Origin of the sequence: Streptomyces sp. NPDC038707 (assembly GCF_040636485.1) — a bacterium.
Lineage (GTDB): Bacteria > Actinomycetota > Actinomycetes > Streptomycetales > Streptomycetaceae > Streptomyces.
Genome location: NZ_JBEZUP010000002.1, coordinates 436,733 through 492,445 on the forward strand (window position 1 = coordinate 436,733; position 55,713 = coordinate 492,445).

The 55,713-nt window shown below is 71.2% G+C and carries 54 protein-coding genes, 1 tRNA gene and 1 pseudogene (1 of these 56 running past the window's edge); 39 read left to right on the plus strand and 17 right to left on the minus strand.

Annotated elements, in window-relative coordinates:
• The 17 genes in view from AB0E62_RS04575 to AB0E62_RS04655 are tightly spaced (at most 17 nt apart) and all read left to right on the plus strand, a layout consistent with a single transcriptional unit that may run on beyond the window.
• On the plus strand, positions 1-243 hold the 3' end of the coding sequence (locus tag AB0E62_RS04575; protein ID WP_362187905.1) for a Phenylacetic acid catabolic protein. 480 nt of this gene lie to the left of the window's left edge; only the last 243 of its 723 coding nucleotides appear in the window; the start codon falls outside the window, past its left edge; it ends in the stop codon at positions 241-243.
• A gap of 17 nt (positions 244-260) precedes the next feature.
• On the plus strand, positions 261-1,403 hold the full coding sequence (locus AB0E62_RS04580) for a radical SAM protein (protein WP_362187908.1): 1,143 nt from the start codon (positions 261-263) through the stop codon (positions 1,401-1,403).
• 12 nt (positions 1,404-1,415) lie between these two features.
• Positions 1,416-1,673, plus strand: coding sequence for an acyl carrier protein (locus AB0E62_RS04585; RefSeq protein ID WP_362187910.1), 258 nt, complete (start codon positions 1,416-1,418; stop codon positions 1,671-1,673).
• On the plus strand, positions 1,673-2,497 hold the full coding sequence (gene fabI / locus AB0E62_RS04590) for an enoyl-ACP reductase FabI (RefSeq protein WP_362187913.1): 825 nt from the start codon (positions 1,673-1,675) through the stop codon (positions 2,495-2,497). Before AB0E62_RS04585 ends, fabI begins: the two co-directional genes overlap by 1 nt.
• 1 nt (position 2,498) lies before the next feature.
• Positions 2,499-2,795 carry a hypothetical protein gene (locus tag AB0E62_RS04595; protein ID WP_362187916.1) on the plus strand — a complete coding sequence of 99 codons (297 nt, stop codon included), beginning with the start codon at positions 2,499-2,501 and terminating at the stop codon, positions 2,793-2,795.
• A gap of 6 nt (positions 2,796-2,801) precedes the next feature.
• Entirely contained in the window at positions 2,802-3,995 is a 1,194-nt protein-coding gene (locus tag AB0E62_RS04600) for a cytochrome P450 (protein ID WP_362187919.1), read from the plus strand.
• Positions 3,992-8,122: an amino acid adenylation domain-containing protein gene (locus tag AB0E62_RS04605; RefSeq protein ID WP_362187922.1), complete on the plus strand. Its 4,131-nt coding sequence runs from the start codon at positions 3,992-3,994 to the stop codon at positions 8,120-8,122. Before AB0E62_RS04600 ends, AB0E62_RS04605 begins: the two co-directional genes overlap by 4 nt.
• Positions 8,119-9,414 carry an FAD/NAD(P)-binding protein gene (locus AB0E62_RS04610; protein ID WP_362187925.1) on the plus strand — a complete coding sequence of 432 codons (1,296 nt, stop codon included), beginning with the start codon at positions 8,119-8,121 and terminating at the stop codon, positions 9,412-9,414. The genes AB0E62_RS04605 and AB0E62_RS04610 overlap by 4 nt, the downstream gene beginning before the upstream one ends.
• Complete coding sequence (locus tag AB0E62_RS04615) at positions 9,395-10,681, plus strand: aminotransferase class I/II-fold pyridoxal phosphate-dependent enzyme (protein ID WP_362187928.1); 1,287 nt, start codon at positions 9,395-9,397, stop codon at positions 10,679-10,681. The genes AB0E62_RS04610 and AB0E62_RS04615 overlap by 20 nt, the downstream gene beginning before the upstream one ends.
• A 13-nt stretch (positions 10,682-10,694) precedes the next feature.
• Positions 10,695-11,870, plus strand: coding sequence for an OsmC family protein (locus AB0E62_RS04620; RefSeq protein ID WP_362187931.1), 1,176 nt, complete (start codon positions 10,695-10,697; stop codon positions 11,868-11,870).
• Between the two features lie 2 nt (positions 11,871-11,872).
• Positions 11,873-13,420, plus strand: coding sequence for an AMP-binding protein (locus tag AB0E62_RS04625; protein ID WP_362188121.1), 1,548 nt, complete (start codon positions 11,873-11,875; stop codon positions 13,418-13,420).
• Positions 13,417-14,352 carry a 3-oxoacyl-[acyl-carrier-protein] synthase III C-terminal domain-containing protein gene (locus AB0E62_RS04630; protein ID WP_362187934.1) on the plus strand — a complete coding sequence of 312 codons (936 nt, stop codon included), beginning with the start codon at positions 13,417-13,419 and terminating at the stop codon, positions 14,350-14,352. The genes AB0E62_RS04625 and AB0E62_RS04630 overlap by 4 nt, the downstream gene beginning before the upstream one ends.
• Before the next feature lie 16 nt (positions 14,353-14,368).
• On the plus strand, positions 14,369-14,740 hold the full coding sequence (locus AB0E62_RS04635) for a nuclear transport factor 2 family protein (protein ID WP_362187937.1): 372 nt from the start codon (positions 14,369-14,371) through the stop codon (positions 14,738-14,740).
• Positions 14,737-15,660: a 3-oxoacyl-[acyl-carrier-protein] synthase III C-terminal domain-containing protein gene (locus AB0E62_RS04640; protein ID WP_362187940.1), complete on the plus strand. Its 924-nt coding sequence runs from the start codon at positions 14,737-14,739 to the stop codon at positions 15,658-15,660. The genes AB0E62_RS04635 and AB0E62_RS04640 overlap by 4 nt, the downstream gene beginning before the upstream one ends.
• Before the next feature lie 15 nt (positions 15,661-15,675).
• Positions 15,676-16,875: a cytochrome P450 gene (locus AB0E62_RS04645; protein ID WP_362187943.1), complete on the plus strand. Its 1,200-nt coding sequence runs from the start codon at positions 15,676-15,678 to the stop codon at positions 16,873-16,875.
• Positions 16,869-17,327 (plus strand): hypothetical protein, encoded by a 459-nt coding sequence (locus tag AB0E62_RS04650; protein WP_362187946.1) that lies wholly within the window; start codon positions 16,869-16,871, stop codon positions 17,325-17,327. Before AB0E62_RS04645 ends, AB0E62_RS04650 begins: the two co-directional genes overlap by 7 nt.
• Positions 17,327-18,007: a 4'-phosphopantetheinyl transferase superfamily protein gene (locus AB0E62_RS04655; protein ID WP_362187949.1), complete on the plus strand. Its 681-nt coding sequence runs from the start codon at positions 17,327-17,329 to the stop codon at positions 18,005-18,007. Before AB0E62_RS04650 ends, AB0E62_RS04655 begins: the two co-directional genes overlap by 1 nt.
• A 535-nt stretch (positions 18,008-18,542) precedes the next feature.
• Here AB0E62_RS04655 and AB0E62_RS04660 read toward each other — a convergent pair.
• A complete protein-coding gene (locus tag AB0E62_RS04660) occupies positions 18,543-19,409 on the minus strand; it encodes a lamin tail domain-containing protein (protein ID WP_362187952.1) in 867 nt (288 codons plus the stop codon).
• Between the two features lie 20 nt (positions 19,410-19,429).
• Positions 19,430-20,041: a hypothetical protein gene (locus AB0E62_RS04665; protein ID WP_362187954.1), complete on the minus strand. Its 612-nt coding sequence runs from the start codon at positions 20,039-20,041 to the stop codon at positions 19,430-19,432.
• A 634-nt stretch (positions 20,042-20,675) separates the two neighbouring features.
• Here AB0E62_RS04665 and AB0E62_RS04670 point away from each other — a divergent pair.
• From AB0E62_RS04670 to AB0E62_RS04695, 6 genes are all read left to right on the plus strand, one after another.
• Entirely contained in the window at positions 20,676-22,448 is a 1,773-nt protein-coding gene (locus AB0E62_RS04670) for a serine/threonine protein kinase (RefSeq protein ID WP_362187957.1), read from the plus strand.
• A 163-nt stretch (positions 22,449-22,611) separates the two neighbouring features.
• Entirely contained in the window at positions 22,612-23,694 is a 1,083-nt protein-coding gene (locus AB0E62_RS04675; RefSeq protein WP_362187960.1) for a hypothetical protein, read from the plus strand.
• The gene (locus tag AB0E62_RS04680; protein WP_362187963.1) at positions 23,687-25,339 is read left to right on the plus strand and encodes a polyprenyl synthetase family protein; all 1,653 of its coding nucleotides are present in this window, start codon (positions 23,687-23,689) and stop codon (positions 25,337-25,339) included. Before AB0E62_RS04675 ends, AB0E62_RS04680 begins: the two co-directional genes overlap by 8 nt.
• Positions 25,336-26,019 (plus strand): hypothetical protein, encoded by a 684-nt coding sequence (locus tag AB0E62_RS04685; protein ID WP_362187966.1) that lies wholly within the window; start codon positions 25,336-25,338, stop codon positions 26,017-26,019. Before AB0E62_RS04680 ends, AB0E62_RS04685 begins: the two co-directional genes overlap by 4 nt.
• A gap of 109 nt (positions 26,020-26,128) precedes the next feature.
• Complete coding sequence (locus AB0E62_RS04690; RefSeq protein ID WP_181794263.1) at positions 26,129-26,599, plus strand: hypothetical protein; 471 nt, start codon at positions 26,129-26,131, stop codon at positions 26,597-26,599.
• A 200-nt stretch (positions 26,600-26,799) separates the two neighbouring features.
• The gene (locus tag AB0E62_RS04695) at positions 26,800-27,402 is read left to right on the plus strand and encodes a hypothetical protein (protein ID WP_362187969.1); all 603 of its coding nucleotides are present in this window, start codon (positions 26,800-26,802) and stop codon (positions 27,400-27,402) included.
• An 89-nt stretch (positions 27,403-27,491) separates the two neighbouring features.
• Here AB0E62_RS04695 and AB0E62_RS04700 read toward each other — a convergent pair whose 3' ends face one another.
• Together AB0E62_RS04700 and AB0E62_RS04705 are read right to left on the minus strand one after the other, a co-directional pair.
• Positions 27,492-28,046 carry a hypothetical protein gene (locus AB0E62_RS04700; RefSeq protein WP_362187972.1) on the minus strand — a complete coding sequence of 185 codons (555 nt, stop codon included), beginning with the start codon at positions 28,044-28,046 and terminating at the stop codon, positions 27,492-27,494.
• An 804-nt stretch (positions 28,047-28,850) separates the two neighbouring features.
• Positions 28,851-28,985, minus strand: a pseudogene (locus AB0E62_RS04705) (IS5/IS1182 family transposase); the annotation flags it as partial.
• A 126-nt stretch (positions 28,986-29,111) separates the two neighbouring features.
• Between AB0E62_RS04705 and AB0E62_RS04710 the strand changes: the two are divergent.
• The 12 genes from AB0E62_RS04710 (at position 29,112) to AB0E62_RS04765 (ending at position 40,735) form a co-directional block, all read left to right on the plus strand.
• Positions 29,112-29,657, plus strand: a complete 546-nt coding sequence (locus AB0E62_RS04710) for a hypothetical protein (RefSeq protein WP_362187975.1) — start codon at positions 29,112-29,114, stop codon at positions 29,655-29,657.
• 752 nt (positions 29,658-30,409) lie between these two features.
• Entirely contained in the window at positions 30,410-31,504 is a 1,095-nt protein-coding gene (locus AB0E62_RS04715) for an AIR synthase-related protein (protein WP_362187978.1), read from the plus strand.
• 26 nt (positions 31,505-31,530) lie between these two features.
• The gene (locus AB0E62_RS04720) at positions 31,531-32,481 is read left to right on the plus strand and encodes a MazG nucleotide pyrophosphohydrolase domain-containing protein (protein WP_362187979.1); all 951 of its coding nucleotides are present in this window, start codon (positions 31,531-31,533) and stop codon (positions 32,479-32,481) included.
• Positions 32,475-33,218 (plus strand): ATP phosphoribosyltransferase, encoded by a 744-nt coding sequence (gene hisG, locus AB0E62_RS04725; RefSeq protein WP_362187981.1) that lies wholly within the window; start codon positions 32,475-32,477, stop codon positions 33,216-33,218. The genes AB0E62_RS04720 and hisG overlap by 7 nt, the downstream gene beginning before the upstream one ends.
• A gap of 3 nt (positions 33,219-33,221) precedes the next feature.
• Positions 33,222-33,959 carry a hypothetical protein gene (locus AB0E62_RS04730; RefSeq protein WP_362187983.1) on the plus strand — a complete coding sequence of 246 codons (738 nt, stop codon included), beginning with the start codon at positions 33,222-33,224 and terminating at the stop codon, positions 33,957-33,959.
• 123 nt (positions 33,960-34,082) lie between these two features.
• On the plus strand, positions 34,083-35,069 hold the full coding sequence (locus AB0E62_RS04735; protein WP_362187986.1) for an aldo/keto reductase: 987 nt from the start codon (positions 34,083-34,085) through the stop codon (positions 35,067-35,069).
• A 60-nt stretch (positions 35,070-35,129) separates the two neighbouring features.
• The gene (locus AB0E62_RS04740; RefSeq protein ID WP_362187989.1) at positions 35,130-36,077 is read left to right on the plus strand and encodes a phosphotransferase; all 948 of its coding nucleotides are present in this window, start codon (positions 35,130-35,132) and stop codon (positions 36,075-36,077) included.
• Between the two features lie 43 nt (positions 36,078-36,120).
• Positions 36,121-36,759: an HAD-IB family phosphatase gene (locus tag AB0E62_RS04745; RefSeq protein WP_362187992.1), complete on the plus strand. Its 639-nt coding sequence runs from the start codon at positions 36,121-36,123 to the stop codon at positions 36,757-36,759.
• A gap of 53 nt (positions 36,760-36,812) precedes the next feature.
• Positions 36,813-38,003 (plus strand): nucleotide pyrophosphatase/phosphodiesterase family protein, encoded by a 1,191-nt coding sequence (locus AB0E62_RS04750; protein ID WP_362187995.1) that lies wholly within the window; start codon positions 36,813-36,815, stop codon positions 38,001-38,003.
• A gap of 900 nt (positions 38,004-38,903) precedes the next feature.
• The gene (locus tag AB0E62_RS04755) at positions 38,904-39,488 is read left to right on the plus strand and encodes a hypothetical protein (protein ID WP_362187997.1); all 585 of its coding nucleotides are present in this window, start codon (positions 38,904-38,906) and stop codon (positions 39,486-39,488) included.
• A gap of 246 nt (positions 39,489-39,734) precedes the next feature.
• The gene (locus tag AB0E62_RS04760) at positions 39,735-40,493 is read left to right on the plus strand and encodes a hypothetical protein (RefSeq protein WP_362188000.1); all 759 of its coding nucleotides are present in this window, start codon (positions 39,735-39,737) and stop codon (positions 40,491-40,493) included.
• Positions 40,490-40,735, plus strand: a complete 246-nt coding sequence (locus AB0E62_RS04765; protein WP_362188002.1) for a hypothetical protein — start codon at positions 40,490-40,492, stop codon at positions 40,733-40,735. The genes AB0E62_RS04760 and AB0E62_RS04765 overlap by 4 nt, the downstream gene beginning before the upstream one ends.
• 477 nt (positions 40,736-41,212) lie before the next feature.
• On the opposite strand, the gene AB0E62_RS04770 is transcribed toward AB0E62_RS04765, so the two are convergent.
• Entirely contained in the window at positions 41,213-41,596 is a 384-nt protein-coding gene (locus tag AB0E62_RS04770) for a hypothetical protein (RefSeq protein WP_362188005.1), read from the minus strand.
• Positions 41,587-42,180 (minus strand): ATP-binding protein, encoded by a 594-nt coding sequence (locus tag AB0E62_RS04775; protein WP_362188008.1) that lies wholly within the window; start codon positions 42,178-42,180, stop codon positions 41,587-41,589. Before AB0E62_RS04775 ends, AB0E62_RS04770 begins: the two co-directional genes overlap by 10 nt.
• A gap of 175 nt (positions 42,181-42,355) precedes the next feature.
• On the opposite strand from AB0E62_RS04775, the gene AB0E62_RS04780 reads away from it, so the two are divergent.
• Together AB0E62_RS04780 and AB0E62_RS04785 are read left to right on the plus strand one after the other, a co-directional pair.
• Positions 42,356-43,675: a helix-turn-helix transcriptional regulator gene (locus tag AB0E62_RS04780; protein WP_362188010.1), complete on the plus strand. Its 1,320-nt coding sequence runs from the start codon at positions 42,356-42,358 to the stop codon at positions 43,673-43,675.
• Complete coding sequence (locus AB0E62_RS04785; protein ID WP_362188013.1) at positions 43,672-44,238, plus strand: flavoprotein; 567 nt, start codon at positions 43,672-43,674, stop codon at positions 44,236-44,238. Before AB0E62_RS04780 ends, AB0E62_RS04785 begins: the two co-directional genes overlap by 4 nt.
• A 128-nt stretch (positions 44,239-44,366) precedes the next feature.
• On the opposite strand, the gene AB0E62_RS04790 is transcribed toward AB0E62_RS04785, so the two are convergent.
• Positions 44,367-44,437 (minus strand) — tRNA-Gly (locus AB0E62_RS04790).
• A 498-nt stretch (positions 44,438-44,935) separates the two neighbouring features.
• Here AB0E62_RS04790 and dcd point away from each other — a divergent pair.
• Both dcd and AB0E62_RS04800 read left to right on the plus strand, forming a co-directional pair.
• Complete coding sequence (dcd, locus tag AB0E62_RS04795) at positions 44,936-45,511, plus strand: dCTP deaminase (RefSeq protein ID WP_030790799.1); 576 nt, start codon at positions 44,936-44,938, stop codon at positions 45,509-45,511.
• Positions 45,512-45,524: 13 nt separating this feature from the next.
• A complete protein-coding gene (locus tag AB0E62_RS04800; RefSeq protein WP_362188016.1) occupies positions 45,525-46,028 on the plus strand; it encodes a phosphoribosyltransferase in 504 nt (167 codons plus the stop codon).
• 72 nt (positions 46,029-46,100) lie between these two features.
• On the opposite strand, the gene AB0E62_RS04805 is transcribed toward AB0E62_RS04800, so the two are convergent.
• The 10 genes from AB0E62_RS04805 to AB0E62_RS04850 form a co-directional block, all read right to left on the minus strand.
• On the minus strand, positions 46,101-47,162 hold the full coding sequence (locus AB0E62_RS04805; RefSeq protein ID WP_362188019.1) for a YIP1 family protein: 1,062 nt from the start codon (positions 47,160-47,162) through the stop codon (positions 46,101-46,103).
• A gap of 131 nt (positions 47,163-47,293) precedes the next feature.
• Positions 47,294-47,548 (minus strand): hypothetical protein, encoded by a 255-nt coding sequence (locus tag AB0E62_RS04810; protein ID WP_362188022.1) that lies wholly within the window; start codon positions 47,546-47,548, stop codon positions 47,294-47,296.
• 152 nt (positions 47,549-47,700) lie between these two features.
• A complete protein-coding gene (locus tag AB0E62_RS04815; protein ID WP_362188025.1) occupies positions 47,701-48,546 on the minus strand; it encodes a peptidoglycan-binding protein in 846 nt (281 codons plus the stop codon).
• Between the two features lie 118 nt (positions 48,547-48,664).
• Positions 48,665-49,312, minus strand: a complete 648-nt coding sequence (locus tag AB0E62_RS04820; RefSeq protein WP_362188028.1) for a hypothetical protein — start codon at positions 49,310-49,312, stop codon at positions 48,665-48,667.
• Positions 49,309-49,557, minus strand: coding sequence for a hypothetical protein (locus tag AB0E62_RS04825; RefSeq protein WP_362188031.1), 249 nt, complete (start codon positions 49,555-49,557; stop codon positions 49,309-49,311). The genes AB0E62_RS04820 and AB0E62_RS04825 overlap by 4 nt, the downstream gene beginning before the upstream one ends.
• Positions 49,550-51,970: a hypothetical protein gene (locus AB0E62_RS04830; protein ID WP_362188033.1), complete on the minus strand. Its 2,421-nt coding sequence runs from the start codon at positions 51,968-51,970 to the stop codon at positions 49,550-49,552. Before AB0E62_RS04830 ends, AB0E62_RS04825 begins: the two co-directional genes overlap by 8 nt.
• Positions 51,957-52,802 (minus strand): hypothetical protein, encoded by an 846-nt coding sequence (locus AB0E62_RS04835; RefSeq protein WP_362188036.1) that lies wholly within the window; start codon positions 52,800-52,802, stop codon positions 51,957-51,959. Before AB0E62_RS04835 ends, AB0E62_RS04830 begins: the two co-directional genes overlap by 14 nt.
• 74 nt (positions 52,803-52,876) lie before the next feature.
• Positions 52,877-54,019 (minus strand): hypothetical protein, encoded by a 1,143-nt coding sequence (locus AB0E62_RS04840; protein ID WP_362188038.1) that lies wholly within the window; start codon positions 54,017-54,019, stop codon positions 52,877-52,879.
• Positions 54,020-54,068: 49 nt separating this feature from the next.
• The gene (locus tag AB0E62_RS04845) at positions 54,069-54,722 is read right to left on the minus strand and encodes a hypothetical protein (protein ID WP_362188041.1); all 654 of its coding nucleotides are present in this window, start codon (positions 54,720-54,722) and stop codon (positions 54,069-54,071) included.
• Between the two features lie 387 nt (positions 54,723-55,109).
• On the minus strand, positions 55,110-55,463 hold the full coding sequence (locus tag AB0E62_RS04850) for a hypothetical protein (RefSeq protein WP_362188044.1): 354 nt from the start codon (positions 55,461-55,463) through the stop codon (positions 55,110-55,112).
• Between the last annotated feature and the right edge of the window lie 250 nt (positions 55,464-55,713).

Genomic DNA, 55,713 nt, shown 5'->3' on the forward strand with positions numbered 1-55,713 from the left:
CACGGTGCCCGGGTGTGCCGCAACCTGGTCGCGGAAGGCCGCACCGACGAGCTGCAGGCCGCGCTCGACCGGCTCTGGCCGACGTTCGAGGGAGTGTTCGGCAACCCGAACTCGGAGCGGTCCAAGCTGGCCGTCCGGTACCGGCTGCGGGCCACCACGAACGGCGAGGCGCTGGAGCAGTACCGCCAGGACATGGCCGAGCGCATCACCGCCCTCGGTCTGAACCTGCCCTACGCGGTCTGACCCGGGAGCGCGCCGGCATGCAGACGACACTGCGACTGAACCCACCACAGCCCAGGCCGCCCGGTCGGCGGGAATCCAGGACCCGACTGCGTGAACTGCTGGCCGACCGCGCCGATCTGGCCGGACGGCTCCAGGTCCTGCGCGACATGGGAGGCCGCGTCCGGGCCTGCGAAGTACATCTCACCACCACGTGCAATATCCGCTGCAAAGGCTGCTGGTATTTCGAGGGCGGTTTCGACACCGCGGTTCCGGAAACCAATGACCCCGGCGTCATCAACGCGTTCGTCGACAAACTCGTCAATGACGGAGTCACCCAGGCGACACTCATCGGCGGGGAACCGACGCTGGTGCAGCAGCGGATGATTCCGTTCATCGAGAAAATCCCCTACATCACCATCTCCTCCAATGGTCTGCGCCCGCTGCCCAGGGCAGGATTCGAGAATGTGGGGGTGGCGGTCAGTCTCTTCGGGGGCGGACCGCTGGACGACCGGCTGCGCGCGCACCGGCCGAACGGCTCGTCCTTCACCGGGCTGTTCGAGACGTCCTTGAAGCACTACCGGGACGATCCGCGCGTCACGTACGTCCTGGCGCTCAACGAGGACGGTCTGGAACACGTCGAACCGACGGTGCGCGCCATCGCGGACAACGGCAACCAGGTCAGCTTCAACTTCTACAGCGCGCACGGCACGGATCACCCGCTGCGCATGGAGAACGAGCAGCGGACCCTCGCGGAGGCGCTGCGGGTCAGGGACCTGTACCCGGACACCGTGGTCAGCCATCCCTACGTGATCGAGGCCCTGATCACCGGGCGCTCGCACTGGGGCGGCCGGTTCGGCTACGAGGTGTGCCCGAGCATCAGCGTCGACCTCCCCGAGCACGCCGACCGGGTGCGCAACGGCAACCCGGTACTGGACGGGTTCGCCGTGTACGGCGCCGACTTCGAGACCCTCCAGTTCTGCTGCACGTCCGGGAACTGCGGCGAGTGCCGGGACAGCCAGGGCGTGTACAGCTGGCTGCTGGTCAGCCTGAACTGGTTCCTCGACTCGGCGGAGCGGCTGGAGACCTGGCTGGAGCTCGCCGAGAGCTACTGGCGCCAGTGGTACTGGGCGCAGCGCTTCTCCCCGAACTTCGCCCGCACCGGGCCCTCCGCACGACCATAAGGAGAAACATCCATGTCCCTGCCCACCGTGGTGACCGCGGAAGCCGTGCACGAGCTGATCCGTACCGAGCTCGTCGACCTCGGCATACCGGAGGAGACCATCTCCCCGGAGACCAAGTTCGACACGATGGAGATCGACTCGCTCGACGTCGCCGACCTGATGAGCACGATCAAGCGGGAGTACGGAGTGGACATCCGGCGCGCCGAACTGGCCGGTGTCAGCATCGGCGAGCTGGTGGACCGCGTCGTGGCCGGCGCCTCCAGCCGTTGATGACGACCTTCGCCGGCCGCAGGTACCTCGTCACCGGCGTCCTCAACGACGAGTCCATCGCGTGGCACGTGGCCGCCGCGTTGCAGAAGGAGGGGGCACAGGTCGTCCTGACCTCGTTCGGCAGGGCGGCGCGGATCACCCGCAAGGCCGCCGACCTGCTGCCGGTCCGGCCGGACGTGCTGGAACTCGACGTCACCGCGGACGAGGGTTTCGAGGCACTGGTCGGTGAGCTCGACCGCCGGTGGGGCCGGCTGGACGGGGTGCTGCACAGCATCGCGTCCGCGCCGCCGGACGCACTGGGCGGGGCGTTCCTGACCACACCGCCCGAGAGTGCCCTGACCGGGTTCCGTACCTCGGCGTACTCGTTGCAGCAGCTGTCCGCCGCCCTCGCCCCGCTGCTCACGCGCTGCGGACACGGCGCTTCCGTGGTCGGCATGACGGTCGACTCGGCGCGGGCGCTGCCGGGCTACGACTGGATGGGCGTGTACAAGACGGCGCTGGAGGCCGTGGCCCGCTACCTCGCGTGTTACCTCGGGCCGTCCGCGATCCGGGTCAACCTGGTCGCGGCCGGTCCGGTCGAGTCGGTGTCCGGACGCGGGGTGAGCACCTTCGACGACATCGCCGACCACTACGAACGGTGGGCGCCGCTCGGCTGGGACCGGACCGACCCGGGCCGCATCGTCGGTGCGGTGCTGTTTCTGCTGTCCGACCTGGCCAGGTGGACCACCGGCCAAGTGGTGCACGCCGACGGGGGCATGCACGCGCTGGCCGGCGGCATCGGCCCGGCCGCGCCCGGCACGGAACGACACGAAGGCGGAATCTGACATGCCGGACGGGAACCCCACGGTGAGCCGGAGCGAGTTCGACGCCGAGTTCGCCGCGTTCGTCAGCGCACTCGGCGACGGCCGGACCATGTCCGGAGTGGGCGGTGACGACAATCTCTTCGACATCGGCGTGCTCGACTCGTTCTCGGTGATCAAGCTGATCGCGCTGATCGAGAGCCTGGCCGGACGGCCGATCGACCTGGAACAGGCGACCATCGAGACCTTCGCGACGACCGACCTGATCTACGGCACCTTCGTCGGCCCCGCGCGGCCGGGCGGCGCGGACGGGCAGAACTGACACGCGATGAGACACGTGGACTTCCTGTCGCCGGAGCTCGGCGACGAACTCTGGCAGGTCTTCGCCCGGTACCGCCGGGAGCACCCCGTGCTGTGGGTGCCGTCGGTGCGGATGTTCTGCGTGTTCCGGCACGCCGACATCAAGACCTGCCTGACCGGCCCGGACTTCACCGTCGACTATCCGTTCCGGGTGTCGCGGCAGGTGTTCGGCCCCACGTTGCTCGACTTCGACGGGCCCCGGCACACCCGGCTGCGCCGGAGCCTCGGCAGTCTGCTCGTCGGGCGGCCCGACAACGTGCCCTTCACCGGGCCGGTGGACCGGTGTGTCGCCGAGGTCCTGGACCGGCTGGCCGGCCTGGCCGAGTTCGACTTCGTGACCGCGGTGGCCCGGGAACTGCCGGCGTCCGTGACCGCCGCGTTCCTCGGCATCCCGCCCGAGGAGCGGGACTGGGTGTTCAGCCACCTCCGCTACCTGCTCGAACACCTCGACGGCAGCAGCAAGGACTTCGCCGTCGCCACCCGGCTCCGCCACGAGGTGTGCGCACTGGCACGGCGCCTGCTGCGCGATCCCGAGTCCGCGGACCACACGGTGACCGGCCGGCTCGGCGCCTTCGTGCGCGCCGGTGAGCTGGACCTGGAGGAGGCGGTCGGCATGGTGCTGCTCGTGCTCGCCGCCGGCGTGGAGACCTCGGCCGGGCTGCTCGCCAACACCATGGTCACGCTCTGCCGGTTCCCTCGGTGGGCCGCGCGCGGGCGGGCCGACGACGCCGTGCTCGGCCGGGTCGTGCGCGAGGTGATCCGCTGGCAGCCGCCCCAGATGGACACCGTGCGCTTCGCCCGGGCCGACACCCGGCTGGGGGGCGTGCCGGTGGGCGCGGGCCGGCCGCTGAAGCTGCTGCTCGGCAGTGGCAACCGGGACGAGAGCGTCTTCGCGGACCCGGAGAGCTTCCGGCCGGACCGGGAGGAGCGCGCGAGTCTCGGCTTCGGTCACGGGCCGCACTCCTGCCTCGGCACGCACATGGCGATCGAGGTGGCGACCCGGTTCTTCGCCGCGTTCCTGCGCCGCTTCCCCGATGCCGCGGTCGCCGGCCCGGTGCCGGAGATCGGTGGATGGACCTTTCGCCGCCCCGCCGCGCTGCCGATGACGCTCGGCGAGCCGGCCCGCGCGGCCGGGTCCGTGCGGGAAGGCGGTGCGCGATGAGCCGGACGCCGATGTCCCGGCCCGAGAGCGTCAGGGAGCAGGCGCGCGCGCTGTGGTGCGACGCGCTCGGTCTCGCCGGCGACTGGTCCGAGCAGGCCACCTTCGTCGAACTCGGCGGGTACTCGCTGCTCGCCCTGTCACTGGCCGCCCGGCTCGGCGACGCGCTGGGGATCGAGGTGCCGCGCACCCTGGTCCTGGAACACCAGACCTTCGCCGCGGTGGCGGCCTGGCTGGAACAGGCCCGGGCCGGCGGACCCCGTCCCGCGGCGGACCGCCCGGACGCCGCCACCCTGCCCGTGCCGGAGCCGGCCGAGGCGTTCCCGATGTCCCCGCTCCAGCAGGCGTACCTGCTCGGCGAGACCGGCGGGTTCGACCTGGGCGGGCCGGCCGTGTTCGTCGAGGACTACCGGGTCGCCGAGTTCGACCTGCCGCGGTTCACCGCGGCGGTCCTCGCCCTGGTGCGCCGGCACGGGATGCTGCGCGCCGCGTTCCACGCGGACGGCACCCAGCGGGTGCTGCCGCCCCCGCAGCAGCCGCCCCTGCACTACCGCGACCTGCGGGGCACGGCCGAGGAGGAGGCCGAGGCGGTACTGCGGGAGAGCTACGCCGAGCTGGCCGCACAGGTTCCCGGGGCCGGGTCCGGCACGGTGCTGTGGTTCCGGGTGTTCCGGCTGGCGGACTGCCACCGCGTCCAGGTCGTCGGACGGCTGCTGGCGTTCGACGGGGCGTCCGGCGACCTCTTCGCCGACGAGCTGCGCGCCCTGCTGGCCGGCCGGCGGCTCCCGGAACCGGGCTGCACCTACCGTGACTACCGGCTGGCGCTCGCCGCGCGGCGGGCCTCCGGCGCCGACGCGGACAGCACGCGGTACTGGCTCCGCCGGCTGCCCGGCCTGCCGCCCGCCCCGGAACTGCCCCGCGGCAGGGGCGAGCCGGTGACGGCCGGGATGACCCGCCGCACCGTGGTGCTCCCGCCCCACCGGTGGCAGGCGTTCAAGGCCAGGGCCGCCGAGCACGGGGTCACCGTGACGGTCGCGCTGTGCGCGGCGTTCTGCGAGATCCTGCGGCAGTACAGCGCGTCACCCGACTTCACGCTCAACGTGATGTACGGGGAGCGGCAGCCGCTGCACCCGGACGTGCCGCGTGTCCTCGGCAACTTCAGTGACACCCTGCTGCTGGAGTGCCGGGCCGGGCACGGCACCTTCGCCGACCGGGCCAGGTCGCTCGGCGCGCAACTGGCCGCCGACCTGGCGCACGGCGCGTACAGCGGGGTGGACGGCATCCGTGCGCTCAACAGCCGGCGCGCCGCCGGCCGGTCCCCGGCGATGCCGGTGGTGTTCGCCAGTGTGATCGGCGGCGACTCCAAGGAGGGCATCTTCCTGGAACGGCTGGGCTGGCGGCGGATCGCCGGAGCCGTGCACACCCCGCAGGTCAGCCTCGACCACCAGGTCTTCGACAGCGACAACCGCCTGGTCGCCAACTGGGACACGGTCGACGAGGCGTACCCGCCCGGTCTGGTCGACGCCATGTTCGCCGGCTACCGCGAGCTGCTGCGCACCCTGTGCGATGAGCCCGGGGCGTGGCAGCACACCCGTCCGGTCAGCGCCCCGGCCGCGCAGCTCGCGGTGCGGGCCCGGGTGAACGACACGGCCGTACCGGTGCCCCCGGCCACCCTGCACGAGCCGGTGTTCCTCGCGGCGCGGCGCACCCCGGACGCGCCCGCGGTCGTCGCCCCCGACCGGACGGTCAGCTACGGAGAGCTGGCCGCCGCCGCGACACGCGTGGCGCGGGCGCTGCTCGCGGCGGGCTGCGTCCCGGGTGACCTGGTGCCGGTACGGGTGGAGCGGGGCTGGCGGCAGGTGGCCGCGATGCTCGGAGTGCTGGCCGCCGGCGCGGCATACGTGCCGCTCGCCCCGCGGTGGCCGGCCGCCCGGGTCCGGCAGGTGGTGAACAGGGCCCGGCCGCGCCGGCTGGTCACCGACGACGCGGCCGGCCGCCCCGGGGAGGAGGGCCTGCACCGTCTCGACCTCGGCTCCGTGCTCGCGGGACGTGCCGCCCCGGCGGATCCGGGCACGCCGCTTCCCGCGGTCTCCCCGGAGTCGCTCGCCTACGTGATCTTCACCTCGGGCACCACCGGGGAGCCGAAGGGCGTGATGATCCGGCACCGGAGCGCCGCGAACACCCTCACCGACCTGCTGGCCCGGTTCGGCATCGGCCCGGACGACCGGGTGCTCGCGCTGGCCGAGGCCACGTTCGACCTGTCGGTGTTCGACGTCTTCGGCACGCTGGCCGCAGGAGGCACGGTGGTCGTGCCGGAGGGCGGCGCGGCCGGTGACGCCGCCGCCCTGCACGAGCTGTGCGCCACCGCGCGGGTCACCGTGTGGAACAGCGTCCCCGCCCACCTCGGCATGCTGCTGGACTACCGGGAGGCGGCGGCCCGCCCGGACCTGCCGGCGCTGCGGCTGGCCATGGTCAGCGGTGACTGGGTGCCGGTCACCCTCGGGGACCGGCTCGCCGCGAGCCTGCCCCAGGCCCGCCTGGTCAGCCTCGGCGGCGCGACCGAGGCGTCGATCTGGTCCAACTGGTACCCGGTGCCGCGTCCGGTGCCGACCGGGTGGACCAGCGTCCCGTACGGACATCCGCTGGCCAACCAGGGGTTCCGGGTGCTGGACGGATCTCTGGCAGACCGTCCGGACTGGGTGCCCGGTGACCTCTACATCACCGGCCGCGGTCTGGCCGACGGGTATCTCAACGACCCGGAGCTGACGCGGCAGGCGTTCCTCACGCATCCGCAGGACGGCACCCGGCTCTACCGGACCGGCGACCGGGCCCGCTACTGGCCGGACGGCACGCTGGAGTTCCTCGGCCGGCGCGACGGCCAGGTGAAGGTGAACGGCATGCGGGTCGAGCTGGGCGAGGTGGAGCGCGCCCTGCTCGACGAGGACGGGGTGCGGGCCGCCGCCGCCGTCGTGCGCCGGGACGACCGGGGCAGCGGTCTCGTCGGACACGTGGTCCTCGACGGGCCCGGCGCCCGGCACCCAGACGGCCTGCTGGCCGCCCTGCGCACCCGGCTGCCCGACTACCTGGTGCCCGTCTCGCTGGTGGTGCACGAACGCCTCCCGCTGACCGCCAACGGGAAGGTCGACCGAGCGCGGCTGGCCGCGTACCGGCCGGAGCCCACGGCCACCGCCGTGGCGCCCGCCGGCCGGGTCGAGGAGACGCTCCTCGAGCTGTGGCGCGCACTCGTCCCGGCGAGCGGGGTGACCGACGACTTCTTCGCCCGCGGAGGCCACTCGGTGACGGCCGCGGTGCTGTTGAACAGCATTGAACGGGAGTTCGGTGTCCGGCTGCCGCTGGTCACCCTCCACCGGCACCGCACCGTCCGGGACCTCGCCGCCGTGCTGGCCCGGCCCACCGTGCCGACGGCGGTCACGTACCTGGACGGCAGCGGGGAGCCCTTGGTGCTCATCCACCCGGTCGGCGGTGACGTGCTGTGCTACCGGCCGCTGGTGCGCGAACTGGCCACCGACCACGCGGTGTACGGGATCGCCGCCGACACCGGACCCACCGGTGAGCCGACCGTACCGGGCATGGCCAGGCGCTACCACGCCCGGGTCGGCGCGGCCTTCCCCGGCGCCCGGGTGCGGCTGGTCGGCTGGTCGTACGGAGCGGCGGTCGCCTATGAGATGGCCCGGCTCGCCGACGGCGCCTGGTCCGTGGTGATGCTCGACCCGTGGCTGCCGCGCCGGCCCGGCAGGGCGGTCGCGGAAGCGGAACTGCGGCGCGCCTTCACCCGTGACCTGTCCGGCGGGCGGCGGGGCGACCCGGCCGGTACCGACCTCTCCGACCCGGCCATGGCCGGGCTGTTCGACCGGTACCGGACCAACGCCACCGCGCTGTGCGCCTACCGGTTCGTCCCGGACGCGAAGCCGGCGGTCACCGTCGTCACGGCCGAGGACGGCTTCCGCGCCGGCCGACCGGACCACCTCGTCCCGCTCCGCTCGGCCGTGGACCCCGCCACGCTGCCCGGAGCACGGTGGCACACCATCGCCGGTGACCACTTCAGCGTGGTGGAGCCGGCCCGGGCGGCCGAGGTGGCCGGGCTGATCCGCCGGGAGGACCGCCGATGACCCCCCTCGTGCAGGTGATCGGCTTCGGGCCGGCCACGCTCGGACTGCCCCTGGCCGCCGACCGGATGGGCGAGCTGAGCAGCCTCGCCACGCACGGGATGACGTTCGTCGACCGTGCCTTCGGCCCCGGCGTGCTGCGCACCAGCCGTTTCCCCTTCCTGATCGAGTCGAACTCCCCGGCGCGCGACTTCGTCGCGGGGGTGGACCCCGCGGGCCGGTTCGGCGAGGTGCTCGACCGCCCGGCCGGACGCAAGCTGGTGGAGCAGGGCGAACGCCAGGTGCCCCTCCAGCACGTCGGCGAGTATCTGGCCGACCTGGCGGACGAGATCACCGGCTGGCTGGACGGCACCGCGGGCGGGATCAGCTACGGACGCGAGGTGCGCCGGGTCCGGCGCAACGCCGACGGCACCTTCACCAGCCTGTGCACCGCCGGCCGGCCGGTGCTGCGCAGCCACGCCGTCGTGCTGGCCACCGGCGCCACCGAGGACACCGCACGGCACGGCGTGCCCGGCGACCGGCTGGTGCCGTCCGCACGCCTGCTGGCAGGAGACCTCGACCAGGTCGGGCACGCGGTCCGGGCGGGGCGCCCCGTGGTGGTCGTCGGCGGCTCGCACAGCGGGTTCGCCGCGGTCGGCCTGATGCTCGCCAGGTACGGCGGCGCGGTGCGGCCGGGCCAGATCACCGTGGTGCACCGGGAGATCGCGCTGAGCTTCCCGGGCGTCGCCGAACTCGCCGCCGCGGGGCCGCTCGCCGGGACACCGCCGATGAAGCGCCCGGTGGTCTGCCGGGAGACCGGCGCCGTGAACCGGTTCAGCGGCCTGCGCGGTGCCGCCCGGCAGCTGTGCCTGGCGGTCCTGGCCCGCGCGGAGGCACGCGTCCGGCTGTGCCCGGCCGGCACGGCCGAGGCACGCCGGGCGATCGCCGGGGCCGCGGTGGTCGTGCACTCCAGCGGCTACCGCGGCACCGCGCCCGAGATGGTCGAGGCCGACGGCACACCCGTCCCGCTGGAACGCGAGCACGGCTGCATCACCGTGGGCGAGGCGTGCCGGGTGCTCGGGCCGAAGGGCCCGCTCGCGGGGGTGTACGGGCTGGGCATCGGGTTCGCCCGGCGCGACGCCGGCAGCGAGCGGCGCGTCGGCATCAACGTGTTCCACGGCCAGGACGCCGAGGACATCGTCACAAGCCTCCTGACACGGGCTTCGACGGTGAGACCGGCGACCGGACCGGCGACCGCACCGGCGGCACCGCCGACGACGAGAAAGGGGCTCAGACATGGCCAAAGCGATCGGTGACACCGCGGGACCGGGGGAGGACCGGCCCTGGTCGAACAGCCTCGGACGAGGCCGGGTTCCGGGGCCGCGACTGCCCCAGCAGCGCGTGTTCGACGATGTGGTCGGCCCCAGCACCCAGAGCGTCCACAGCGGCACCTACATCGACCCGGTGACCGGTGCGGTCGGCACACCCGTCTTCGCCAGCAGCACCTACGAGTTCAACGAGCACACCTACGGGGCGTTCGACCAGGGACACATCCGGGACGTGCCGATCTACGGCCGCTACGGCAGCCCCAACCAGTGGGTGGTGCAGGAGAAGGTCGCCGCACTGGAGAACGCGGAGAGCGGGGTGGTGTTCGCCTCCGGCATGGCGGCGATCACCACGACGCTGCTCGCCCTGACCAACCGCGGCGGGCACATCGTCACCTCCCGGGACATCTACGGCGGCAGCTACAACCTCCTGCGCGAGGACATGTACCAACTCGGCCGCGAGGTGACGTTCACCGACGCGACCAGCATGGAAGCGATTGTCTCGGCCGTCCGGCCGGAGACGCAGGTGCTGTACTTCGAGACACTGACCAACCCGCTGCTGAAGGCGGTACCGCTGGCCGAGCTGGGCGAGTACGCCGAGCGCAACCACCTGCTTCTGGTGGTGGACAACACTTTCCTCAGCCCCTACTGTCTGCGCCCGCTGGAACTGGGCGCGCACGTGGTGATCCACAGCGCGACCAAGTACCTGGGCGGCCACAGCGACCTCACGGCGGGCATCGCGGTCGGCTCCCGCAAGTACATGGACCGGCTGTGGAAGCAGATGCTGAAGTTCGGCGGATCGATCGACGCCTTCCCCTGCTTCCTCCTGGAACGCGGGCTGAAGACCCTCGCGTTGCGGATGCGCGCACACGTGGCGAACGCGACCGAGCTGGCCGGGTTCCTCGCCGGACACCCGAAGGTGCGCCGGGTGCACCACCCCTCGCTGCCCGACTACGCGTACCCGGCGATCCGGGAGATCTGCCGCGACGGCTTCGGCGGCATGGTCAGCTTCGAGGTGACCGGCGGCGACGAGGCGGCGCTGAAGCTGCTCGAACGGCTCACCATCCCCCAGGTGGCCACCAGCCTCGGCGGAGTGGAGTCGCTGGTCAGCCTGCCGTTCAACACCTCGCACAGCTTCCTCACCGAAGCACAGCGCCGGGACATCGGCATAGAACCGGGACTGGTGCGCCTGTCGGCCGGGGTGGAGGACGCCGCCGACCTGATCGCGGACATCGACCAGGCCCTCAACGGAATCTGAAGGCGGACCACCTATGCGCAACGGGCTTGACATCAGCGGCGCTTCCGAGTTGGTGCACGAGATCGGCGACAAGCCGGCCGAGGCCGTGATCGACTTCCACGCCTCGGCCGTGCCGGGACTCTCCGGAGCGGAGGTGAGCATCCGGACCGCCCACCACGGCACCCAGCGGATGGCCCGCTCCTTCCGGATCCCCTTCACGCAGGACAGCGCCCGTCGACTCGGCGGTCTGTCCTCCTACGAGGCGGCGGTGGCGGCACTCGGCGCCTGTGTGCTGATCACGCATGTGCACGGCTACTCCGCCCGCGGAGTCACGATCACCTCGCTGCGGGTGACGGTGACCGCGGCGGTGGAGGTGGACGCGCACGGCCGGTGGACCGGCGGTGAGACCGCCCTGCACGACCTGCGCTACCTCGTCGAGGCCGACTGCGACGGCTCGGCGGACAGCGTGCGTGAGGTCAGCCGGTTCGTCACCTGCTTCAGCCCCAATCACAGGGCGTTCCTGGACGAGGGCAGCTACCGGCTGGCCGCGGTGGCGGTGCGCCCCGACGGCACGCCGGACGCGGCTGAGCTCGACCGGGCCGACCCCGCACCGGCCGGCGCGAACGGCACCCGGCTCGAGCTGACCGCCGAGCTGACCTGGGAGTACGGCGTCCAGGCCACGGCCACGACCACCTTCGCCCCCGGCGGGGAACTACGCCGTGAACGGCCCGCGCTGGTGGTGGACCAGTCCAAGCAGATGCTCGGCCTCGACCGCGGTCCCAACCCGCAGGAGCTGCTGTTGGCCGCGGTCTCCGCCGACCTCACACACCAGGTGCGCGCCCTGGCCGCCCGGCGCGGCATCCCCCTCGACGGCGTCGAGGTGGAGTCGTCCGGGCGGCTGGACATCCGCGGCATGCTCAACGTGTCCGCGGACATCCCGGCCCGGTTCCACAACCTCCGGTTCGCGGTGCGGGCGGAGACCGAGGCCCCCCTGGCCGATCTGACCGGCCTGGTGCGGGAGGCCGCGTCCCGCAACGTCGTGCTGGCCACACTGGTGCGGGCGAACTCCGTGCGGGTGGACCTGCGCTCGCCCGCCGGGCCGCTGGACGGCTTCACCAGCGACGCTGGCCAGGTCACCGAGTTCCTCGCCGAAGTGGCCAGGAAGCAGGCGGCGACGGCGGCCGGCAACGCCCTGACCGGCCGGCGGTGACGATGCCGGACGCCAGTCAGCCACGGCTGTTCCACACCTACCTGCTCGGCCGCGCCGCCGAGCGGGCGCAGGCGCCCGCGGTCAGCTCGGCCCGGCTCACCCTGAGCTACGCCGACCTGGCCCGGCTGACCGAGGAGTACGCCACCGCGCTGGACGAGCACGGCCTCAGGGCCGGCGAGGTGATGGTGGTGGAGCTGTCACCGCGGCCGGAGGCCGTCGCGCTGATGACGGCCGCCGCCTGCCGGGCGGTGGTCTTCGTGAACCTGAGCCCCGAGCTGCCCGCGGCACGCAAGGCGCAGCTGCTGCGCCGGGTCGGCGCGGCCGCCCACATCAGCGCGACCGGTCCCGAGGGCAGCCCCTGCCCCGTCACCGGCTCCCTCGGCGACGACGGCCGCCTGCGCCTGACCGGCCGCATCCGGACCCGCACCGAGCCGCGGCCACCGGCGGAAGGCGACCTCGCGTACATCGTGTTCACCTCCGGCTCCACCGGGACGCCCAAGGGCATCATGATGTCGCACCGGGCCGTGGTGTCGTTCTGGCAGGGGTTCCGCGGGTTCGGCGTCGCACCGGGCGTCCGGCTGGGCAGCATGGCGCCGCTGCAGTTCGACTTCTCCCTGCTCGACCTCGGCCTGGCGCTCGGCGCGGGCGGCACCCTGGTGCAGCTGTCCAGCCTGCTGGCCCAGCAGCCGGCCGGCTTCGTCCGGGCCCTCGGCCGCCACCGGGTGACGCAGATGAACGGAGTCCCCGCCATCTGGCGCGCCCTCCTCGCCGACGCGCACCTGGCCGAGCTGGCGGACACCCCGCTGGACACCGTGCTGTACGCCGGCGAGGGATTCCCGGCCGAGGGGCTGCGCGCGCTGCGCACGGCCAGACCGGGACTGCGGCTCGTCAACGGATTCGGCCACTCCGAGTCGATCGCGTGCGCCTACAACGTGCTCGGCGACGAACTCGCCGACCGGCACGGACGAGTGCCGTTCGGCACCCGGGCCATCGACGGGATGCGCATGTACCTGGTGGACACCGAGGGCCGGGTGACCGACGAGCCCGGCCGGGTCGGCGAGATCTACGTCGAGGGGGACGCGCTGTTCGACGGCTACTGGCAGGACACGGCGGCCACCGCCGCCGCGCTGGTGCCCAGCCCGCTGTCCGGGCCGGGCGTGCGCGCGTTCCGGTCCCGCGACCTCGGCTACACCGACGAGGCCGGGCAGCACTACTTCCACTCCCGAGCGGACACCCAGGTCAAACTGCTCGGCCACCGCATCGAGCTGGAGGAGATCGACCTGCACGTGCGGTCCCACCCCGCGGTGACAGCCGCGGCGACCGTGCTCGACGCTTCCGGGGACCAGCCGCGGCTGGTCGTGTTCGTCGTGCCCGCGCCCGGCCCGGACACCGGCACCGGCCCGCTGGAGGCCGAGCTGCGCCGGCACTGCGCGGGGACGCTCCCGCGGTACATGATGCCCGCCCGGTTCAGGATCCTGGCGGACCTGCCGACCACGGTGAACGGCAAGATCGACCGCGCCGCGCTGCTGGCCGGGGAGCGGGTCGGATGAGCCCGGCTCCCGTCGTGCTGAGCGGGGTCAGCTACCGGCACGGGCAGTGGCGGGACCTCGCCGACCTCGCGGAGCGCGGACTGGCCGGCCTCGCGGACCTCGCCACGCTCAGCCGGGGCGGACTGACCCGGTACTCGGTCCTGGACGGACCCGTCCGGGAACACTTCGCCGCCTGCGCCTCCGATTCGCTCCGGGCCGCCGGCGCCGAACCGGCCGCCGTGGACGCCGTGCTGTTCTTCTCCTCCACGTTCTCCAGCTACGACGACCACGACGACCTGATCGGTCTGTGCCGGGACCTGGGCATGGCCAAGGCGCTGCCGGTCGGCCTGTTCCAGGCCCAGTGCAGCAACTTCTCCTACGCCCTGATGATCGCCGAGGCACTGGTCCGCAGCCAGGGCCTGGGCACCGTACTGCTGCTCGGCGCGGACGCCCTGGACGAGAGCCGGGCCGGCCGGCTGCTGCCCGCCGCCGCCTCCGTGTTCAGCGACACCGTGCTCAGCTGTGTGGTGAGCACCGACGCGGAGGACGGATACGCGGTCGAGTACGTCGGTCACCTGGTCGAGCCCGAACTGTCCGCGCTCGACCCCGTCCGGCACACGCTCCGGTTCATGGACCTGTTCGCGGCCCGCCTGGAACGGCTGTGCACCGACACCTACACCCGTACCGGGCTGCGGCCCGCGGACTTCGGCCACCTGGTGCTGGCCAACCTCGCCCTGCCGGTACTGCGCAACTACGCGGCCGTCGCCGGCATCCCGTTCACCCGGGTGCCCACCGGGACGATCGCCCGCTTCGGGCACTGCTTCGCCTACGACCAGCTGATCACGCTGGCGGCCCTGGCCGAGAGCGGAGAGATCACCGCGGGCGAACGCGCCCTCGCCCTGGGCATCGGCGCCAACCATCTGTTCAGCTCGACCGTCCTGCGCAGGCTGTGACGGAGACAGGAGAAACATGACGATGCCGTGGACCGAGCGGGAGGCGGTGGCCTTCGTCGAGCACCACGTCGAGGTGTGGAACAAGCACGACCTGGAGGAGATCCTCCAGCTGTACACCGAGGACGTCGAGCTGGTCTCCCCGTTCGCCGGACAGGTGGTCGGCAGTGACGTGGTGCGCGGCCGGGAGGGCCTGCGCGAGTACTTCGGCACGGCGCTGGCCAGGAATCCCGGCCTGCGGTTCGAGATCGTCGATGTGCTGCGCTGCGTGGACAGCGTCACCATCTACATGCGCAGCGTCGGCGGCCGCATGGTGGCCGAAGTACTGTTCGTCACCGACGAGGGACTGATCAGCAAGGTACTGGCGCACTACACCTGTGCCGCGCCATGACCACCGTCACCCTGTCCGAGCCCGCCTACGCGGTCGGTGAGCTGGTGCCCGTGGAGCAGGTGGCCGGCCCGGCCGCGCTGGCCGAACGGCTGCGCGGCTACGGGTTCGCCACCTGCTCGGTCGCCGACCGGCCGCCGTCCGAGCTGGCCGCGGACGCGGTGACCGGCCTGCTGCTCCGCCACGGCCTCACCGGCGGTGACATCGACGCGGTGGTGTACGGCACCTGCAGCCACCGCGGCGAACCGGCCGGCCACCCGGGCGTGCGCGGCATGCTCGACCGGCTCGGGCTGGCCGCGGCCCGGCTGTACGGCGTGTGGCTGGGCGAGTCGGGAAACCTGGCCGGGGCCCTCCGCCTGGCCCGAGCGCTGCTGATGTCCACGGGGATGCGGACCGTCCTGGTGGTGGTGGCCGACGCGGTGCCGGGACGGCCCGGGGAGTACCGGGCGATGCCCAACGCGGTGACCGTCAACGGCGACGGGGCGGCCGCGTGCCTGCTGTCCACGGTGCGCCGCGGAGCGTTCACGGTGGAGGGCATCGGGCACCGCGCCGGCCCGGCGATGTCCGCGGCCGGACGGGGCTCGGGCCTGCGCGAGTACCTGGAGTTCATGACGGGGGTGCGGGCCGCGCTCACCGCGCTCCACCAGGAGGCGGGCACCGGGCCGGACTCCTATCAGTGGCTGGTCGCCAACAACTACAGCGCGTCGAACGTCAGCGACTTCGCCGACCTGGCGGGGGTCGCGCACGAGCGCGCGTTCCGCGGCACGGCGTCCCGGCACGGCCATGTGTTCACCGCGGACGGCCTGATCAATCTGGCCGCCCTCACCGGCTCGGCGGACGTCGCCCCCGGTGACCGGGTGCTGGTGCTGTCCACCGGTCCGTTCAGCTGGGGCGCCATCGGCCTGCGGCGATGCGAGAAGTGACGAAGGGCAAGAGGAATGCAGATCACCGAGGACTTCATGCGCGACCCGTACCCGGTCTACGCCGGGATGCGGGAGTCGGCGCCCCTCCACCTCTCCGACGCGAACGCCGGGCGGACCTGGTTCGTACCGCGCTACGCCGACGTGATCGACGTACTGCGGGACGACAGGTTCTCCGCCGCGCTGAAGGCGCCCGGTTTCATCAACCAGTTCCCGCCGGAACACCGGGCCGAGTTCCAGCCCTTCAACGACTCGGTGAGCGGCTGGGTGGTGCTCCAGGACCCGCCGGCCCACCGGCAGCTGCGCCGGCTGATGAACAAGGGCTTCACCCGGCGGCTGGTGGCCTCGCTGCGCCCGAAGGTCACCGAGATCGCCGCCGGCCTGATCGACGAGATGGCCAAGCGGCGGTCGGGGGACTTCATGACCGACTTCGCCCAGCCGTTCCCGGCCGCCGTGATCGCCACCATGTTCGGAGTGCCGGCGGCCGACCTGAGCGCGTTCATCTCCTGGTCGGACGACATCGTGCAGTTCGCGGGCTCGTTGCGGCCGACCCTGGAGGTGGCGCGGGCCGCCCAGCACGGGCTGCTGTCGATGAACGAGTTCTTCCGCGCGCTGCTGCCGCAACGGCGGGCCGACCCCGGTGACGACGTGATCAGTCTGCTGGTCGGCGTCCGGGACGACGGCGAGCAGCTGACGGACGAGCAGGTACTGGCCAATTGCGCCCAGCTGATCGTGGCCGGCCACGAGACCACCAGGAACCTGGTCGCCAACGGGCTGTGGACCCTGTTGAACCACCCCGCCCAGCTCGAGAAGCTGAAGGCCGACCCGAGCCTCATGACCAGTGCCATCCGGGAGATGATGCGCTTCGAGAGCCCCCTGCAGTTCATCCGCAGGGTGGCCCGCGAGGACTTCACCTACCTGGGCGCGGAGATCAAGGCGCACGACGGCGTGGTGACGATCCTGGGCTCCGCCAATCGCGACCCCGACGTCTTCGCCGACCCCGACCGGTTCGACATCACCCGCAACCCGATCGGTCATGTGGCGCTCGGTTACGGCCCGCACGTCTGCCTCGGCGCGGTGCTGGCCGAGATGGAGACCGAGGTGGCTCTCGGCCTGCTGCTGAACCGGTTCCCCGGCCTGAGGGCGGCGGACGCCGATCCGCGGCGGGTGATGAACCCGATGCTGCGCGGGTTCGCCGAGCTGCGCCTGGAATGGTGACCGGCGTACGGAACGGCGCGACGGTCACGGTGACCGCCGCGCCGGACGCCGACCCGGTCGCCCTGGCCGGCGAGGCGGTGCGCAGGCTGCTCGGCACCGCCGGGCTGGCCCCGGCCGGGGTTCCGCTGCTCGTGCTGGCCTGCGCCGACCCGGCCGACTGGCCGGACTCCGCGCATTCCGCGCTGCTCGACGGCGAGTTCGCCGCCGACGTGGTGCGCCGGGTCCTCCTGGCCAACGGCCTGGTCGCCGCGGTTCCGCTCGGCGTGTCACTGGACCCCCACCGGGTCGAGCACCTGGCAGCCGAATCCGCGGCCGCGATCACGGCGGCCGAGGGGCTGGACCGCTCGGTGGCGGTGGCGACGTTCGTCCGCGACGGGAGAAGGATCGCCACCGCCACCGAGCTGCACCCGGCTACGGGCACCGGCGCGGAGCGCAGAAGGGACGGGGAGTGATGTCAGCCGGTCCATGGGGTGTGGTGGCAGGCACCGACGAGGTACTGCGGCACCCCCTGGCGGGACAGCACCTGCTGAACGAGGGAGAACGGAGACGGGTCGCGCTCTTCCACCGGGAAGGAGGGCGCCGGGACTTCGTCGCCGCGCACGTCCTGGTCCGGCTCTGCGCGGCGCGGTTGCTCGGTGTCGCCCCGGCCGAGGTGGCCTTCGCGCAGTACTGCCCCACGTGCCGCGGGACCGGCCACGGCCGGCCGCACCTCACCGACCGGCCGGACGTGCACCTGACCCTCTCGCACGCCGACGGTGTGGTGGCCGCCGCCGCCGGTCACGTCCCGGTGGGCATCGACGTGGAGCGGCGTGGGCGAGGCCGCGGCACCGACGTCATGCGCCGCGTGCTCACCGCCGCCGAGCTGGACCTCGTGACCGCGCATCCGGACCCGGACCATGCTTTCCTCCGCCAGTGGGTCCGCAAGGAGGCGCTGATCAAGGTGGGCCGGACGGACCTGGACTCACTCGGCGCACTCGATCTCTCGGCGCTCCCGCTGGACGCGGAGGGGATACCGCTGCGCTTCGAGGACCTGTATGTCATGGACCTCGTGGACGGCCGCCGGGACGCCTTGGTCACGGCGGTGAGCGCCGTACCCGCCCTTCTGGAGACGGCACTGGGAGGGCGTTGGTGAGGGTCACAGGACCTCGGCCGGCCGGTCCGGCAGCCGCGCGCCGATGACCGCGGTCCGCGGCGTGCAGCGGTGGGCGGGGCCCGCCGTGAGTTCGCGGACGCGTTCCAGTAGGCGTAGGTCTCGGTCCAGTGTCGATGGGGCGGCCCGAAATGATCACGGGAAGGCCGCGCAAGCAGTTCCTTCGTTCGGTTGCGAGGGAGTTTGGACTGCCTCCGGTCCCGCCTCCGGTCACTGGGTGGCTAGGTGGCGCTTGGGTGGTGACATGGCTCCTGACCCGCGTATACAGGGCTCAGGGGAGGTCCCGGGAGCGCGCTCGCACCGCTGTTGACCGGCGTTGTCCGTCGTCAAGGGCACGCTGTGGGCACGGCGCTGTGATGGGTGGGCCGACGGCATAACGACAGGGGCCCTCCCTGCCCGGGCTCCCTGACGCGCAGGTCGAACGAGCAGCGTCATCGCGAGTGCGCACGTCGGTTCCGTATGACAGGTGAGGTGTGTACTTCCCCTCACCTGTCATCGAAGGGCCCACGGGTCGGGCTCACGGAGTGCCGGTCTTGTTGAACCCCTTGTCCAGGTAAGGGGACTGGTCGACGACGAAGCCGTCGCCCGCGACCAGGCGGGCGATGCCGCCCTGGTCGCGCCAGACCTCGTTGGAGGAGCTGAAGGAGAAGCCGCCGTACTCCGGGTGGTTCTCGTTGGTGTAGACGCGGTAGCGCTGGCCGGGCTGGATGACCGTCCCCGGGGGGAAGGGGAAGGAGCGGCCGGTGGGCTTGGCCTCCACCTTCCAGCCGGTCAGGTCCTGGGGACCGCCGCCCTTGTTGAGGATCTCGACGTATTCGTCCGGCTGGCCGGTGGCCGTGCCCTGATAGCGAAGGCCGGAGATGATCACGTCGGGCTCGTCGAGCGTGAACATGCAGACCACCTCGGCGAAGTTGATGCCGCCTTCCGGGCTGCGGAACTGCTGGACGATCTGGCCGTTGCGCTTGAACCCGCTCAGCACCGCCCGGTACTGCTTGCCGTCGACCGTGACGGGCTGGGGGTGGACGAAGGTCTGCAGGTCGACCAGGTCGTCGTCCGCGGGGCTGGTGCCGGTGTTGTTGGGTGTCTCGTTGTGGTGGAAGCTGAAGTCGAGGTCGGTCGTGCTGCCGTCCTCGAACATCACGCTGATGGTCAGCTGGACGTCGAACTGACTCGGGCTGACGGTGGTGGGCTTGTTGCGGTGGATGAAGGTGCCGACGACGAACTCGGTGCCGTCGAGCTGGACGTCCGCGGCGGCACCGCGGAACTGGTACCCGCTCTGACTGCCGGCGCTGCCCCACTGGATGTAGTCGGTGCCCACGCCGTTGACCGGTGAGATGGCGGGGTTGGTGGAGGAGAAGACGCCGGAGGTGACGACGGTGGTCATGGTGTCTGGTTCCCGCTCTCTCAGTCCTCGTCCTCGATGACCTCGGCCTTGAGCTTGGCCGGCGGTGCGGTGCCGATCTGGGCGACGCCGTCGGTGTGGCGGCCCGGCTGGGCTCCGTCGATGGCTTCGAGGCCGCAGGTGTAGACGATGCAGTCCTTGTCCTCGTCGCCGGTGTTCAGGTGCACGTGGTAGGTGAAGGTCAGGGTGCGCCCGTCGTCGCTGACGGTGGCCTGGACGGGGGGCAGATTGCCGCCCGTGGTCTGATTGACGCGCTTGTACTGGGCGCCCACCGTGCCGTTCCAGCGGAATCCGGTGGGGGCGGTGAAGACGTGCTCGCGTTCGCCGGCGTCGACCGTCTCGCTCCAGTTCGGCGTGCGGACGCAGATGTTGATGGTGGTGCCGAGCCCACCGGGAGCGTCTTCGACACCGCCCTCCTGCCACACCACGAGGTCGAGTTTCTGGGCCCGGCCCTGTTCGTAACCCCAGTCGTAGCCGTTCGCGTACTGGTCCTGCTCCCCGCGCGAGCCGTCGCGCGGCGGGTCGGCGTAGGGCTTCCCGGCGAGCGCATCGGCACGCCCCTGTTCCTCCCCCCGCTTGTAGGCTTCCTTCTTGGTCTGCACGTCGGTGCTCATCTCCGAGTCCTCCTGGCGTTGTGATCGAAACGTGCGACGTAAAGAGAGGCGTTCTGGCGCGGGTCGCCCGGGCCCGCGGGTCGCCCGGGCCCGCGGGGCGGACGGAGCGCGGCACCGTACGCCGCGCGGTTCACCGGACGCGGTTGTCATGAGGGCTGCGCCCGGAAGACGGAACGCTGGACGCCGCCCGTGGCTTCGAGCGGGGCGTTCGTATGGGCCTCGCGGCACGCACCGGACTTTCATCCGGGTCCATCGTTAGCCAGCACCCACCGGTGGTATGCCGCCGTTCCCCCGTTTGGAATGCCGAATCGATTCTGCGTCACTTGTTCGAGTGCAGTTGAGGCGTGAAACGGCGCAAAGGGGCGGATAGGAGCATCAGTACGCGTGGTGCTGTAGCCGCCGTCCGCTGCCGCCCCTTCCCGTACGGATCCCGTCGCCGTCCGTCTCTCCCGGCTTCTCCCTCGTGCGGGTGGCGGGCGTGGTGGTTGCCCCTGCTGTGCCCCTGCGGCCGGTATGCAGGGGAGATGCCAACGACGGTGCGGAAGGAGACGGAGATGCGGAAGACGAGGCCGTGGGCGTGTGAGGTGGCGGGCGCCATCAAGGGCCGTCCGCGCTCGTACCGGGCGGTGGCGGCGTGACGGCCACGGCCGCTGCGCAGTGGCATCCGCCGGGTTCACCGGACGGCGGTGGACTGCCGGGCACCGTGGCGGGCAACGGCACGGCCGGGTTCTCCGGGGACGGCGGGCCCGCGCGGGAGGGACAGCTGGCCTTCCCCGCGGACGTGGCCGTGGGAGGCGGGGCGGTCTTCGTCGCCGACCACGCGAACCACCGGATCCGCCGCATCGACGGCGCCGGAACCCTGACGACGGTCGCCGGGGACGGGTTGCGGGGTTTCGCCGGCGACGGCGGCGAAGCGGTACGCGCCCGCCTCGGCTTCCCGTCCGCGCTCGCTGTCGCCCCGGACGGAGGCGTGTTCGTCGCCGACGAGATGAACCACCGGATCCGCCGGATCGACCCCTCGGGTGGCATCGACACCGTCGTGGGAGACGGCTCGCGCGGTGACGGCGAGGGTGACGGCGACGGCGGGCCGGCCGACCGCGCCCGGCTGGACTCCCCGTGCGCCGTGGCCGTCGACGCGGCGGGCCGGCTGTACGTCGGGGAAGCCGGCACTCTCCGGGTGCGCAGGATCGACGGCGAGGGTGTCATCAGCACGGTCGTCGCGGCATCCGGGCGGCCCGGTGGCCCTGGTGCGGCCGACGCGGGCGAGGCGTTCGTGCCCGCCGGCCTGGCGGTCGACGGGGCCGGCCGGCTGTACATCGCCGACCCGGAGGGCCGACGGGTACTGCTGCTCGGCCCGGACGGGACACTTCGGGTACTGGCGGGACCACCGGACGGGAGTGCCGGCGGCACGGCGGTCGACTGGGGCGCACCGTGCGCGGTCGCGGTCGACGGCGAGGGCGTGCTCTACGCCGCCGACCTGACGGGGCACCGCGTGTGGCGGTTGGCCGACGGAGCGGCCCGGATCGTCGCGGGGCAGCCGGTTCCGGCCACCGGCGAGGCCACCGCGTCCGGAGGCCCGGCCGATGCCGTCGTACACGGCGCTCTGGGTTACCCGTGTGGTCTCGCCGTGGACCCGGCCGGGCGCCTGCTCGTGGCGGACAACTTCCACCACCGGATCGCGGCGGTTCCCCTCACCACCGCACCCTCCGAGGACACGGAGCCGGCACGGGACGAGAAGCCGACACCGGACCGGAAACCGAAACCGAACCGGAAACCGAACCGGAAACCGAAACCGGAGCCGGACCGAAAGCCGGAGCCGGACCGAAAGCCGGAGCCGGACCGGAAACCGGAGCCGGACCGGAAACCGGAGCCGGACCGGAAATCGGAGCCGGACCGGAAACCGGAACCGGACCGAAAGCCGGAACCGGACCGAGGAGCCGACAGCCCGCCGGCTGGTGACGGCGGCGCCCCGTCCGCGCCGCCCGCCCGGCTGCTGGTCCGCCAGGAGGTCGGCCTGGAGCTCCAGCGCGGGCAGAGCGAGTTGATCCACGTACGGGTCTCCTCCACCGACCCCTGGGCCCCGGGACGGGTGGAGCACCACTTCACGGCACCGACGGGGTTCGTCTTCGACGGCCGGGCGACCTGCGCGTACTACCGGGCGGACCGCACGGTCATCCCCGGCGGGAACCCGACGGGGACGGTCGGGGACGACGGCCGGTCGTTGGTCGTCACGGACGAGCCCCGCCTGAACACCCCCGGCCACCCGGCGGCGGCCCTGGTCTACACACTCGGCATCCGCGCCCTGAACGAGGCCGAGCCGGGCCGGTACACCGACGGACGGGCCGTGATCGCGGGCCGGCCGGAAGTGCGCCTGAAGGCGAGCGTCCTCGGAGACGACGAGGAATGACAAGCCCGAGAACCGGAGCCGTCCGTGGCGGACCACCCGCCATGGGCGGCTCTACGCGTTCCCAAACCCTGAAAGCCGGGGTGATCGTTTCTGTGCGCCCAGTTCACCCTCACGGTGGTCACCAATTGCAAGTGACAGGCGACCCTCCGTTAGCGTTCGAAACGTGTTCACCGCCCTCCCGAGGTTCGGTCCGCAGGGCCCCTTCCCGCATGCCCCGCTCGCCCACCCGCTCGACCGCAAGTGGCTGCACTACGCGTTCCTGTCGCGGTGTGGGCACCATGCGCTCATCGCGAACCTCTCCGTCCTGGGCTCCTCCACCGGATCCGTCCTCGCGGATCCGGGCGCCCCCGCCACCGGGCGTCGCAGCGGCACCGGCACGGCGGCCGAGGGACAGCACATGGCGATCCTGCTGCTCTACGGGGAGGAGCACGGCTGGAGCGCGACGCAGTTCAACGCCGAGCAGCCGGAACTGCCCTGGTCGGCCTTCCGGTTGCCGCACCCGCACGGAGAGCCCGGCGCGTTCCGGGTGGCGGCCCGCGCGGCGGCGCCGGCGGCGGACGTACGGCTGACCCGGACCAGCAGGCCGTGCACCTCGCAGTGCGCGCCGTTCGGTGACGACGAGCACCTGCGGTGGCAGTCGGAGCCCGGCGTCCTGGGCACCGGGACCCTGCGGCACGGCGACGGTACGGCGACGGAGACGGAGCTGCTCGGCTACCACGAGCGGGTACGCGGCCGGTGGTCCTGGCCCACCCTCGGCGGCTGGGTGTTCGGATTCGTCAACGACCCCTCGGGCCCGGTCGACCAGGCCCCGCCCGCGGCGGTGGTCTTCACCCTGATCCAGCCCGCGTACCCCGCGGACGCGGCCAACGGGTCGGTGATGCTGTGGCGCGACGGGCGCATGATCCGTCACTTCCCGCGGCGCAACCTGCGGGTCGCGGTGAGCGGCAGCCTGGACCGCGACCGGGTGGCGATGGTGCCGCCGCTGGCGGGCCTGCTGGGCACCCCGCCGATGGCCGCGGTGCCCGGCCGGCTGCTGATCACCGCCCGGCTCGGCGACGACCGCCTCGTCCTCGACTTCCGCTCGCACACGGCGGGCCGGATCGCCAACCCCTCCGAGACCAGCCTGCACCCGTTCAGCGTGCACGAGACCCTCGGCCCGTGCACCGTGGAGGGCCGGGTCGGCGGGCGCCGTATCGGCTTCCGCACCGGGGGCATCGTGGAGTTCGCCGGGGGTGCCCATGACTGAGACCGTCCCCGCGTTCACCGGGGCGCGGCTGCTGGACGAGACCGTCACCGCCCTGTCCGACCGGGCGCCGGCGATCCTCGCCGCCGCGGCCGGCCACCTGCGCGGCATCCGGCTGGGCCTGCACTTCAACGACGGCAGCCACGCCACACTCACCGCACGGCACAGTCGTATCGTGGTGGACCGGGACCGCTGCCCGGACCCCGATGTCGAGGTCGCCTTCGACAACCGGGCCATGAACCTGCTGTTCGACCTCCAGCGTCCGCCCGTCGACCAGGTCCTGCCCGACAGCCTCGACGTCCGCGGCTCCCGCGACGACACCCTCGCCGTCTGGCGGGCCTTCACCCTGCTGTCCCAGCGCGCCGCGGGCCTGCGCAGCATGCAGGAACTGTGGGGTGCCTACCGCGAGCAGGCCCCCCAGCTGTGGGGCAGCGCGACACCCGCCGCCCGGGAACCGGCCGCCGACCCGGTCGACTGGACGGCGCTCGACTTCCTCGCCCGCCACGCACCCGAGGACGCGCCCGCACCGCCCGCGCTGATCGGCGACACCACCGTCACCGCGCCGCGCCTGCTGTGGGACGGCCGCACCAGCACCGACTGGTCGCTGGAGGACACCGTCCAGGACGCCGACCTGATGGAGACCATGCTCCGGTGCCGGGCCCGCACCAACGAGGAGATCGAACGGCTGCTGCCGGACCGCGAACCGCGTGCCGAGCTGTACGACCTCATGCGCTCCTACCCCGCCCGCCAGGGCAAGGGCCTGCGCCCCACCCTGACCATCGCCGCCTGTGCCGCTTTCGGCGGGCGCCCCGACGACGCCGTACGCGCCGCCGCCGCGCTGGAGCTGTTCCACAACGGCTTCCTCGTCCACGACGACATCGCCGACGAGTCCACCCACCGGCGCGGCCTGCCGACCATGCACGAGGAACACGGCCTCGGCCTGGCCGTCAACGTCGGCGACGGGATGAACCTGCTCGCCGTCGACGCCGTCCTGTCCAACCTCGAAACCCTCGGCCTCGTCCGCACCCTCGGCCTCATCCACGAGGCGGTGCACATGTGCCGGGAGTCCATCGAGGGGCAGGCCATGGAGCTGGGCTGGATCCGCCACGAGGTCGTCCCCGAGACCGACGACGCCTACTTCACCATGAGCACCAAGAAGACCGGCTGGTACACCTGCATCAGCCCGTGCCGCATCGGCGCCGTCTGCGCGGGCATCACGGACCCGTCCGTGCTGGGCCGGTTCGACGAGGCGTTCCGCCTGATCGGCATCGCCTTCCAGATCCAGGACGACATCCTGAACCTGGTCGGCGAGGAGGCCCTCTACGGCAAGGAGCCCCTCGGCGACCTGCTCGAGGGCAAGCGCACGGTGATGCTGATCCACCTCTTCCGCACCGCGTACGCCCACGAGCGCCCCCGCCTCTTCGACATCCTGCGGCAGCGCCGTACCGACAAGACCCAGCAGCACGCCGAGGAACTCCTCGCCGCCATGCGCCGGCACGGCTCCATCGAGTACGCCACCGACCTCGCCGACCGGCTCGCCGCCGAAGGCATCGCCCGCTTCGAGGAAGACCTCCGGTTCATCCCCGAGAACGAGGGCAAAGCCGTCCTGCGGCAGATCGCCCACTACGTCACCTCAAGGCCACTGTGACCACCACCCCGCCCCCGCCCCCGCCGGCCGACCCCACCACCACCGGCCCGCTGACCCCCACCGACCACCGGGCCCTCGCCTTCCTGGGCCACGTCAACAGCGGCCTGCGCCAGTGCCTGTGCACCCTGGCCAGGCACGGTGTGGCGCTGCGCCGCGACGCCCCCGAACGCGCCCGCCACCTGCTCGACACCGTACGGCCCTGGCCCCTGTACAAGGGCGGCCAGTTCCTCTTCGACCTGATGGAGTGGGAAGACCTCATGGTCGACGGCGACCCACCGCCCCTGATGTCCACCGAGCGGATCGTCGCCGCCTGCACGCTCCCCGTGCAGTTGATCGCCGCCGCGGCCACCGAGGAGGTACCGGCGGTGACGAAGCTGGTTCCCGGCCAGCGCACGACCGCCACCCTCGACCTCCCCCTGCGCCTGCTGGCCACCACCGCCCGCAGCACGCTCCTGGGCGCCGCGCAGGACATCACCGACCTGCTCGGACCGCGCGCCGCCCCCGACGACGGCGCGGGCTACGCCACCGATCCGGACCCCGTCGCGGTCGACGCCGCCACCGAACTGCCGCCGCTGGAAGCGGGTTTCTACCTCTACGAGGACATCGCCCTCGGCGCCCTGTCCGTCCTCGGCCCGCTCCTGGCCGACCACGCGCCGACCGATCCCGCGCCATCCGCCTAGCTCATGACGCCCGTCCCCACTTCCGACGGGCCGTGAACGGGCCCGGTCCCCAAGCCCGCCACCGGCGGATCCGCTCACGCGGACGCACCCATCCACAGAAGGGATACGCATGGCCACGCAGACCCAGGCCCCCGTCCAGCCGGGTTCCGAGAACAAGCTCTACATCCTCCAGCAGGGCATCGTCGAGGACGCCCCGGGCGGAGTCCCCGCCCACCTCAGCTTCGGCATCCTCAGCACCGTCCCCGACCCGGTCAACCCCGGAGACATCACCTTCACCCTGAAGGCGCCGACCGGCTTCGTGTTCACCGGCTGGCTCTCCTGGGCCTACCACGACGTCAACACCCTCCAGGCGAAGGGCAACCTGGAAACCACCCAGGGCACCCTTGGCGACGGGGGCCGCACCCTGACCTTCACCCACAACCCGTACCTGTCCACCAACCAGGAGTGCATCGGCTACGGCGCCCAGGTGACCGCCGTCGACGGCGCGACCCCGGGCCGCTACACCGACGGCCAGCTCAAGGTGGGCGCCGCCAACCCGATCAAGCTCAAGGGCCGAGTCCTCGACCCCGACGAGGACTGAGCCCTCCCGACGAACCGGCCCGTCGGTGGCTCCGCCGGCTCGGCCCGGGGCCACCGACGGGGTACGCGGAAGAGAAAGGCTGGAGAATGCAGGGAGCAGGAAACCGTCTACCGGGCCGTACCAGGGGTGCTGCCTCGTCGGCGCCGCGACCGCGCCGGGTAGAACGCAGGGCGTGGGGGCTCGGAGCGCTGGCAGCAGCGATGCTGCTGGCCTCGTCACTGCCCGCGAACGCCGCCACGGCGCAGGCACAGCCGGCCGCGCCGGCGCAGGTCACGGCCGCCCGGGACCCGGAGTGCATCCAGCCGGGGAACGCGTGGCTCAACCCGCGCTTCTACTGGCGGAACGCGTTCGGCATGCGGCTGGGCGAGGGCGTGATCAACGAATCGTCATGGCCGAACCCCTTCGGCGGGCGGATCGCGCCGGGGTCGACGTTCACGTTCAGGTGGCGTCCGGACACCACGCGGAACCCCGTGGGATCGCAGTACCACATCCACCGGGTCAACCTGGCATCCGTCATGGCGGTGGCCAATGTGGAATCGGTGACCGGGCCGGGCACCTTCTCCGGTACGACACTGAGCGCCCAGGAGACGCCCCCGCACAAACTGGGTGACACCGTGGTGAGGTTCCGGATCAGGCCGGGCACGGAGGGCCGGACGGCCACCCTCTCCTCGGCCGACCACAGCCTGACCACGAGGTGGCTGTTCGCCAACATCAACAACCTCTGGGAGAACCACGGAAGCATCTCCTTCGCCGTGGCCAGCCGCGCCAGCCTCGGCTGCGACTCGTCCTCGATCCTCGGGTGACGGACCGATGAGGTGACGCGCCGGCCGGCGTACCGCACACGACGTGCGGGCCGCCGGCCGACGCGGGAGACGCCGGAGACGCCTGATGGTCACCACTTGATGGCGTTCACCGTGCTGTTGTGGGCGTCGGCGGACCGGACGGTGAACTGGACGTCGGCGGCTCGGTCGTAGAAGGTCTGGCCGGGCTGCCAGGTGGCCATGTCCAGCGTGCCGCAGCCTGCCGGCGGCGCCGCGGCATTCGGGTTGGGCACCACCCGGACCGGTCCCTGGCCGCTCGCGACGGAGGTGTCGACCTTGTAGATGACAACGCCGGAGGAGCAGGCACCGGAATCGTTGTGGGCCTTCCTGCGGGCCTCGGCGACGTAGGCGGTGGTGGTGCCAGTCTTGACCGCCAGCAACTTGGTACCGCCGACGTACTCCACACCGTTCAAGGTGGCGGTGTTCTGCGTCCTGTTCTGCCACACGCACACCACCTGGTCGTCCCCGGTCCAGCCGAACTTCCAGGACAGCCAGCCGAAGTACTGCGGGGCGGCTCCGGCCACGTGGCCCATGACGTCCCAGCCGCCGACGTACCGGTGCTGATCACCGCTGAAGGCGTACAGGTCGGGAGCTCCGAACACGTGGGCGGTCTCGTGGGCGGCCACCTTGTACCCCCAGAGACGACGTAGAACAGGTCGTACCTGGCCAGATCGGCGCCGGCGTCGGCGGCTGCCCTGAGGGCGTCGGTCACGTACCGGGTGTGCTGCTGGTACGTGGGGCTGGAGGTGCCGTAGGCATTGGAGGCCGACGGTATCCGGACCCAGCGGTTCACCATCGGCCGCATGCTCAGCCCGGTCTTGCCGTACGAGGCGTTCCACACCCAGTCGGCGGCCGGAGCCAGGAGGTTGTAGTAGTCCGAGACATTGCCGGCGCCGGCCACGTCGGGGAAGTCCACATAGACCACGCCGATGTTCTTGACCCCCAGGGGATCCAGGAACTGGGTGCAGTCGGTGTTCTGGCCCTCGTTGACCGTGGTCCCCTGCCCCTGCAGCGCGCACGGCGAGGTGCTCCCGTTGACGGCGTGGGCACGTTGGGCGGGGACGGCGGTCGTGGTCAGGGCGAGCAGGACCGCGAGGGCCCACAGGACCAGGAAGGGGAGCGGGCGTCGCGTCCGGGGGAGTCGGAAGCGCGGGATGTCCCGGCCCTTCCCCGGCAACCGGGGCACGTGGTCCGTCCGGACCTCCGCCGGTGCCCCATCGCGCAGTACTCGCGTCTCACTCATGGGACGACCATCGCGGCCACAGCGAGACAGGCCGGGGCAATAGGGCCAAACTCACCCCATGGAGTGGAACGGAAGGCGCCCGGCGCGTGATCGGCCTCAGGACGTGTCCGGCCGCTCATGTACGGAGCCGTGTGCTGAGGGCTGCGGCAGTCGCGGTTCCGAGGAAGACGCGGCCGCGCCAGGCAGAGCGGGTGGCCACTGCTCTGGCGTGATCGAGCCGGCTGATCGCCCGTTCAACGGTGTGGCGCTTCTTGTACCGATCTTCGTCCAAGCCAGGTGACCGTCCGCCGCGCGACCCCTTGCGCAGGCGGGCGGCCTGCGCGTGATCTTCTCGTGGGCGCACTGTTCGGCAGGGGAACGCGCCCACGACGGAGTGAATAGCCAGAGGGGAGAGCACCGCCCGATTGGATGGTCCGAGTAACGTCCCACTCGCGTAAGGCTGTTGCACATGTCCGGACTTCCGCCGGTCGGCGCCGAGATTCCCTGCTCCGGCCTCGCCGTCAATACCCCGCTCAAGATCAGGGACGCCCTCGTCAGCGTCGACTTCCGGGGTGGCATCAAGCACCGCGTCGAGCACAACCCCGACGACCCGGGCAACTCCGTCCGCCTGCGGATCGTCGGACACCGCATGTCCGCGGAACTGCCGGGAGGGGACACGGTGAACGACGGCGGAGGCACTGTCACCATCGAACAGAACGAGGTCGATGCTGAGGCCGAATCCACCCTGCGCCTGACCCAGCAGAACCCGCCCAGGTACGAGCACCGCAACATCCTGAGCTTCACGATGACCATCGACCAGCCAGGGGAGGACGGCAGCGGACCGCTGGTTCTGACCACCAAGAAGCCGATGATCCTCGTCGGACAGCTGACCCAGTTCCCGCCCCGTGGCGATCTCTACAAGCTGGAGCAGCCCGTCGAACTGGTCGACCCGGACAACCCGGACGACGTGCTCGCCGTCATCCACAAGTTTCCCGTCAAGGTCGGCGGCCTCTGAGGACCTCGGCGGGACCGACTTCCAGCGGCAGCAGGCGCCAGGACGTGTCCGGTCGATCACGTACAGAGCCGGATGACGAGGGCACGGATGGGGCACGGCCTCGGCCCAGGCCGGTCGACAGCGCCCGTCTCTTCTGCGGAGAGGTGGCGCGGGTGCCGCCTCGGCAAGGCTCACAGGGCCCGTGCCCGGCAGGCGGGCGCAGGCTCGCAGACAGGCCGGCACCGCCAGGACGCGACGGTGGTTGTCGTGGGCTGCCGGCGGGAGTTCGGACTCCAGGGGGCGAGGACCGCGAGTCCGGGCTGCTCGGACTGGAACGGGCGCCGGTGATGACCAGGTCCGGCTGGTGTTCCCGGGCCGCGACGAGCAGGGAAGGGCCGTCGCCCACCGCGGCAAGGACCTGGTGGCCGAAGCTGCTCTCCTCCCTCACCGGACTCGCTTCTCCGGCCCTCTTGTGCCTTGCCGGCACCGGCGCACACCTGCCCGTCTTCCTGGACCACGGGGTGGCAGGACAGGAGGCGCTGACAAGGCCGCCCCGGTGCGGCAAGAGCGCCTCTTCGGACTCACCGTTCACATCAGGCCGTTGTGCGGTTCGCGCCTTGTGATCGACTTCCGATCGTCTACCGTGAGTCCGTGTTCAGTCGCTCACGGTGATCTTTATGCTCCGTGCCTCCTCCGGACCACGGGCGAGGGAGACCTACCGAGCGGGCAGACGAGGGCATCGGTCCCGCGAGCCAGATGGGTGGTTGTCGTCCATGTCGGAGTACGAGAAGGCAGGTGTCGACTACCAGGTGCTCGACCGGGTCAAACGGGCAGCGGTGGAGCGGGCCGCCGCCACAGCGGGCTTGCTGGGAGCGGTGGGGGCGAAGGAGTTCGCCGGGTCGCGAGGGTCGACGGCGTACGTCCTGGAGGTGGGCGGGCTGACGCTCGCGACGGTGACGGAGGGGCTCGGTACCAAGTCCGTCATCGCCGAGCAGTACCTCGAGCTGACCGGGGAGAGCCGGTTCGCCGATCTCGCGGTGGACGCCGTGGCCTCCATCGTCAACGACGTCGTATCCGTCGGAGCGAAACCCCTGGTGGTCACCGCCTACTTCGCCACGGGAGACGCCGCCTGGTACAACGACGAGCGCAAGTCGCTGGAGCTGCTGTCCGGCTGGCAGCGGGCCTGCGAGGCATCCGGGGCCGTCTGGGGCGGAGGGGAGTCGCCGGCACTGCCGGGGCTCCTGACCGGGGCGGGCATCGAACTGGGCGGCAACGCACTGGCGGTCGTCCCGCCCGGACGTCGCCCTGTGTTCGGCGACGACGTCCGCCCCGGCGACCGGATCGTGGTGCTGACGAGCTCGGGCCTGCACACGAACGGCGCCTCCCTTGCCCGGCACGTCGCGGCCGGGCTCCCGGACGGCCTGCTGTCCCCCCTGCCCAGCGGCCGTACGCTGGGAGCGGCGCTGCTCGACCCGTCGGTGCTGTACCCGGCCTTCGTCCGTGCGCTGCTGGACTCCCCGGTCGAGCCGCACTTCCTCAACCCGATCACCGGTCACGGGCTCCTGAAGATGCTGCGCCCCGCGACCGAGGTGAGTTACGTCCTCGACGTACTGCCGGACGTGCCCGAAGTGCTGGGCTACCTCGCGGACCGCAGCGACATGGAGCCGGCGGAGGCGTACGCGACGCTGAACATGGGCTTCGGCTATGTCGCCGTCGTGGCCGCCGACGACGCCGACCGAACGGTGGAGATCGCACGGACCGCGGGGTACGACGCGTTCGTCGCCGGCGAGGTCGTCGCCGGCGAGAAGTCGGTGTCGATTCCCTCCCTCGGCATCGTGTACGGCGGCGACGCACTGCGGATCAGCTGAGATCACCGAACGCGCCAGGAGGCAGCATGTGCACGGAGAGTGGACAGAACCCTGGAGAATTAACCGGCGCGCGAGGAAGAGCGGGGCGGTCCGGACCCGTTCCCGTACCCACCGGCGACCCGTCGTCCGCGCCGTACTCGCCCTACGCGGCGAAGGCCGGCGCATCCGGCCCTGAGCCCTGCCCCGATTCCGGAGTCTCCTGGGAAAGCCCCGCGCTCATAGCCCTGCGCGCCGCCGAGTACGCCGACGTGTGTGTCGTGGGGCGTCTGGCCGAGGGCGAGGCCGGTGCCTCCCGCGTTCTGGAGGTGGCCGCACCAGACCGTGACGCCCTGCCCGGGGCACGTCCGGTCGTGCTGCGGGGCACCATGGCCGACACCGGGGAGGCCGCCGGAGGCGAGCCCCGCTGGCTTCCGCTCGTCGGCATCGTCGCCGTGGCGGCCGACGGGACGTCCCGCGACCTGGCAGAGCTGGAGGAGCCGGCACGGATCGAGGTGCTGCGGCGGGCCGGGCTCGACGCCGTCGAGAGGCTTGCCGCAGAGGGGGGCGAGACCACGGGACTGACCGTCGAGCAGCGCTGCCGCGTCCGTACGGCCGAGGAGGAGGCGCTGGTGCCGCTGGCGCAGTCCTGCGGTGACCTGGCCCGGACGAGGGCCCACCGGATCGGTACCGACGTGGACGGCCTCCGGCGTGTGCAGGAGCGGTGCCGCGACCTCTACGGGCGACTGGAACCGGAGCGGGCACTTGCCTGGGCTTTGGAGGAGCTCGGCGAGCTGGCACAGGCGATGCGGCGGGGCGAGTCGAGCGTACGGGTGGAGGAAGAACTCGGGCAGGTCCTTGTATGGGCGTTCTGTCTGGCCAACATCACGCGCACGGACGCCGCTCACGCCTTCGCCAAGGCATTCTCCGCCGAGCTGGCCAGGCAACTGCGCACCCACGGGCGTGTCCGCCCCTACCGGAGGGAGGTCCTGCCGTGCTGAGGACGGGACTTCCCAAAGGCCGCCTGCTGCCCCGGTCCGAGGCCGCGGTCGCCTCGTACGGCGAGCTCTTTCCGGACGAGCGACCGGCACACCACCGTTTCCTCCGGATGCCGGACATCCCCGGCCTGGTGGCCGAGGGGCTCCTCGACGTAGGAATCGCGGGGGAGGAGTGGCTGGTCGACAGCGGTGCCGATGTCGTTCGAGTGGCTCCGCTGTGCTGGTATCACGTCCGTATCTGTGCTCTGCGTCTTCCCGGGCGGCAAGACGCGACCGGAGCGACGGGGCCGGTGAGGATCGTCTCCGAGTACCCGCGGATCGCCCGTGACTTCGGCCGCAGGAACTGGGGCGACGACTTCGCCGTCCGGACCGTGCGCGGATCGGTCGAGCACTACCTTCCCGACCTCGCGGACGTGGCCGTCGAGTGCGTCGAGACGGGCGCGAGCATGCGCAGCCGGGGCCTCGTCGCGACCGAGACCTTGTTCTCCGCGGACGTGTGGATGATCTGTTCGCCCTCCGCGGCCGGGGACGACGCGCTCATGGAGCGGCTGGGACGCTGGGCCGAGGCCGTGGCCGTACCCGCGCCGGACCACATGCCCGGGCGTGACTTCGGGCATCACCGCGGGCACCACGGCGAACGGCTCGTCGGACCGCGGCCGCGGCCGGGGACGACCGTCGGACGGCAGCGTGTCGTCATCACCCCCGAGCCCTCTGTGACCGCCCCTCACGGAAAGCGGTGAGCGATGTCCTGGACACCCCCGCGTGACGCGACACCCCTGCGCGACCTGCCGCCCCACGTGCGTCTGCTCGCCTGGCCGGCGCTCAACCGGCAGGGAGCCGTTCCCGGGGTCTCGGTGGACGTGCCGCCGGAGCTCGCCGCCGCGCCGCCGTCGCTCGCCTGTTACAGCGGCGCGGTCGGAGTGCGGTTCCATCCGCCGACGGCCCCGGGCCCGGCTCCCGAGCCCGAGGAGCTGCTGACCTCCGCCGAGTCGGACGGTCCGCTCGCCGAGCCGCTCCGTCTGGTGGGCACCCTCGCGGTGTGGGACGAGGTGGTCCGGGCGGGCGGAGTCTACGGAGGCAACATCTACCTGGCCTCCGAGCACTCGGTCGCCGCCCTGCTGCGTACCGCCCATGACGCCGAACCACCCACCGCGGACCGGCTCGCCGAACTGCTGGAGCAGTTGCACGCCCTTGAACTGCTCTACCGCTTCCCGGTCGCCTACAAGTTCCGGGGGAAACACGGCCTCGAACGGCAGTGCCGGATCAACGGCTGGGGCAGATTGCTGTTCCGCCTTCTCGACGCCGCGCCCACCAATCCGTACGGCCTCGGGGATGCCCGGCGACGGCTTGCCGAGCACGTCCACGCCCACCGGGAGGTCTACCGCCGAGGGGTGATCGCCGCCTCCGCCGCCGAAGACGACTCGGGCGCTCGGATCTGGTCGGACATCCACGCGGAACAGCCGGTACCCGTCCTGATCTGAGCGGGGAATCCCCGCCCCGAACCACACGGCGGACGAACTTCCGAACCGCATTCCGAACCGCATTCCGGTCCGGGCGAGTCCGGTCCCGACGACACGGCCCCGAGCGGCACAAGAGGAGACGCAGTGATACCAGAGGCGAGGAACCCGGCCGGCCTGTCGGCCATTGGATTCGGCGCCTGGGAGGCGGGCGGAGGCGGCACCTGGGGCCCCAACGAGTCCTCCGACCGGGTGATCGAGTCCGTCCACGCCGCCTTCGACACGGGGGTGAACTGGATCGACACCGCCGAGGTCTACGGGGGTGGGGGAGGCTCCGAGCGGATCGTCGGCGAGGCACTGGCCGGCCGCCCCGGCATCAAGGTCTGCACGAAGGTGGCCCCCGAGCAGGAGGACCACTTCAGCGACAAGGGCATGCGCGCGGCCCTGGAGGCATCCCTGACCCGCCTCGGCCGGGACCGTGTGGACGTGTACCTGCTCCACTGGCCGGCCGACACGGTCCCGGTGCGTCAGCCCTGGCGAACCCTCACCGCCCTCAAGGAGGAGGGGCTCGTCGGCGCGATCGGGCTGTCCAACTTCCCCCTGGCCGACGTCGAGGCATGCGCCGCCACCGGAGGACTCGACTACCTTCAGATCCAGGCGTCCGTCCTGTACCGCACGGAGCTCGCCGAGTTCGGGCCGCTCTGCGCGCGGTACGGCACGGGCCTGATGGCGTACGGCCCGCTGGCGTACGGACTGCTCACCGGAGCGCTCGGCCCGGACACGGAGTTCACCGACTGGCGTGGCGGCGAGGTCGGCTCGGACGACTTCTTCTGTGTGGAGAACTACGCGCGGTTCTTCGGCCCGGACGCGTTCCCCCGGCACCTGCGTGCCGTGGACGCGTTGCGGTCGGCCACCGGCCCCGAGGACGGTGTGTCCCTCGCGCGGAAGGCGCTGATGTGGCTGCTGGCACAGCCCGAGGTGACCTGCGCGGTCGTCGGCACGCGCAACCCCTCGCACGCCGTGGACAACGCGCTGGCCGCCGACCGGACGCTCAGTCCCGACATCCTGCGCCGCGTCCACGAACTGATCGCCGCCGGCGACCCGTTCGGCACCGAGGCGGCGGCCGCGTCCTGACCGACGCGGGGGCGGGCCCACCCACGCGCCGCCCCCGCCCCGACGAGGAGAACGACCCCCGTGACCCGCGCCCTGCCCACCGCCACGGCACGCCGCTCGGCGTGGCATCAGTTGCCCCCACACGTACGGGAGAGCGTCGAGGAACGCCTCGGCGCCTTGGTGCGGACCGCCGAGAGCCAGAACGGCGGCTTCACCGACGGCGTCGCGGCACGCGTGGAACTCCAGGACGGGAACCGGGCCTTCGTCAAGGCGCTGGCGACGGACCACGAGCTGGCCGGTGACTACCGCACCGAGGCCCGCATCGCCGGTGCCCTGCCGCCGGACGTGCCCGCCTCCCGGCTCCGCTTCAGCCTGGAGACCGGCGAATGGATCGTGCTCGTCTACGAGGACGTCGACGGCCGGCATCCCGACTTCTCCCGCCCCGGTGACCTGGCAGCCGCCCTGTCCTGCGTGGAGCGCATGACCTCCATACTCACACCCAACCCGTTGCCCTGGGCCGCACCTGTCACCACCCCGCTCGGCCCGTTGTTCCAGGGCTGGCGCACACTCCGGGGCGACGGCGCGGCGGCGGCCGGCCTCACGCCCTGGGCGGCGCGAAACCTGGACCGGCTCGCCGAGCTGGAGAGCCGGTGGATCGAGGCCACTGCCGGCGACACGCTTCTGCACGCCGATCTCCGCCACGACAACATGCTCCTCACACGCGACGGCACGGTTCTCGCCGTGGACTGGGCCTGGGCCTGCGTGGGTGCCGACTGGGTCGAACTGGTCTATCTCCTGCCGGCGGTCGCGGCGGCGGGCGGAGACCCCGAGGCCATCGCGTCGGAGCACCCCCTGACACGGCGCGCCGACCCGGCGGCCATCGACGCCTTCCTCTGCGCGCTCGCCGGGTTCTACACCTACAGCGGAGCCCAGCCCGCGCCCTCGTGGTCGGCGAACATCCGTCTGCACGAGGCGCGTTACGGCACACTGTGCCGTGCGTGGCTCGCCCGCCGCACCGGCTGGTCCTGAACCACTGCCCCGTCTTCCGCCCCTCCCGTCCAGGAGCACGCCCGTGACCAGCCCCCGCTTCCCCGTGGTCGCCTTCGACCTCGACGGCACCCTGCTGCGCCGCACGACCACCTCGCTGGTCCTGGCCGACGCGATGGGGCACCGGCCCGCCGTCGAGGAACTCGAACGTCTCTACAGCTCCTACGAGATCGACAACATCGAGTTCGCGAGCCGTGAGGCCGCCCTCTTCTCGGGCGCCACCCCGGAGGAGATCCGCCGCCACCTGCGCGGGGCACCGTGGATCGCGGGCATTAAGGAGACCCTGACGGCGCTCGCCGACGCCGGTTCCACGCTCCTGCTGGCCACCCTCGCCTGGCAGTTCGCCGCCGAGCAGTTGGAGTACCGGTCCTGGTTCGCCGCCGTGTCGGGGGCCGGGATGGACCTGGACGGCGGTGTGCTCTCCGGCCGGGTCGCCCACCACATCGACGAGGACGGCAAGCTCGCCTTCGTCGAGGAGTGGTGCCATGCGCACGGTGTCGGCCTGCACGAGATCGCGGTCGTCGGAGACTCGCGTTCCGACGTCCCGCTCTTCCGCGCGGCGGGCACCTCGATCGCCCTCAACGCGACGGCCGATGCCCGGGCCGCCGCCGACCATGTGATCGACACCGAGGACCTGCGCGACATCCTCCCCCTGCTCGGCTGAGGACACCTTCCGCAGCCGTTCTGCCCAGCCCCACCGATCGAAGCGGCCCGCCCATGCGTCCCTCCCCACTCGACCTTTCCGAAGCCCCTGTTCCCGCCTACGGCGTCCGTTCCCTCAGCGATCTGCTGCCCGCCATCGCGGCGGGATTCCGCCTGACGGCGGGTAAGGGTCGCACCGCCATCCCGGCCACGGAACTCCGCCTCGACCCCGCCGAGCGCGTCTGCGTCCTCCTCGTCGACGGCCTCGGTGCCGAGCAGCTGCGGGACCACGCCGCGTACGCGCCGTTCCTCGCCGGACTCCTCGGTGACGGGGACGACGCCGGGAGGGACGGAGCCCGCGTGCTGACCGCCGGGTTCCCCTCCACCACGGCCACCTCGCTGGCGTCGTTCGGAACCGGCCTGCCCGCCGGCCGCCACGGACTCGCGGGGTACACGGTGGCGGTCCCGGGGCGAGACGTCCTGATGAACCAACTGCGCTGGGAACCGTGGACCGACCCCGTGCGCTGGCAGCCCCATCCGACGGTCTTCGGCATGTTGCACGCCCGCGGTGTGCACACCGCACAGGTCCTGCCGAGCCGTTTCGCGACCACCGCACTCACCCTGATCGCCGTCTCGGGAGGCCGCTTCGTCGCCGCCGACGACGCCGACGAGCGCATGGACCGCGCCGCCCGGGAACTGGGCGCCGCCGGTCAGACCCTGGTCTACACCTATCTGAGCGACCTGGACGCGGCCGGCCACCAGGACGGTGTCGACTCCGACACCTGGCGCGACCAGCTCATCCGCGTCGACCGCCTCGCCCAGCGCCTGGCCAACAGACTCCCACCCCGCTCGGCCCTCTACGTCACCTCCGACCACGGGATGGTCGACGTGGCACCGGACCGGCGCGTCGACTACGACCACGATCCGGCGCTGCGCGGCGGTGTGGCCCTGCTCGGCGGCGAGGCCCGCGCCCGCCATGTCTACACCTCGCCGGGGGCGGCCGCCGATGTCCACGCCGCCTGGCGGGAGTCGCTGGGGGACCGCATGTGGGTGGCCACCCGCGACGAGGCCGTCGAAGCCGGCTGGTTCGGGCCCCGGGTCGACGACCGCGTCCTGCCCCGCATCGGAGACGTCGTCGCCGTGGCCCACGGCGACGTGGCAGTGGTCGCAACCGAATCGGAGCCGGGCGCCAGCGCGATGGTCGGCCTTCACGGGGCCCTGACCAGCGCTGAGCTGACCGTGCCATTGCTCCAGGTCCGTTCCTAGGGCCCCTGGGAACCCTCCTCGGCGGCCGCCGGCACCTGGCATGGGGGTGGTCCGGAGAGTCAGCCTGAGATACGCGCTGTCTGCTCCCGGAGCGCGCTGTACCGGCATAGGCGAGACTCGCCCCGGTAGCCCAGGAAGGTTTGTCAGCAGGTGATGACCACAGCTCCATCGCCGCCGTTCGCGCCGGCCGCGCCGTTGTCGCCGTCCGCGCCGTCCGCTCCTGAGACGTCGGCTCCCCGGCCGCCGTCACCGCCCAGGCGACCCTCGTCGCCCCTTCCCCTGCCCCCTATCCTCGACTCAGGGCACGCAGAGGGCGCGCCATCCCCGAATTGCACTAGACAACAAGCAAACCCCAGGCCGCTGACCTGGGGTTTTTTTTGGAGTGGGTGACGAGAATCGAACTCGCGCTCTCAGCTTGGGAAGCTTGGGTTTTCTGATTGCGAGAGCACCGCCTACCTGCGGCAGAGCGGTGTCGACGCTTGGTGGGCGGTCGCCTGATTTCCCCGTGTTTCCCGCGGTTCCCCGCACGATCTGGCACACAACTGGCACGCGTGCGCTCGTTCGATTGTGGTCCCGCACTCGTTGGCCAAGTGCCGAGAAGATGCGGGCAAGCCCTGAGGGGGCGGCCCGGTGACACGTTGATGCCACTGTTCCGGGTTGCCGAGTGCCGCTGCCGTTCGCCGTCGTTGCCGTCAGGATTGCCGTCACTGCGAGCGGCAGAGCCGGGAGACCGTCCGCTGCTTTAGCACGCGAGCGGTAAGTGCGGTGAACCCCTGTTCAGGTGGCGTGCGCTCCCTTTGTGCGCTGGTTGCCACCTTGTGTGATTCGCCTGGGCGTAGCACGGTTTAGGGATGCTGCTCGGTGTTGTGCTGCAGGACCACCAGGGGAGGGCGGTACGACGTGGGGTCAGCCAGTCAATGGGCACGTGAGACCTTCGGGGACATAGCCGGTGAACTGGCGGACATCATCCCGGCTTGCCTTCTCCGGGCTCATGATCGTGCCCGGACCGGGCACGAGGGCGTCCACACTCAAACGCTCGAAGCCTACGGACATGGCCTCTACGCAGTGCAATACGAGGAACTGGCCGCCGGCATCTCCGGGCTTGGGGAAACTGTGCGCTTGCAAGGACGCACGATGATGCTCGTCCGCAGCAACCTGATCTACCCCCTGCGCTACGCGAAGAAGAACGTGCCCGTCACGGCTGCACGTCTCCGTCGGGCTACAGGCTTTCGAGCAGACCTGATCCGCCGCCATGGCCCGCCTCCCAGGCAGCAGGCATTCGACCTGGACTGGGGAGAACTCGATGACTCCGAGGTACATCCAGACCTGGAGCTGCTTCCCGAAGACGTGCGGCTCGTTCTTGTCGCCTACGCCTGCTCCATGGAGGAGGGTGTCATGCGCATTGAGTGGGGTTCCGCGGAGCTGCGCCGCGAGGACCGGTACCTGATCTGGCATCGCCACGAGCCGCTGCCCATCGCAGGTTGACCCGGAGCGGTGAACGTGCGGATACAAGCATCAACGGCTCACGACGCTTGTTCTCCAGGCTTGGGCATGGTGGTACCAGTGTCGCAAATCGACTTTAGTGACCTGCGGCTGTCGCGAGCTACGACTGTCGTCACCGGTCGACACTGAGCGGCCTCGGACGGCCCCGAGACGGCCCGAGGTGGGGATGGAGGCAACGCGCTAGCTGAGTCGGGACGGTAGTCGTTACCGTTCATCTATCTTGGTGCGATGCCCATGTCCAACTCGGCTGTACAGAAGCTCGGTAAGCGGCTTGAGCTTCCTGGCGCGGTATCAGAAGAGGACCTCACCCTCCTTGAAGATCTCCTCATCGACTACAGCGAGCTACTCACGGCTGCTCGTGGCGTGATCGATGAGCTGTGCGACATCGTGGAGTGGCCAGTGGGGGTGACGCACCGGCTCAAGACGACGGACACCCTAATTCAGAAGCTGCAGCGAGCGAAGGCTCGCGGGTCGAGCACGAACCTTGCTCGAATACAGGACATCGCTGGCATCCGCGTCTCGGGTCGACTCACCCTAACGGAGCAAGATCAACTCACGGGCATGGTGGTCGAGTGTTTCGAGAGGCAAGGGTACAAGTGCTCTGTGAAAGACCGCCGAGAAGATCCCATGGTCGGTTACAGGGCCGTCCATGTGATCGTCTCTATCGGCGGTAGGTTCGTAGAGATTCAGATCCGTACGGTCGGGCAAGACCTATGGGCGAACATCTTTGAGCGGGTCGCTGACATCTTTGGTCGAGGCATCAGGTACGGGGAGCCTCCGGAGTACGGTGGGCAGGCGGTGACAGACGTCATCTCCAGCATGGAAGGGTTCTCGGCTACCCTGTACGAGGTGGAGACTGAAGTTGCCGCGAGCATCGTCTCCGGTGGCGAGAGGGAAGCTACGCTAGCTCACCTGGATCCCAACCTGGGTAGGCTACGGAAGATCCTGCAAGAGATCGAGGGCATCAGGGGGAGGTCGGCTAAATGAGGGCACTGAGGCACTTCCTGCTGGTCTACAACCGTCACACTGGTGAGACAGATGTCCGGCAAGAGTTCCCGGCCTCCGAGGCTCGTGCCGCCTTGCGCGCTAGGTTCCAGCTTGAGCGGGACCTCAAAGAGCGCGAGGAAATCGAGATCGTGGTCCTCACGGGAGCCTCTCTTGAGGGTCTCCGGAAGACGCACTCACGCTACTTCGGCGGGACGCCCAATCGGACTCTTGCGGGCGTCTGACCTGCGAGTTTGTGTATGCCATAACAGAGCGTAGTAGCGGGTGCTCCAACGGCGAGGTGTAATTACTAAATCGTGACCTAGTCGTTATCTGCAGTTCGCTGAGTCTGTCCGTTGTTTGCTGTTGGCCGCGCTGCTAGGTCGGCGGAGCGGCTTTGGGCTGGAGCTGCTTTGGCGCGAGTGATCATGGCCCCGTAAGCTTCCGGCGCGTCGGGCAGTCTGTGGACCTGCCCGCTAAAGCACGACGTTGGGGCCATGATCTTCGAGGCTCGCGCCAAAGTGGCTGCCTAAAGCCGCGGAGCCGACCGCCCCAGCCACGACGTACCCCTTCTCTCACGTCAGGCGGCTGACTGCTGTGCGCGCGGCACGGGCGCCGGCCGGGCTGGAGCGGGGCGGAGACAGGAGCGCAGGCCCGGCCGGGGGCCGGGCCGCGCGCGGCGAGCGGAGCGAGCCGCCTTGAACCAGTAGAGAAAGTTCGAATCACGCTTTCGGGCGGGGCGTGAAGTCGTATGCGCAGGTCGGGGGTTCGGCGTCCTGGCGGTGTGCGAGGGGCAGGAAGAGTACGGGGCGGATAGTCCAGGTGATGCGTGTGCTGGCGTGGGTCAGTGACACCGTGCAGGGTTCGGCTCGCAGCAGGGCTCGCCGGGTGTCGATCCGGCCGTCGTACATCCACTCCCATGCTGCGGTGGAGGCGTCCGAGTCCAGGGCCGGGGAGATCGTCTTAAGGGCGACCGCTACCCACCGGTCCGCCTGCGGAGCGGAATACGCGTCGAAGGATGCCACCAGTGCCGGCGGGCCCTTCTCGGTCAGGCTCTGTGTCCAGCACTCGCACCAGAAGCCCCGCCTCGGTGCCGTCACCAGCATCGGGAGTCTCCCGGGTGGATGTCGGCCGCCACTTGTGAAGTCGTCGCTCGGTGGGGAGGCGCTTCGGACGTATGGCTCGGTGTGGATTGGTCGTCGCCACCAAGTGGGCGCTGTCCGTGGTGGCGTTGCGGCAGCAGGGGTCGGTCACCGCAGGAGTCTTGGGAGAAGGCGGTGCTGAGCCGCCGGCCGGGTGCGGGGGACAGGTCGATCTCGGTCCAACAGCATTTGCCCCTGTGGTTCCGCTCGGTCCCGTAGCGGTCGGCGAGTGCGGAGACGAGGAGCATGCCTCTGCCGTTCTCGCTGTACGTGTCCGGGAGAACGGCCTGCGGCAGGGATGCGCTGGTGTCATGGACCTCGATTCTCAATACGTCCACCAGGGGGTGGAGGGTCAGGAGGATGTGACTGGAGCCGGCGTGCCGTACGGCGTTGGTGAGCAGTTCGCTGAGGACGAGTTCGGCCCGCTGCGGCACCTCGGCATCCCACACTCCACTCCAGCGCCCTATCGCGCGCACCGCTCGGTGCCGCGCATCGGTGACGGCGATAGGGCTGGCGGGTACCGGCAGGGCGAACTTGTGCGTTTCCATCAACGGCGGCCCTTCATGAACGTGTGCGGCCGTTCCAGGCAAGCAGTCCGGCGCGACCAGCGGCCTGCCCCAATGCGGGCGCTGCATGGGATATGCAGGTTCTGCATCTCGGCGAGGCACGGCTGACCTACGCTCGTTGAGCAGGCGGGGGCAACGGCGGAAGGGGCCGTGACGGATGGCCGCAGCGCACAGTGAGTCGAGACGGATCGGCGAAGTGATCCGCCGTGCTCGGGTGCTACAGGGCCGCTCGCAGAAGGATGTCGCTGCCTCGTTGGGATACCACCAGTCCAAGGTGAGCCGACTGGAAAGCGGGCGTGGCACGGACAACATGGGAGTGCTTCGTGCGGTCGCGGCCGAACTCCGCATCCCAGCACGGGAGGTGGGTCTCGCCGGCGCTCGTGAAGCCTCTACTGCCACTGCCGACCCGGGAGCAGAAGATATGCAGCGCCGCACCTTCATCGCCGCGAGCATGGCCGTGAGTACCGCAGCGCTCACCGCATCCCCCGGTCCTTTCGGCAGTGAATCTTCCGCCTGCGACTCCTCTGACGCGCGCCTCGGCCTCGTGCAGGCGTTGTTGCCGGGAACCAGCCCGGAGGGCACCGGTGCGTCGCTGGATGCGAACTGCCTTCGTCTGCGCGTCGGCGCAGCGCGCAGGCTCTTCCACCTCTGTGACTACGCGGGGCTGGAGCAAGCGCTGCCGGGTCTGATCGCGGACCTGCGGCAGGCGTCCGACGGTACGGCGGGCAGCACCGACCTCTCGGGGTTGCTGGCCACCGCGTATCAGACCCTGACCAGTCTGCTGCTCAAGCAGAACGACCAGGGCAACGCCTGGCTCGCAGTCGGCCGGGCCATGACCGAGGCCGAGCGTTGCGGCGACCCTGTGATCCTGGCGTCGAGCGTCCGCGTGCAGGCCCACGTCCTGGCGCGCGCGCAGCACCCGACTCAGGCTGTCGGCCTGGTCCGGCACACAGCCGAGCGGCTCACCGGGTCCTACGACCGCCGGTCTCCGCAGTACCTCGCGGCCCTCGGACTGCTGTTACTGCGTGGTGTCACCTCGGCCGGCAGCGGCGGGGACCGTGGCGCGGCGCGGGAACTGCTCACGGAGGCGAAGGAAGTGGCGTGCTACGTCGCGCTCGACCGGCCGGATGCCTGGGCCAGTTTCAGCCCCACCAACGTCGCCCTGCACGAGGTCAGCGCCTTGGTGGCCTTCGGCGACGCCGACCGCGCCCTGCGGACGGCCCGCCCGCTCATGCGCCGTCCCCTTCCTGTCCCCGAACGCCGGGCCTCCCTGTGGATCGACACGGCCCGCGCCTACAGTCAGCAGGGGCGGCTCGCCGACGGGTATCAGGCCCTGCGCATCGCCGAGACCTGCGCCGCCCAGGACGTCCGCCGTCCTGCCGTGCGTGAGCTGGTCGCCGGCATGGCCGCCCGCGATCGCCGCCATACCCTGCCGGACCTGCACCGATTCAGCCGCCGCCTGGGAGTCATCGCGTGAACGAGCCGAGCGCTTCGGACAAGAGGCCCTTCCTGTACGTCGTCGTCTGCGCGTGCGGCGTCGCCGCCGACGTCGACAGGCTGATCACAGCCGCGCAGGAGCGACGCTGGGACGTGGGCGTCGTCGCCACCCCCCAAGGCCTGGGATTCCTCGACACCGCGGCGATCGAGAAGCAGACGGGCTATCCGATCCGGTCCGCTTGGCGCGCACCCGGTGATCCCCGTCCGCTCCCGCCGGCGGATGCCATCGCCGTCGCCCCGGCCAGCTTCAACACAATCAACAAATGGGCGGCCGGTATATCCGACACTCTCGCCCTGGGAATCCTCTGCGAGGCATACGGCATGGGCGTTCCCACGACTCTCCTTCCCTACCTGAACGCCGCCCAAGCGGCTCACCCCGCCTACCGGCGAAGCCTGGACCAGCTCCGGGAGATGGGCGTCCTGATCGGCTCCTACGAGCCCCATCGGCCCAAGACAGGCGGCGGCGCCGACAGCTTCCACTGGGAGGAGGCCCTCGACCTCCTGGAGCCGCGGCTTCGTACTCGGTCGTCGGCCGGTCGGTGACCTTCGCCACTGGTGGAGGTCACCCTGCGGGTCCCTCGTGGTGCGGAGCTGGCACGCCTGTGGCATGAGCCACCTATCACGCCGCACAACAACAAGGCCCAGGTCTCTGACCTGGGCCTTCATTACAGAGCGGGTGACGAGAATCGAACTCGCGCTCTCAGCTTGGGAAGCTGATGTTCTACCATTAAACTACACCCGCTTATGTACGGACATGGGGTTCGGGGAATCCCTTGTCCGGACGCTCGCTCACTCTACATCATCGCGGGGCCGGGGTGTTCCGGTGCGGGTGGGATCCGGGTGCGGGTGGCGTGAGTTGGGGCGTACCGTGGGGGCCGGAGTGCCGCCTGGAGAGTTGTCTCTTTGATCCCGTAATGTGGCTTTTGGCGTCCGGGCAGAACGCCGGACGCGGCTCTTGGGGAAGGGACTTGAGGGACTTGATGGAACGCACCGTCGTCCGCTGCGCGGACGGGCACGTCTTCAGCACCGCTTCGTTCCCGATGCAGCAGGCCGGCCGCCTCGGCCCCGGCCGGCTCGTGCGGTGTCCGCGGTGCGCCCGGCTGCGGAGCGCGGTGCCTGTCGTCTTGGAGAAGCGGTAGGCGGGAGCCGGGGAAGCACCGGCCGTAGCCGGAGCGTGACGGGGAGCGCGCGGTGCCGTCGTGATTGCGATGGTTCCCCGCGCCTTGCGTATCCTCGCTACGTGCTTCTCTCAGACAAGGACATCCGGGCCGAGATCGACGCCGGGCGGGTACGGATCGATCCCTATGACGAATCCATGGTGCAGCCGTCGAGCATCGACGTGCGGCTGGACCGGTACTTCCGGGTGTTCGAGAACCACCGCTACCCGCACATCGACCCCTCCGTCGAGCAGGCGGACCTGACGCGGCTGGTGGAGCCGGACGGGGACGAGCCGTTCATCCTGCACCCCGGGGAGTTCGTGCTCGCCTCCACCTACGAGGTCATCACGCTGCCCGACGATCTGGCCTCCCGTCTGGAGGGCAAGAGTTCGCTCGGGCGGCTCGGGCTGGTCACGCACTCCACCGCCGGGTTCATCGACCCCGGCTTCAGCGGGCACGTCACCCTCGAGCTGTCGAACCTCGCCACGCTTCCCATCAAGCTGTGGCCGGGCATGAAGATCGGGCAGCTGTGCATGTTCCGGCTGACCTCGCCCGCCGAGTCCCCGTACGGCAGTGAGCGCTACGGCTCCCGGTACCAGGGGCAGCGCGGGCCGACCGCCTCGCGGTCCTTCCTCAATTTCCATCGGACCCAGGTGTGAGGGCCACTACAGCATGAGCAGCGCAGACGTGCGGGAGAACCTGACCTACGACCTCTTCGGGGTCGCCATCCGGGAGCTGGCGCAGACCATCGCCGACGACGGGTACGAGCCCGACATCGTGCTGAGCATCGCCCGCGGCGGTGTCTTCGTCGCCGGCGGCCTCGCCTACGCCCTGGACTGCAAGAACATCCATCTGGTGAACGTCGAGTTCTACACCGGTGTGGGCACCACGCTCGAGATGCCGGTCATGCTCGCCCCCGTCCCGAACGTGATCGACTTCTCCGACAAGAAGGTGCTGATCACCGACGACGTGGCCGACACCGGCAAGACGCTCAAGCTCGTCCGCGACTTCTGCCTGGACACCGTCGCCGAGGTGCGCTCCGCGGTGGTCTACGAGAAGTCCCACTCCCTCGTGAAGTGCGAGTACGTGTGGAAGCGGACCGACGACTGGATCAACTTCCCCTGGAGTGTCGAGCCGCCCGTGGTGAAGCGGGCCGGGCAGGTTCTCGACGCCTGAGCCCGGTCCCGGTTCCGGTACGCACGCGAAAGGGCCCCCGGTCGCCGGGGGCCCTTTCGCATGCGCGCAGGCTCAGAACGTACCGAGCTTCACGATCGACAGCAGCGCGATCAGCTGGATCGCCGACGCCCCCAGCGCCCTCGGCCAGGGCAGGTCGTGGGAGCGGGAGACCATCAGGGTCAGCAGGGCGCCGGCGCCGAGCCAGGTGGCCCAGCCGAGGATCTGGACGAAGCCGGCGTCGCCGCCGAAGAACATGGCGACGATCAGCCGGGGCGCGTCGGTGAGGGCCGTGATCAGCATGGACAGGCCCACCGTGGGCTGCCAGGCGCCGTTGCCGCCGAGCTGGCGGGCCAGGGTGTGGGTGACCGCGCCCAGGACGAACAGGCCCAGCACCATCACGACCGCCGTCACCAGCACGATCGGCACCGCGTTGGACAGCGTCGCGCTGATCGCGTCCTGGCGGGCGCCGTCGAAGCCGAAGACGGCGAGCAGTCCGTAGAGGAAGGTCACGATGAGGGCGGGGATCCACATCGTGTAGTCCCGCATCCGCAGGAAGGTCTCGTTCGGGGAGAGCACGATCCCCTTCAGCAGGTCCTTCCAGTGCAGGGGCGGGCCGATCGGGGCGGCCGGCGCGGGGGCCGAGCCGGCGTGGTAGGTCGCCCCCTGGGTGTAGCTCGCGGCCTCGTCGACCGAGAACGCCTGGGTGTGGCCCGGCTGGTTCGCCGCGTAGGGGTCGTGCCCGCCGTGCCCGCCGCCCGGGTGGCCGCCGTCGCCGAAGTACTCCGGGCCGTCGTCGGCACCGGCGCCCGGATAGCCGTAGGGCTGTCCCGGCTGTCCCTGGTGCGGGTACGGCGGCTGTGGCGCCGACGGGTAGCCGTACGAGGGGCCCGCGGGATGCGAGGGGCCCGGGCGGCCGTACGGCGGCTGGCCGTACGCCGGTCCGCCGGGCTGTGCGGGGCCGTGCCCGTGCCCGTACGAAGGTCCCTGGGGCGCCTGTTGTCCTTGGGGGGTACGGTCGTCCCGGCCCCCGCGTCCGATCCTGAATCCAGCCACGTCATCGAACGTACCTGGTCCGGCCGGCCCGCGTGACGGGGCCTGTGGCCTTCGCCCGGCTTTGCGGCCGACCTGTGACATCCCCTAAGGGACCGTCAGGCACGGTTTCCGGGGTCCCTGGGGGATCCGCCCGGGTTTCCGGGCGCTGAGCCGGCCGGCGTCAGGAGACCCGCCGGCTCCACCGTGTTCCCAGTGACGCGCCTCCCGTCCGGTCATCTGCCGATCGCCTCCCACAGCGTCACCGCCAGGGCCGTGCACGAGGTGACCGCGGCCAGTGACGGCAGGGGCCAGCGGGTGCGCTCCAGGGCGTCGAGGCGTTCCTCGTGGTCACCGAGGGTCTTGTCGGTCTGGTCGGCGCGCTGGAGGTGGAGCGCCAGATCGCCGCGGGTGGTGGCGAAGCCGACATCCACCGAGCGGCGCAGGCGTTCCAGTTCCAGGGCGACCCCTTCCGCCGGCGGGATCGTCACGGCGACTCCCCCTCGCGCAGCCGGTCCGGGCGGGCGTCCCGCACGGCCGGTACCGGCAGGGCCCCGTGTGCGGTCCGGGCGGTCCGGCGGGTCGAGTGCGTCATCTCACCTGATCCCGTTCTCGTCGGTGTCGCGGGCGCGGTCACGGCGGCTCACCCGCGCGGCACGCGCAGCCTCGTCCAGCTCTCGCGGCCCGGGATGCCGTCCGCGTCCGCGCCGGTGTAGCCGAGCTTGTGCTGCCAGGCCGCGTACGAGCGGCGGTCCGCCTCCGTCCATTCCGGCCCGGGACCCTGCGCGTAGCGGCCACAGCCCTCCGCCACCAGGCGCCGGCCCATCGCGGTGATCACCGGGCTGCGGCGGCCGGCGGTGAAGAACGCCGGGCCGGGGAACGGCTGGTACGTACCGGGGTCCGTCGTGGCGCCGAGCCGCTTCGCGATCCGGTCGCGCATGGCCGGCATCGGGAAACTGGGGTCGATCTTGCGGGTCGTCCACTCCTTGTGGCCGATCACCCGGTCCGCGCTCCAGCCGTGCGCCCGGCAGATCGCCGCCGCGACCTTCTCCACGGCCGTCAACTGGGCCTCGGGGTAGGGATCGCGCCCGTCCCCCCGGTTCTCGATCTCGAACCCGTAGAAGTGGGCGTTGCCGTCGACCGCGTCCGGGCCCGGCCGGGCGGGGAGCGACGTGCCGTTGCGCACGGCGCCGTAGACGGCCAGCGAGCCGCGGCCCGCGTGGTTGGTGCGGCCGTAGCCGACCAGGTGGACCGTGCCGTCCTTGGCGATGACCGCGATGCACAGGGGGCCCGGCAGGTCGGGGCGGCCCGAGCGGCAGACGTCGACGCTGCTCGCGCCGGCCGTGTGGTGCAGCATGACGCCCGCCGCCGGTCCCCAGGGGCCGGCGGTGTCGCGGTTGTGGGTGGTCCAGGCGCCGTGCTCGGCGGTCGTCACGCCCTCGGCGCGCAGGGCGGCGTGGAAGGCGGAGGCGGACAGGGGGGTCGCCATGGGCGTTCCTTTCGGGGGGAAAGGGCGGGGAGCGGAGAGGGAGGGGAACGCCGGAGCCCCGGTGCGCCAGGTGGGGACGCACCGGGGCTCCGGTGGGGAGGGAGGGGGAGCGGTGGGGTCAGAGGGGGTCCACCCGGACGAAGCGGTGGTCGTAGGAGACCGTGTTGGTGCTCGCCACCGACCAGTACGCGGCTGTCGCCGAGTAGGCCACGCCGGCGGTCAGGCCGGTGACGAGGAACTGGCTGGAGGCGGACACCCGGTTGGTGCCGGTGACCGTGCAGGCGCGCTCGGTGGACGACGCCAGAAAGACAGAGCTGTCCGAGACCTTCCGCACGGTCGCGCCCATGTACCCGTAGGACGTGGCCACCGAGTTGTTGATCCAGGCGCCCACCGTCACGAGCGCCTTGCCGGCCAGCGGTGCGGTGAACACGACTGCCATCGGAGTCGGGCTCCCCGACGGCAGGACCTCCACCGGTGTCGTCGAGTTGGTCGTGCCGGGATCACTGCCGTACACGAAAGCCGGGGCCGTCGCCACCGGCTGCCAGGCCGTGCCGGTGTAGTACGTCAACTGGCCGGGACTGGAGAGCCAGGCGACCATGCCGGGGGCCGGGGCGGTGACCGCCGCGTCCCGGGCCGTGGCGGTGGCGAAGCGCAGGATCGTGCGGGCGTCCACCGATTCGGCGAGGGACTGCAGGTGCTGCGGGACATTCGCCGGGTCGGTGGGCTGAGGGTAGGGGATACCGCCGAGCGGTGTGTAAGCGGTCATGCCAGGGTCGCCTCTTCGGGTGCGTCGGGGTCGGGTGCGTCCGCGTCCGGCCGCGGGCCGGGTGCCGTGAGGCCGCCGCCCGCCACCGCGTCGGCGAGCACGACGGTCTCGTCGGTCTCGGGCGGCGCGGGGGGTCCGGGATCGGGGAGGGGGATCACGGTGACCTGCACGGGGGTGAGGATCACGTACGTCTCGTCGGCCGGCGGGTCCGCGACGGGCCCCGGCTCCGCGGGATTCTCAGACACGGGCACCCTCCTTGACCCGGCTCCAGGTCAGGCCGGACGCGGTGAGGTCGGCCAGCGTCGGGTAGGCGGCGGAGACGGCTGCGTAGGACGCCGAGGGCACCGCCGCCGGACTGCTCGGTGCGTCCGGGGTGAGTCCGGAGTCGCCCGGCGGGGCACCTGGGTCGACTCCCCGCAGGGTCAGCGTCTGCTGGACGCCTCCCTCGGCGGTGGCCGTGGTGCGGATGCCGATGACCCAGGCGAGGGTGTCCAGCACGGCGCCGGTGGTGTCGACGACGCGGACGACGTCCCCGAGCTGGAGGCGCGGGTCGTACAGCACGTCGACGTCGCCGATGACGGGCACCGGCAGTACGCCCGCGGAGCGCATCGCTGTGGCGAGGGCGGTCGCGGATTCGAGGTCCTGCACCCAGTCGGTGCTCTCGGCGGTGTACTCCTGGCGGCCGTAGTACTTCTCGCTGGCGACGCCGTCCGGGTCGTTCGCCGGGTCGTCCAGAAGGGCGATGGCCGTGCGTTCGACCGGATCGGCGCTCCGCTTGTACGTCGACAGGCGCAAGGACGGCTTGCCGTCGGCGGTGGCCATGTACAGCGTCTGGTCGCTGCGGTTGGTGAACCGGACGACGAGGTAACCGTCCTCGCGCCGGACCAGTATGTCCACCATGCCCTTGACGGGGATGCCGCCTGAGGGGTCGGTGCTGAAGCGCACTTCGCTGTCATACACGAGGAGGATGGTCTCGAGGGTGACGGGCGGGATGACGTCGAATTCCTCGTCGGACATCAGGTACTTGACGGTGGTCGTCGACCGCCGGGGCAGGGCGCGGATCTCCTCTTCCTGGAGGGTGACGCTCCGCGCGGGATAGATGTCCGACCAGTCCTTGTACGGCTGGACGCAGTAGTTGCGGCAGGCGTCGATCTCCTCCGTCACGGTGAAGGACGAGATCTCCCGGACGCTGGTGAGGGTGAGGTCGGGAGTGGTCGGCCGGGTGGCGAACCGGGTGTGGTTGCGCCACCGGAAGACGCCTCGCTCGTCGATCTCGGCGGTGGACATGCTGGCCTTGGCGATCTGTGAGATCACCTCCCACTGGGAGCCGCTCACTCGGGGCACGGTGCGCAGGGGCAGGATCACGTCGTCGAGTTCCGCGCTCTTGGTCCACTGCCAGGCACCCGTGTGCGAGAACTCGGCAGTCGTCGGCATCGCGGGCAGCCCGCTGGTGACCTGCAGACACTCGGCCGGCAGGTCGGTGGAGAGCGAGACCAGGTGCAGCTCGGACTTCGGCTGGAGGCCCACCGTGTTGCCGAACGTCGCTTCGGCCCCGACCAGTTGAGTGCCGTCCGGAGCGGTGAGCCGGGGTCGTACGGTCGGGTAGACGGAGTCCGTTCCGCCCGTGGTGTCGAACCAGGCACCGATGTGCCAGACGCCCCGCTGGCTCAGGACCGGCCAGGACCACTGGAAGTAAGGCTGGAAGTAATAGTTGTCTTCCCAGTCGGTGGAGGACATCCGTATCCAGCGCTCGGTGAAGTTCACGGCCAGCTTCAGGTACCCCGACTGCCCTGTGCCGCGGTTCAGTTCCAGCTGGATGACGACCTGGTCGTCGTTGCCGATCTGGTCGTCGCCCGTGGGGCTGTCGTAGCGGAGGGCGTTGTTGACCCAGACCTCGGCGAACAGCGTGCTGCCGGGCACCGTGACGCGGCTGCGGGGGTGCCAGGTGGCCCGTAGCCGGGGTCTCTTGGGGACCAGTGCGATGCTGTGCGGCGCGCCGTCCCGGACGAAGGTGTACGTCTGCGGGTCGGGCGCCCACGCGAGCTGGCCGTACGGCGTGCTGAACCCGCCGTGCAGCGAGGCGTAGACCAAGGTGAGCGGCTTGCCGTCGGCGAAGTCCGGGTAGCGGGCCGGCGGGCAGGCGTACAGTCCGCCCTGGCGCAGCAGTTCGGAGACGCACCAAGTGGCCGACGACACCCGGCCCCAGGAACCGGACGGATTGGGATTGGGAAGGACAGCCGGCCCGCGCAGCCGTTCGGCTCCGTCGAGGGCGGTGACCTGCACGGAATCGCTGCCGGAGGGGGCGGACCGGGAGCGGATCGTGCCCCGGAAGGCGGGCAGCGCGGCGGGGCCCACGCCGCCCTCGTGGACCACGGACTGGCCGGGGCGCACGATGTCCCCGGTGGCGCGGGCGGCCCACGGTGAGTAAAGCTCGGGTGCCGTCCGCCCGCCGGTGCCGGACAGCTGCACCTGGAGCTGGGCCGCGGAGGACCCGGAGAAGGCGCGCATCGCGGCCGGCAGATCGGTGGCGTACGACCGCTCGAGCTGCCAGGACTGCACCTGCGCCGAGACGTCCTTGCCGCCGAGCCGGGTGCGGTGCCGGGCGGTCCGCTCGCCGGCGGCGAGCGCGGCCGTGGTGGCGTCGTCAGCCCGCTGCACCGGACACCTCCACCAGGTCGATGCCGATGCTCCGGTACGGCAGCGGACGGCCGGGGGCGTCGGTGTAGCCGGTGACCGACATCGGCGGCAGGCCGTCACCGGGGATGCCCGCCTGTGCCGTACCGCCGTAGGTGAAGCAGGCTCCGGCGAGCGCGTAGGTGCCCGCGGTGCCCGGCTTGGCGGTGGGAGTGGCGTAGACGGCTCCCGCCGGGACGGTGCCGGTGACGAGGGGGCCGGTGGCCGCGAGCGTGGCGAGGTAGCTGCCGTCGGCCTTCTTGAAGTCGATGCCGACGCTCACGGTGCCGAGTGCGGCCAGGGCCGTCGGGGCGTGGAAGGAGATCTGAAGGCCCGGGGAGACGGGGAAGTTGCCGCCGCTCCCCGGTGTGCCGGTGTAGCGCCAGGCGAGGGCGCTGGTGGCATCGGCGGCGGTGTGGACGAAGGTACCGGGAACGGTGGTGCTCTCGGAGACCGCGCCGGTCGTGGAGGTCTTGAACCACTGTGCGAGTCCGGTGACGTCCACGGCTCCGGCGGTGCCGGTGCCTTCGGCCTGGGCGGGTGCCAGGACGTTTGCGGCGGCGGGGTCGACGACGTACACCGGGCCCGGGCCGCCGGTCCGGCGGGCGATCCGGTCCAGGGCGCGCGCGTGGGCCGGGGCGAGCAGCTCCCAGGACAGCTTGAGCCGGCGGACCGGGGACGCGGCACGGGTGACGGTGACCCGGCCGCCGAGCGACTTGAACTCGGTAACGCCCAGGTCGGCGCTGCGGTCGAAGGACTTGGCGGCCTGATCGATCTCGGTCATGGCGCCGGGCGGGCCGATCCAGAGGTTTCCCATGGGGACTCCTGAAGGCATGAGAAAAGGCCGACGGGCGGAAGCCGTCGACCGGAGGAGGGGTGACTGCCGGCGTCCTACCGGCGGGCCAGTTGCCGCTGGCCCAGGAACACGGCGCGGGCGATCTCCTGGGAGTCGATGCGGACGACGACGGGACGGTCGGCGAGCTTCTCGACGGCGGCCGCGAGGGTGCGCAGCCCGCCGCCCTGGCCGAGCATCCCCTCCAGCTTGGACAGCGGGATGACGGCCTCGTGCTCGCCGGCCTCCCCGAGCAGGGCGAGGGTGCCGCCGGGGCGGGCCTGGACGACACCGCCGGTGGCCAGCTGGGGGACCGGCACGTGCCAGCGGGGGAAGCCGAACGACCGGCCGCCGAACTTCGGTACCCAGCCCGGGATGCTGATGTGGATTCCCTCGAGCGCGGCGAACAGGATGTTCAGGGCGACGGCGAGGCCCGTCATGGGGGAGACGACGGCGTTGCCGAGACCGCTCAGCAGGGGGCCGGCGTTCCGTACGAGGGCGCCCACCGCGGAGCCGATGCCCTTCATGGCGGCCGAGACGCCTGTCTGCAGCAGCTTGGTGACCTTGTCCATGTTGACGAACTGCGCGATGAGCGGCGTCAGCAGGGTCATCACCAGCCCGAAGGGGTTGGCGGACATCGCCAGGTTCAGTCCGCGCTGCGCCAGCGAGGCTCCCTTGAGCCCCTTGCCCAGGCCGCCCATCGACTTCCCGCCCCGGTCGGCGTTCTTCGCGGCCTTGCCGACGGATGTCTCGACGGCGTCGGCCTGTTTCCGGACGTTCTGCAGCTCGCCCCGGGCGCCGTGGGCGGCGGTCTTGAGCTTGTCCAGGGAGGCCTTGAGCTTGTCGGATCCGGTCCGGGCCCGGCCGATCTGCCCGTCGGCGTCGCGCGAGGCCGACTTGACCTTGTCGAGTCCGCCGCCTGCCTGGGTCGCGGTGGTCCTGAGCTTGCCGAGGGAGGTGTGCAGTCTGTCGGCGCCGGACTTGACCTGGGTGAGGGCCGTGGGCACCTGTCTCGTGCCCGTCCTCATTCCGTTCAGGGCCGTGGTGGCCTGGCCGGCACTCTTGCCCGCTTTGCCGAGCGAGGCGGACACGTTCTCACTGGCCGTTCGGAGCGAGGTGAGGGAGGACGAGGTCTGGCCTATTGCGGTGCGGAACCTGGTGAGAGAGGTTGTCGCCTGGCTCAGTGTGGATTTCAGACTCATGTGTCACCGACCTTTCAGTGTATTTGCGGATCGGCCCTGCTCTGATCGGTCAGGCGCCGGCACCGCCGCCTCCGGTGCCACCGGAACCGGTTGTGCCGCCGCCGGTTCCGCTCCCACCGCTGCCGCCTTCGCCGATCTGCTGCTGCAGATCCCTGATCGCGGTCGCCGTATTCCGGATCTGGGTCATGAACCGTTGGGCCCGCTCCTGGGCCTCTCCCATTTCCCGTTGGGCACGCTGGGCGCGCTGCTGCATCTCGTCGAACTGCCGCTGGGCGCGGCGTGCGTGTTCCTGCAGTTGGGCGGCCTGCTGGAGGGGGGTCCCGTCGGTGGCGGGCGCGGAGTCGTCGGTGGGCTGCTGCCGGGTGCGCCGTAAGCGCTGGACGTACCCATCCGTATATTCCAGCCCAAGACGTTCGAGAATCTTCTCCTCGTTCAAGCGGACGACCGAGGGAACCTCGACCTTGATGAAGTCCCAGGCGATCTTCGCGAACACCCCCTCGGCGACAATCAGCGTGCCTTCGCTCTTCAGCCAGTTTCCGTTGGCCCAGCTGGCCGCATCCTGCTCCAGATCGGCGACTCGGCTCGCAAGGGAAGGTTCTCCTTTTGCTTGGGCCGTGCCGCTTTCCGAGAGCCCGATCGCCGCCCGGATTTTCGCTATGTCACCGCGGATGATCTCTGCTATTTGTTTGGCTTCTTCGGCCATTTTGGAGTACATATTGACGTACCTCCTGCTGGTCTGGACTCCCCGTCGGGCCGGTGCGTCCCAGAGGTCTGGTGGACGAGGTGGCGCACGGGCGGATGAGAAGAGTGGGCAGGCCTGCCGCGGGAGTGGAGGACTGCGTCCTCGGGACCGGCTTCTCTCGGCCGTCAGCGGTCATGGTCGGGAACGTGGCTGCCGGCGGGCTGTTCCTGACGGGCGCGATCGCCCTGACCGTGCGCTGAGCACGCAGACGGGTGGAACGGGGTCTCCCGGGCGCGGCGGAGGATGCCGTCCCGGACCGGTCGTCGGGGGAAAAGCCCTGACGAAAGGGGGAAACGACGGAGGTCCCGGCGGAAGGAGCACCGGGACCTCGTTGATGGCGCTGAGCTGTCAGGAAGGGTCGTCCGAGGGGTGCGGACGCGCGGCCGGCGGGCCGGACGGGTGCGGATACGGGCCCGGGGCCCCAGGCGTCGGCGGCCGCTCCGGCGGGTCCTGCGCACCGCCGGCCGGGCGAGGTGCCGGTCCCGGTCCGCCCGCCTGCCACTCGTCGTGCTCGCCCCGGTCGCGCCAGCCCTGTCCGTACGCCCGGAGCTCCCGCCGCTCGATCTCCGATCGCGTGGTGACCACGAGATCGGGAGGCAGGCGGCGGCCACGCATGCGGGTGGCCAGCATGCGCCGCAGTTCATCGGTGGCCTCGGCGTCGTAATCGAGCCCGCCCGGCACCGCGCCGTCGTTCTTTGTCACTCGGCCCCATCCCCTCCGCACCGCTCACCCCGTTATCAAACATATGAGCGATCGATGATCGAGAATACCTGACGCCTCTCCCACGCCACCGGAAAAAGGAAAGTCGGAGGGTGGGCTTCAAGCCACCTCTTGGCTGCCGCTGATCCGGCGGGTATTACCGCCCGCGAAGACGGCTCCGGAGACGCGTCCGCCGGCGGGCCGACGGATATCCCAAGCGTGAACCGGCCTTGATGGGGCCCATGGGAGTGCC

Excerpts from the sequence above, each read along its gene's own strand:
- AB0E62_RS04805 (WP_362188019.1), bottom strand. The coding sequence starts at position 47,162 with ATGTCACAGGTCGGCCGCAAAGCCGGGCGAAGGCCACAGGCCCCGTCA.
- AB0E62_RS04620 (WP_362187931.1), top strand. The coding sequence starts at position 10,695 with ATGCGCAACGGGCTTGACATCAGCGGCGCTTCCGAGTTGGTGCACGAG.
- AB0E62_RS04640 (WP_362187940.1), top strand. The coding sequence starts at position 14,737 with ATGACCACCGTCACCCTGTCCGAGCCCGCCTACGCGGTCGGTGAGCTG.
- AB0E62_RS04680 (WP_362187963.1), top strand. The coding sequence starts at position 23,687 with ATGACTGAGACCGTCCCCGCGTTCACCGGGGCGCGGCTGCTGGACGAG.
- AB0E62_RS04660 (WP_362187952.1), bottom strand. The coding sequence starts at position 19,409 with ATGACCACCGTCGTCACCTCCGGCGTCTTCTCCTCCACCAACCCCGCC.
- AB0E62_RS04765 (WP_362188002.1), top strand. The coding sequence starts at position 40,490 with ATGAGGGCACTGAGGCACTTCCTGCTGGTCTACAACCGTCACACTGGT.
- AB0E62_RS04600 (WP_362187919.1), top strand. The coding sequence starts at position 2,802 with ATGAGACACGTGGACTTCCTGTCGCCGGAGCTCGGCGACGAACTCTGG.
- AB0E62_RS04715 (WP_362187978.1), top strand. The coding sequence starts at position 30,410 with ATGTCGGAGTACGAGAAGGCAGGTGTCGACTACCAGGTGCTCGACCGG.
- AB0E62_RS04610 (WP_362187925.1), top strand. The coding sequence starts at position 8,119 with ATGACCCCCCTCGTGCAGGTGATCGGCTTCGGGCCGGCCACGCTCGGA.
- AB0E62_RS04760 (WP_362188000.1), top strand. The coding sequence starts at position 39,735 with ATGCCCATGTCCAACTCGGCTGTACAGAAGCTCGGTAAGCGGCTTGAG.
- AB0E62_RS04585 (WP_362187910.1), top strand. The coding sequence starts at position 1,416 with ATGTCCCTGCCCACCGTGGTGACCGCGGAAGCCGTGCACGAGCTGATC.
- AB0E62_RS04580 (WP_362187908.1), top strand. The coding sequence starts at position 261 with ATGCAGACGACACTGCGACTGAACCCACCACAGCCCAGGCCGCCCGGT.
- AB0E62_RS04695 (WP_362187969.1), top strand. The coding sequence starts at position 26,800 with ATGCTGCTGGCCTCGTCACTGCCCGCGAACGCCGCCACGGCGCAGGCA.
- AB0E62_RS04615 (WP_362187928.1), top strand. The coding sequence starts at position 9,395 with ATGGCCAAAGCGATCGGTGACACCGCGGGACCGGGGGAGGACCGGCCC.
- AB0E62_RS04770 (WP_362188005.1), bottom strand. The coding sequence starts at position 41,596 with ATGCTGGTGACGGCACCGAGGCGGGGCTTCTGGTGCGAGTGCTGGACA.
- AB0E62_RS04845 (WP_362188041.1), bottom strand. The coding sequence starts at position 54,722 with ATGGCCGAAGAAGCCAAACAAATAGCAGAGATCATCCGCGGTGACATA.
- AB0E62_RS04595 (WP_362187916.1), top strand. The coding sequence starts at position 2,499 with ATGCCGGACGGGAACCCCACGGTGAGCCGGAGCGAGTTCGACGCCGAG.
- AB0E62_RS04820 (WP_362188028.1), bottom strand. The coding sequence starts at position 49,312 with ATGACCGCTTACACACCGCTCGGCGGTATCCCCTACCCTCAGCCCACC.
- fabI (WP_362187913.1), top strand. The coding sequence starts at position 1,673 with ATGACGACCTTCGCCGGCCGCAGGTACCTCGTCACCGGCGTCCTCAAC.
- AB0E62_RS04800 (WP_362188016.1), top strand. The coding sequence starts at position 45,525 with ATGAGCAGCGCAGACGTGCGGGAGAACCTGACCTACGACCTCTTCGGG.
- AB0E62_RS04625 (WP_362188121.1), top strand. The coding sequence starts at position 11,873 with ATGCCGGACGCCAGTCAGCCACGGCTGTTCCACACCTACCTGCTCGGC.
- AB0E62_RS04780 (WP_362188010.1), top strand. The coding sequence starts at position 42,356 with ATGGCCGCAGCGCACAGTGAGTCGAGACGGATCGGCGAAGTGATCCGC.
- AB0E62_RS04840 (WP_362188038.1), bottom strand. The coding sequence starts at position 54,019 with ATGAGTCTGAAATCCACACTGAGCCAGGCGACAACCTCTCTCACCAGG.
- AB0E62_RS04665 (WP_362187954.1), bottom strand. The coding sequence starts at position 20,041 with ATGAGCACCGACGTGCAGACCAAGAAGGAAGCCTACAAGCGGGGGGAG.
- AB0E62_RS04655 (WP_362187949.1), top strand. The coding sequence starts at position 17,327 with ATGTCAGCCGGTCCATGGGGTGTGGTGGCAGGCACCGACGAGGTACTG.
- AB0E62_RS04710 (WP_362187975.1), top strand. The coding sequence starts at position 29,112 with ATGTCCGGACTTCCGCCGGTCGGCGCCGAGATTCCCTGCTCCGGCCTC.
- AB0E62_RS04730 (WP_362187983.1), top strand. The coding sequence starts at position 33,222 with ATGTCCTGGACACCCCCGCGTGACGCGACACCCCTGCGCGACCTGCCG.
- AB0E62_RS04630 (WP_362187934.1), top strand. The coding sequence starts at position 13,417 with ATGAGCCCGGCTCCCGTCGTGCTGAGCGGGGTCAGCTACCGGCACGGG.
- AB0E62_RS04750 (WP_362187995.1), top strand. The coding sequence starts at position 36,813 with ATGCGTCCCTCCCCACTCGACCTTTCCGAAGCCCCTGTTCCCGCCTAC.
- AB0E62_RS04635 (WP_362187937.1), top strand. The coding sequence starts at position 14,369 with ATGACGATGCCGTGGACCGAGCGGGAGGCGGTGGCCTTCGTCGAGCAC.
- AB0E62_RS04775 (WP_362188008.1), bottom strand. The coding sequence starts at position 42,180 with ATGGAAACGCACAAGTTCGCCCTGCCGGTACCCGCCAGCCCTATCGCC.
- AB0E62_RS04645 (WP_362187943.1), top strand. The coding sequence starts at position 15,676 with ATGCAGATCACCGAGGACTTCATGCGCGACCCGTACCCGGTCTACGCC.
- AB0E62_RS04650 (WP_362187946.1), top strand. The coding sequence starts at position 16,869 with ATGGTGACCGGCGTACGGAACGGCGCGACGGTCACGGTGACCGCCGCG.
- AB0E62_RS04720 (WP_362187979.1), top strand. The coding sequence starts at position 31,531 with ATGTGCACGGAGAGTGGACAGAACCCTGGAGAATTAACCGGCGCGCGA.
- AB0E62_RS04690 (WP_181794263.1), top strand. The coding sequence starts at position 26,129 with ATGGCCACGCAGACCCAGGCCCCCGTCCAGCCGGGTTCCGAGAACAAG.
- AB0E62_RS04835 (WP_362188036.1), bottom strand. The coding sequence starts at position 52,802 with ATGGGAAACCTCTGGATCGGCCCGCCCGGCGCCATGACCGAGATCGAT.
- AB0E62_RS04605 (WP_362187922.1), top strand. The coding sequence starts at position 3,992 with ATGAGCCGGACGCCGATGTCCCGGCCCGAGAGCGTCAGGGAGCAGGCG.
- AB0E62_RS04815 (WP_362188025.1), bottom strand. The coding sequence starts at position 48,546 with ATGGCGACCCCCCTGTCCGCCTCCGCCTTCCACGCCGCCCTGCGCGCC.